This window comes from Sphingobacterium sp. LZ11T8, from assembly GCF_024261425.1.
GTDB lineage: Bacteria > Bacteroidota > Bacteroidia > Sphingobacteriales > Sphingobacteriaceae > Sphingobacterium.
This window is the reverse complement of record NZ_JANBZY010000004.1, coordinates 346,029-403,699: the sequence shown is the minus strand read 5'-3', so window position 1 is coordinate 403,699 and position 57,671 is coordinate 346,029. Positions and strand designations below refer to the sequence as shown.

Below are 57,671 nucleotides of genomic sequence, written 5' to 3'. Positions count from 1 at the left end.
AAAAGATTAAGCTTACGCAAGGCATTGGCCGTATATGTCGTATCAGGTGTAGCGGATAGAAAATTTCCGCCCATGCAGAACATAAATTTTATTTTTTCTTCATGCATAGCCTTAATGGCCCGCACCACATCATAGCCATGTTTTCTAGGTACCTGAAACCCATAGAAATTCTCAATTCTATCCAACTGTTCATTTGATGGTTTTTCATCAATTAACATTGTCCTATTTCCTTGCACATTACTGTGTCCGCGTACGGGACAAACACCAGCTCCTGGAATACCGATGCTTCCTTTCAACAACAGGATATTCAGGATCTCACGAATCATATCTACCCCATTAGGTTGTTGGGTCAGCCCCATTCCCCAGCTGATAATAATGCGTTTCTTGAAGGCAATCATTGCTGCGGCCTCATAGATCAGGTCCTTGTCGACAGCAGCTTCTTTAGCTAGCTCATCCAGATCAAGATCATTGAACTGTTGCAGGAACTCATTAAATCCAACCGTCTTATTTTCAATAAATTGTTCATCAAACACCGAACCTGGATTCTTCTTTTCAAAATCTATCAAGAGCATTTCGATGGCCTTTAGGAGAGCCATATCACCATTGATCTTAACAGGTAAATAAAGATCAGCAAGCTTAACACCACCTTCCAAAACGCCAAGCACACTTTGCGGATCAACAAAACCCATCAGACCGGCTTCAGGTAAAGGATTGATGGCAATGATCTTAGCTCCATTCTTTTTCCCTTTGGCAAGGGCACTCATCATTCGAGGTGCATTCGTCCCAGGGTTTTGACCGATGATGACTATAACATCTGTATCATAAAAATCCTCTAAGGTCACTGTCCCTTTCCCAATTCCGATAGTAGGTCTTAAGGCCGAACCCGAAGTTTCATGGCACATATTGGAACAGTCAGGCATATTATTGGTCCCGAATTCCTTGGCAAATAATTGGTAGACAAAGGAAGCCTCGTTACTCGTTCTTCCAGAAGTATAAAATGCTGCTTGATCGGGTGATTCCAGTGCATTTAAATGGGATGCAATCTTTTTAAAAGCATCATTCCAGCTGATGGGTTGATAATGAGTTGCCCCTTCTGGTAAATACATCGGATCGGTTAACCTGCCCATCTTCCCTATTTGGTAATCATCCAATTTGGCTAGATCAGCAACTGAATTTTCCTTAAAAAACTGTGGCGTAACACGCTTACTCGTGGCTTCTTCTGCCACTGCTTTTGCTCCATTCTCACAGTATTCACCAAGCACCGAACGTTCATCATCTGGATCAGGCCAGGCACAGCTCGGACAGTCAAAACCTTCCATCTGATTTACCTTGAATAAGGCTCGACCAGCACGGACTACGGCTTTCTCCTCAAATAAATCACTGAATACTGCCAAAACCGCCGGAATACCAGCCGCTTTTTTCTCAACTGGAGTCAATTTTAAATCCAATAACCTAAAGGGATTTTCCGCACTTGGTTCTGATTTAATTTCTTGCTCAATCAATTTTTTATCTCGTTCTTCCATAGCCATGTGATTTTCAAGTGGGTTAACACTTCATATTAGGGTTTGGATAATTATCGCTTTGGTCTTCCAAAGTATTGTCCAAACACACAAAATCCTTTTCTAATAACAACTTTACTTTTCCCGTAAGGCCCTCAAATCCTACGACATCCGTCGAATACATTTGTTCAAGCAGATTAGCAGGGATTTTCAAGGTGATTTTATTTTCTACAAACTCTACGGATAATTCCGGCACATCCGCTCTTTCCACAGCATAAACAAATGCTTGTTCCAAGAATTCCGTCCTACTTGAAATATTCCCATCTTGGTATAGTGCATTAACTTCCGATTGTGTCAAACGAATCCGTACAGAATTATCTTTTATCCTAATTTTCATGATAAATTATTAATAGTCAAATTTGCTCCCTGATGATAGATATTAAACCTATTTTTACCTAGGAAACCCAACAAACTAACATCAAACTCTTTAGCGAGCTTGATCGCAAGACTGGATGGTGCACCAATAGCTGCAATAAAGGAAATACCCGCCATCGCAGCTTTTTGAACCAATTCAAAACTGGCCCGACCACTCAAGACCAAAATCCTATTCCTTAATGGCAATTGATTTTCCAAAAGGAAATAACCAATCAGTTTATCCAAAGCATTATGCCTACCTACATCTTCTCTAAGCCCTAATAGATTAGCTTCTAAGTCGAAAATGCCAGAAGCATGTATACCTCCTGTTGAACTGAAATTATCCTGAAAGACCCTAAGCTTTTCAGATAATTGGTATAATACCTCCAGATCGATTTTCAGCTCTTCCTTTTCCATCTCTTGAAAAGAACTAACCGTCCGGATTGACTCAATGGAACCCTTTCCACATACCCCACAACTTGAGGTCGTATAAAAGTTTCTATCCACATTCATTAATTCCGGCGTAAACCCTGATACAAGTTCAACAACAATACTGTTCTCATTGTTTCTGGAACAATCAGTTTTAGCATGTTCAATGTGTTTGATTTGGCCAAGCTCAGAAATAATCCCTTCGGTAAACAAGAACCCTGCAGCAAGTTCCATATCATTTCCTGGAGTCCGCATGGTAACAGAAAGATTCTTGATTTTCTTTTCAGAATCATTCCCATACCGAACCTTGATTTCTAATGGTTCCTCCACCGAAACTTCATCCATCATGGCATGACTGCTGTTTTCCTTGACCTTTATGATATCAAGTTTCTCTATGGAATTGTTTTTCAAGGCTTCTTCCTTCATCAGCATACAATCTTATCTATTAAATATACTAAATATATCCGCTACCTATGGATGCGCAGATACCCATTCTTCCCCATTTTCAAAGACTTCCTTTTTCCAAATGGGCACCGTTTTTTTTAAGGTATCTATAATGAATCGGCAAGCATCAAAAACTGAATCCCGATGCCCATCGTTGACTACAATGATCACTGCAACATCTCCAGGATATAAAATCCCGACCCGATGTTGGATAACTACGTTCCTTACTGCAAATCTGGAAATGGCTTCCTCGGCTATCTTTCGCATTTCTTTTAGCGCCATGGCTTCATAACATTCAAATTCTAGTCGAATGACTGGTTTCCCCTTGGTATTGTTTCGCACAGAACCAATAAATGAAGCTGCCCCGCCACTCTCCAGATCCTTGGAAATTGCCAAACAATGAACAATATCAAGTACGTCTGCTGATATCTTAATTTCTACCATCTTAGCCTCCACTTACTGGTGGAATCAATGCGATTTCATCTCCACTGTTAATTATCTGCGTATCCTCTGCATATTCCTCATTAATAGCAAACATATAAGATTTAAGTTTTGTCAATGGAGGATACTTCCCCTCTATTAAAACCCTTAAACCTCTGACATCTAGCGCATCATGCACTTCCAAGTGAATCTCCGATGAGCCAAAAATTTCTTTTGCTATCCCAAAACCCAACACTGTAATCTTCATTTTTATTTCTGCTACCAATATTTTATCAAAACATTTATTCCAGCGATTAATACAAGAACTGCTGTCATTCTTTTTACAATCAAAGGATTCCATTTGATGCACATCCTCGATCCTATCTGTCCTCCTAGCAATACCGAAAGACATAAAATCCCGATCCTTGAAAAGTTCATCTCGACTGTTAATTTTGAGAACTGACCAGCAATTCCAGATATGGAATTTATCAAAATAAACACACTTGAGGTTGCCGCAATTTTCTTGGCGGTATCCCATTTAATCAAATTGAGGAGGGGTGATAAAAATATTCCTCCACCAATTCCGACCAAACCAGACAAAAACCCTATTCCGCCTCCTAATAAACTGTTTTGAACTACACCTGTCTTGCCCTGGTCTGTCCGCTCTGCTTCAGGTCTATTCCCTGTCTGGAGCCATAATAAAATTGCTGCTATCACTAAAGTAATTCCCAAAATCATAAAAAATGTTTCTTGGCTTAATTTCATGATAGCTCCTAAATAGGCCATCGGAACACTGATCAATGTTAATGGCAAAATTTTTCGCCAATCAACTTGATTATTTCTGATATAAATGATCACTCCACCTACAACCACGATTACATTGCATATCAGCGCAGTAAGCCTGATTTCCTGATACGGCAAACTGTACATGGCCAAAACCGCCAAATAACTTGAGCCTCCACCAAAGCCAACTGACGAATACACAAAAGCAATCATCAGAAAGATCAGTACGAGTTCCCAATGCTCCATCTTAAACTAGTTTATTAAAAGTTTTAATTGTTGAATGATAAAACCTAATGGTTTTTAGTCCATTCAATTTAATAAACTTTTATGGGATTCTATCCATAATTTAGGCTGAGCTTTAGTATATCCAAAACTGATAATATGAATTTTTTAAAATTGATGGAAATATCTGAATTTCGTTCCGACCTCATTCGAGACACATTCGGAAAATTCGAACTGGATAAAATTATTCTCGAATATGTCTCGAATGAATCTCGAACCAGGTTAAAATAATAACTCCTTTTTTAACCAAATTCTGCAGGATAAACCACGGTCCCATTTATATGCTTTAATGTTCCCTCGCTTAGCTCAATTACAAAGCAATTCTCATCAGGTACGTCAAAAGGCAATCTTATTCCAAATTCTTTGGCCAGCCGATATCCAAACCTAGGGTAATAATCTGCATGCCCTAAAATAACGATGGAACCATATCCTAGTTCTTTGGCTTTTTCATGGGCAGCATGCATCAATGCTCCAGCAATACCTTGTCCCTGATAAGCGGGCAATACTGCAATAGGAGCCAAAGCCAAAGAAATAAAACTTTGGTTTTGGCTGTTTATGATGTTGATTTCTGTTAACAGGACATAACCTACAATCTTCCCTTCCTTTTCAGCAACGATGGAGAGTTCTTCCCTAAACGAAGCAGATTGCCTTAATCGATCTACCAAATACTGTTCTTGATGATCGCTCATGGCTTCTTCATGGAATGCTTTCTCTATTAAATCAAAAACGAATGGATAATCATTTTCCTCTTCTTTTCTAATTTTCAGATCCATATAATTAATCAGTTAATGATTCATTCAAGATATTGAATTTCACCAAAAATTCCACTAACCAAATAAAGCTTTCTTAAGACCTAAGGCAGCCTGTTCTGTTGAAAATTTAACGGCTTCAATATGATCCAAAGGATTTAACAAGCCATAATCATGGATAAAGCCATTGTAGGTCTGGATGGTTGTAGGCACACCCGCTTCATCCAGTTTTCTGGCATAGGCCAAGCCTTCATCATATAGAATGTCATTTTCAGCCAATTGAACCAATGCAGGAGGTAATCCTTTTAATTCATCGATGCTGGCATTGAAAGGTGTGGCGTAATATTCCTTCCTTTTGCTTTCATCCGGCAGGTAATTATCCCACATCCATTTCATCATATTGGAAGTAAGGAATCTTCCTTCTGCATATTTTTTCCAAGAGTCGCGGTTAAAGTCTGCGTCGGTCACTGGCCATAAGAGCAATTGAAACTTGATCTTTGGTCCCCCTTTGTCCTTTGCCATCAAACAGGTAACTGCGGTCATATTCCCGCCAACACTATTTCCTGCAATAGCTAAATTCGAACCATCAACCCCTATTTCATCGCCATTCTCGGAAACCCATTTTGTAGCTGCGTAAATTTCATTGATGGCGACAGGATATTTCGCTTCAGGTGAAGGTGTGTAGTCCACAAATACGGCCGCGGCCCCAGAATTGATCACCAAATCACGAACCAGACGCTTATGGGTTGGGTAATCACCCAATATCCAGCCACCACCATGAATAAAAATAAAAACTGGCAGCTTTTGATCTTTGCTTTGCTCAGGTTTTACGATATGTATATTGACGGTGATACCATCTTGGGTAATTTCTCTTTCAGACTCCGATATACCTGAATAATCAACTTTCACTGACTTTTGGGCGTCTACCAAAACTTGACGGGCATCCTTTGGAGAAAGGGTCTCCAATGGTTCGCCCCCGCTATTGTTGAGGCCATCTAAAAATTCACGGATTTGAACTATGATTTGTGGATCTTTTTCTGCTTTTTTTTCTGACATAGTAATAGTGTTATGATTTATAAAATAAGGTCACGATAGAACCTTCGTAACAATTAGATTATAGAAATAACAAATAAACCAGCAAACTGTTGGACAAAGCTGCTAATTACTGATTTCCATAGATTTAATGCCATGATGGTGCAGGATGGTCCTTGCCAATTATTTATTAACTTTAGTTAAACACTGGTCATCAATAAAGGACCAATCATGTATAAACCGAATTGTCAAAAGATTTTTTATTCCTATAAATCCGCATTCCTTGTTGTGGGTTTTATGCTCTTGTTTTTTGTTTTATCGGCCCAAGAAGTTGCTGTTGAAACTATCGAAAAAAACAAGGTTGAAGCGGATCCATGGTGGGGATGGGTATTTTTAGGAAGACTCCATCCTATGCTGGTCCACTTTCCGGTAGCCTTGATATTGGTTGCTGGCTTTATGGAGCTGGCCAAACTCCGCACCTTTCATTCAAACCTTCGGACAGGAACCAATTGGCTGATATTTATTGGAGCAATTTCTGCAGTAGTAGCCGCAGGCTTAGGTTTATTTCTCGCCAATACAGGCAGTTATTCTGGAGAGACCTTTGAATGGCATCAATGGTCGGGCATCAGTACCGCCGTTTTTGGAACCATTACGGCCATTGTTCTCCTGCAGATCATAAAGCAAGGTAAAAATAGCCTGATTCCTATTTATCGCACCTCACTCCTTTTAACGGTCTTAAGCATTTTTATGGCGGGACATTTTGGAGGATCATTGACCCATGGCCAAGATTATCTATTGAGCAACACTCCATGGGCTCCCCAAGATGAAAACCTGGGTGAAATTGCCGGCGGCGTATCATCTGCGGATTTTGATTTTGCCTCCTTTTCCACGGATTCCGATAGTTTAACCACAGAACAGCAGGTCAATCTTAACCTGGCTGTCCGAACGATATTTGCCCACCATTGTTTTCAATGTCACGGCAGTGATAAAACCGAAGGTGAACTACGTCTTGACCAAAAAGAAATGGTTTTTAAAGGTGGTGAATCGGGAATAGTCATTCAACCTGGGGATTCTGAACATAGCGAGTTGCTACGCAGGGTCTCTCTGCCTCCCGGCCATAAAGAAGCTATGCCGGGAAAAGGAAAACCCTTAGGTGAAAAGGACATCGCCATTATCAAATTATGGATTGACAAAGGAGCCCCTTGGCCAGATAATATCAAAGGAATCTTCCCGAATGCGCCATTAGCACCTCGAAAACCAGCATTGCCTCCAGTAGTTGCCGGAATGGAAAACCCTATTGATCGTCTGGTGAATGCCTACTTTGAGAAAAAAGGAATTCAATGGCAGAAACCTGTGGACGATCGAACCTATATCCGTCGGGTTTATTTCGATCTGATTGGCTTGCCACCTACGGATCAAGAAATCAAGAATTTCATCACCGATGACAATACCGATAAAAGAGAAAAACTGGTCACTAGTCTTCTTTCCAAGGATCGGGAATATGCAACGCATTGGACTACCTTCTGGAATGATCTATTACGAAATGACTATTCCGGTACAGGCTATATCACTGGAGGAAGATTCAATATATCAGATTGGTTATTTAAATCCTTGCAATCCAATAAGCCCTATAAACAATTTGCCATGGAATTATTGGATCCTACGGAGGAATCCAAGGGCTTTATTAAGGGTATTGCTTGGAGAGGTGCAGTAAACAGCAGTCAAACTACCGCTATGCAGGCTGCCCAGAATGTTTCGCAAGCCTTATTGGGTGTAAACCTGAAATGTGCTTCATGCCATGACAGCTTTGTTAGTGATTGGAAGTTAGACGATGCCTACGCCTTTGCCAATATATTTTCGGAAGAACAGTTAGAAATCAATCGCTGTGATATTCCCACCGGAAAAATGGCCGATACAAGGATGCTCTGGCCGGAATTGGGAACGATCAACAAAACAGGCAGTGTGGCAGAAAGGTCCAAGGAATTGAGCCAATACTTGACCCAACCCGAAAATGGCAGACTATACCGGACCTTAGTGAATCGGATCTGGGCGCAATTAATGGGCAGAGGAATCGTTTCGCCAACGGATGAAATGGATAAGAAGCCTTGGAGTGCCGATTTATTGGATTGGATGGCGGTAAATTTTGTCGAGGAAGGCTATGACATCAAAAAGCTGCTCTACCTCATCACAACTTCAAAAACCTATCAATTACCTTCCATAGGGCTGGAAGACCAAAGTACTATCAATGCTCCAGATTTTGTCTTTAAAGGGATTTTAAAAAAGAAACTCACCGCTGAACAATTTTCAGATGCCCTGAGCACATTGGTTTCACCTGTATATACCGTGGAAGCATTGAAATATAATCCGCTTGCTGATCCCAAAGCCTACATGGATGCCTCCAGCTTTGTAAGAGCGGCCTTGGTCCAAAACGACCCATTCTTAACGGCTTTAGGACGACCAAGCAGGGAAAACGTAATCAGCGTGCGTGAAGGCCATGTGACCTTATTACAAGCCATGGAATTAACAAATGGCACAAAATTAAACGAAACCTTGATCCATGGCGCCAAGAAATGGGTGGCACAGTATAAAGATCCGAATGAACTGATCCAAGCTATTTACGGGCAAACTTTAGGTAGGAAGCCAAGTACCGATGAACTCAAGATTGCCAATACCCTATTTGAGGAAAAACTGGAAGAGGGATCGGTTCAGGAGCTACTTTGGGCGATCGTATTACTTCCGGAATTTCAATTTATTGAATAATAAATCTATAGATCATGAAACTGAATTATAACAGAAGGGATTTTTTGCGTACTGCCGGTGTTGGGACCTTGGCAGCTTTGGCTGCTGGCTCTCCCCTTTCTGCATTATTATCCTCCTGTTCAGGCAATATGACAGGAACTGCTGATTCGGTAATTCTTTTATGGATGGCAGGAGGAATGGCACATACCGAAACTTTTGACCCAAAGCGATATACCCCATATGAAAAGGGACTTGACTCCAATAAGGTTTTGAGCACGTTTAAATCTATCCCCACTGCATTGGATGGAATTGAATTTTCTGAAGGCTTGGAGTCAATTGCTGCCATGATGGATAAAGGAACCCTGATACGTTCATACATGGCTGCAGATTTAGGTCATATCCTGCATTCTAGGCATCAATATCATTGGCATACCTGCTATGAACCACCCCAAACGGTTGCTGCACCACATATAGGTTCTTGGATCGCCCAGGAATTGGGGCCGAAAAACCCCGTAATACCCGCCTTTATCAATATAGGGCAACGTATGACCGTAGGAGAAGCCGAGGAGCTAAAAGCTTTTCATACGGCCGGAATATTGGGCAGTGAATTTGGTCCTTTTATGATTCCTGATCCTTCATCTGGTCTAGATTCTGTAAAACCACCCGCGGGCATGTCATTCAGTAGGTTCGAACGCCGCAACCAATTGTACAATGAACTCTTAGGGAAAAACGCTATCGGAGACCTTGGCAGTGATTACCAAAAGGAATCCTTCAAGCGGTCCATGGAGCAGGCCTACAGGCTGCTTAAATCTCCGGAGGCAAAGGCCTTCGACCTATCTGAGGAGCCTAAAGAAACGTACGATATCTATAACACGGGTAAATTTGGATTAGGCTGCCTGATGGCTCGCAGATTGGTGGAACAAGGTGCCCGTTTTATTTCGGTGACCAGTGAATATGAACCTTTTATGGGCTGGGATACCCATGAAAATGGTCATACCAGAGCCAAGGACATGAAGAAACTGATTGACGCTCCAATCGCTCAATTATTGAAAGATTTGGATCGTTCGGGACATTTAGACCGTACCTTGGTGATAATTGCCAGTGAATTCAGTCGCGACATGGTGATGGAAGGAAGACCAGGTGCAGAGGTTTTGCATCAAGTTGACCAGCCGGATATCATCAACGACATTAAGAATTATGGAATGCACAGGCATTTTACGGATGGGAGTTCCATCCTCATGTTCGGCGGAGGTGTCAAAAAAGGTTTTGTTTATGGCAAAACAGCAGATGAAAGGCCTTGCAAAACGATTGAAAAACCTATTCGTATTGAAAGGATCCATCAATCCATTTACCATGCTCTTGGAATTGATCCGCAAAAAAATGTGGTGGTCGAAGGAAGACCTTTCTACACTACACCTGACGGTGTACACAAAGCTGAATTAGAACTATTTATATAATAAAAAGCCATGATATAAAATTATCATGGCCTATTTTATTGGGTTCACCTAACGTTGATAAACCCTGACATAATCGATGACAAAATGATGTGGGAATAACTTATCATCTATTCCTTTCTGCCCACCAAGTCCCCCGCCTATAGCTAAATTGAGTAGCAAGTGAAATTTTTGGTCAAATGGCCATTCAGCTGCTGTTTTTCCTTCATTCTTAAAAGTGAAATAGAGTTTCTTATCAGCAAAGATCTTGATTTCATTGGCATCCCATTCCAAAACATAGGTATGAAACTTTTTATGAGCATCGGGCAGGAAGGTGGATTTTCCTTTGTGGGTTCCAATGACATGGTTATAGCTTTCTGTATGGACGGTTCCCAATACTGAATCAGGATGTGAGCCTACATATTCCATTATATCGATTTCACCACTCTTTGGCCAGCCTCCATAGGTGTCTGCTGAGGGCATCATCCAGATAGCAGGCCAAGTACCACGTCCGGTAGGAACCTTTGCCCTAATAACAAAACGTCCATACTTCCAATCCCCTTTATGTAAGGAGCGCAATCTCGCTGAGCTATATTTCTTATTATCAATTTCCTCACGCTTCGCTGTAATGGTCAAGAATCCATTCTTGACATACGCATTTGACGAGTCCTTATCAGTATAATGCTGTGCTTCATTGTTACCCCAGTTATATGCATTTCCCTTGGTATCAAAACTCCATTTTGTGGAGTCCGGCAGCCCTTCATAATCGAACTCGTCTTGCCAGACTAATTTCCACTTCTTGCTCTTCTTTTCCATTTGCTGAGAAAAAGCATTACTGCTTAAAATGGAAAAAAGGAGTAACAGGGTAATATTCAGAAAGTTTTTCATAACGCTTTGTGTTGATATAACAAACATAAACAAAGTATTTTTCCTTTTTTAGGATACAAAGTTATTGCCCATTCTATTGGTGAAATTACTTGGACGAAGACCAAAATGTTTATGAAAGTCCCTGGAAAAATTGGACGGTTCAGAAAAGCCGACCATGTTGGCAATTTGGGAAACCGTAAACTTTTTAAGTAAGATTAATTCGGCAGCTTTTTTTCAATTCAACCAATTTTATGATCTCATTGGGTTTAAGGTCCGAGAACTTGCTAAGCTCCCCATACGCCATGCATCGGGGAGCTTCTCTTTTCTATTACTTTTAGTTTTCACCAACAGAAATCTTACTCTGTTTTTTCTCAGATACATTTTTGTTGATTAAAAACAACTCATCTCCTCTTAATTCATAGGTATGGTCCTCAGTCCAGTTCCATGATGTTGCATCCCTCAGATTTATTCCATTAGCTTTAAAAGAAACCAATATTTGATTGCCCTTTACCTCTAGATTAATTTCATCAAACGTATCTTGAATAGTTGCTCCATCAGGTGTTGTAGGACAGTTCTTTAATTCCTCCAGGATCTTAGGTTCTGCGCGGAACCATTGCCTTAGAAAATCCATTTGCTTTGAAGAACATTGATATCCTAGATCTAGAGCCCAAAGGATCTTACATTTTAGATTGCTCCTATCTTCCTTCGCATCGCCATCCCAAGCACATTCATTGCCTACAAAGGTTGCTATCAATCCTAAAACAGCTTTTTCTGGATCTGAAATGGTCTTGATGTAATCTTCATTGAGGACAATACTGCTGACATCTGCCTTCACTTCCTCATTATATTTCTTTTCTCGCCATAGAAATTTAACTTTCTTATCTGACAATTGAAGATTTCCCGGATTTTTATCCGTAGTTCCTACAATTGTATCTTTTGTTACCGCATCGGTACTGTCTGACAATGCACCATTAGTCTTCCCTTGCTGATTATTTTGAGTACAAGATTGGAATGTAAATGCCAGAAAAAGGACCAGAACAATGCTTTTTGAGAATATTTTCTTCATGTTATTAACCATTAGTGATTCCTAAAAGTCAGAAAAATTGCTTTAAATTAAAAATCATGGTCTGTATGTTTAGGGAAAGAGAAGATAGAATTACCTTAACATGATAATGGCATTTTATAGGCTCAAAACCAGCAATAAATGCTAAATTAGTATGGTTCTAAAGGCGATTCTTCTCGAAATATCATCCCTTGGAACGAAAACTTAACGCAATAAACTGATAAAAACCATGGACTGGAAACCAAAAAGTGATCGTTATGATAAGATGATCTATAACCGCTGTGGAAAAAGCGGCTTACATTTACCGGCGATTTCCTTAGGATTATGGCATAATTTCGGAGATGACACGCCACACAGCAAAAAGGTCGAGATCTGTACCACAGCATTTGACCTAGGGATAAACCACTTTGATCTTGCGAATAATTATGGCCCTCCAGCTGGAAGTGCTGAAATGGCTTTCGGAAAGATTTTAAAAGAAGAGTTTGCCGGCCTTCGGGATGAATTGATCATTTCTTCCAAAGCTGGCTATCAAATGTGGCCAGGTCCATATGGTGAATGGGGAAGCAGAAAATACCTGATAGCTAGTTGTGATCAATCCTTGAAAAGATTGGGATTGGATTATGTTGACATTTTCTATTCCCATCGTTTCGACCCTCATACACCATTGGAAGAGACAATGATGGCCCTAGACCAAATAGTGCGCTCTGGAAAAGCTTTATATGTTGGTATTTCTTCCTATAATGCCCAAAGGACAAAAGAGGCTTATGATATCCTAAAGTCCCTGGGTACTCCATTTATTATTCATCAACCTAGCTATTCCATGTTAAACAGATGGGTTGAGGACGACGGATTATTGGACACTTTGGAAGATTTAGGACTGGGTTCAATTGTCTTCTCTCCTCTTGCTCAAGGAATGTTGACGAATAAATATCTAAATGAGGTCCCTCAGGATAGTCGTGCGAATCAGGATAAATCCTTAAATAAGAATTTCCTTTCAGAAGAAAACTTAAAAAACATCTGGGCATTAAATGAAATCGCCGCAAACAGAAACCAGACCCTAGCACAGATGGCAATCTCCTGGGTATTGAAAAAAGGCAAAGTAACTTCTGCCTTGATTGGTGCGAGTAAAGTCCAACAGGTAATAGATTGTGTCGGAGCAATAAAAAATCTTGAGTTTACCGATGCTGAATTAAGGCAAATCGACCAGTATGCAAAAGATGGCGGAATAAATATCTGGCAACAATCAGCTGAATTGTAAAAATCTTAAATTTAAAAAGGCTTCAACGAGGTTGAAGCCTTTTATTCCATTCAAATCAAATCCCTTTTCGGAACAACCGAATCCTACTATTATTAATCGGGTTACTGATTATACATTACCTATTTTAAGGCTAGTCAAACTGAGGCCCATTGATTACCCCATCCAGCCATGTTATTCTTTTTGATACATAATTACGAACAAAATTCACATAGTCTTGATGGGTTACCCCTACATACCAACTTTGATTGATGTTTTTGCCCAAAACATCCCAGCGTTTAAAATTATATTTCTGACTATAATTGATCTTTTTAGCCCGCTGATCTATAAACTCAGGCATGGACTCCATTTTCGATTTTACTTCTTTCCAGCGTGTTCTCACCAATTTCTTGAAATCAGGATCTATCATTAACTTGTTCATCCATGCTCTTGGCTCATGAGCCCTTTGGAGCATCATTACCTCTTGGCTATTACCGAGACGCTTATCATTATTAAAGGCTAGATCAAAATCCCACACTGGACCTACATAAATCTTGGGATCCAAACTGCTCTTCTTGTACATTCTCATACTCCAAAGCATATCCGAATTACCACATAACTCATTAGCCAGATAGTAATTCACAAAACTTGTTAAATCAAAATAATCTTGATAATTGGAATTTGCTTGATCTCCTATTTTGTACAGACTGTTCTCAAAAGTTCCCACATACTTGGTGATATAATCCAATTGGGCAGGAGTAATTTCATCTTCATCGGGAAATTTCACTGTTACCGGCATATTCTGATCGGTAATAAAATGTACCGGTTCAGAATAGGCATATCCATCACCTTCAAGGATAAAACCCCCATTGTCCTCATCGATGGCTACCCTATCGCTCCCCTCTTTGATATGTTCGGTTAAAGTATAATTCCCCATAAACTCCCCATTTAAAAACAGTTCTACATATTGTTGTCGAGGTGAATAGCCCATATCTAATCTCTTGCTGACCTCAAAGGCTATTTCATTACGTAATAGCGATTGATCGCCATAATTGGCCAATAATGCCCAACTTTTATCAGCTGGCATACCCAATAGGGCAGCCTTTTTATCTAACTTAATTCTATATGGCTTTTTAGGCATTCCCCAAGTAGAATTACCTCGGCCTTTAACTTCCGTAACACCTTCATAAACGACCTTTCCTTCAAAGCCAGTTGTTATTTTTAGGCTACCGCTGACATAATCATCTTTGCTTTCAATCGGCTTTCCATTGGTAGAGAGATATATAGCAGGAATCCCTGTATCAACAAATTTGACTATATAGCTTTTTGTTTCACCATTTTCAGCGGCGAATGTATATTTTACCAATTTAGAAAAGTCCTGTTTACTCTTTCCGCTGGTCTGCTCAACATTATCAACCGTAACCTTAGCACCTATATGTTCAAAGTCAGGAACCAATGCCTGAACATTTGTACCTACTAGGGCATGGGCAAAAATGGTATCGCCTATGATCTCTGTTTCAATATCAAACAATAAGCTTGTCTGTTTATCAGTATCAAAACCGAAACTAACCAACTCATTTTCTGTAGATAATTCAGGTGAAATCTTATCTTTCTGGCAAGATAGAACCGTAATAAAGAAAAATGTGAAATACCAATAATGAATAAAAGGAATCTTTGTTCTCATAAATAGTGAATAATTAGGTGAAATACCAAGTCGGGAAAAAGGATTAGAGGTCAATTTTCAAACCCGGATTTATAGTTTTACAGATTCAAAATCTCTGTTAAAAACAAAAGTCGTTTTATAAAAATATAAAACGACTTTTGTTTAAACAAGTGAACCCAATAGATTTATTAGCACTGGTTTTTTTGGAAATATCAATGTTCTACCCCTAATAATCAGAATAAGCAGTAGGTGTACATAAGATAGTCACGTTTTTAGAAACATTGTTCTGATATTGCGGCATTTCACTCATAGGCTTATAAAGCGGTCCAAAAGCCTTCCAATGCTCATCACGATCAGCCATATCCTCAAATGTTGTCAAATACATCAGGTTAGGCATTGTACTGCCAGCGATAACCTGGCCGTAGAACACAGCATTGAAGTTCAATTTCTTAAAAATATCGATCTCTCCATTATTGAACATGGAAACCTTATTGGCAGCAAGCTTTTCAGTTGGACCTTCGTAGCTTCTTAATTCATATACCCTTTCACTCTTATCAGATTTCAGTTTAGGTAATTCCACAAATGGCATTCCATCAAAGGCACGCATCAAAATAGTTTCTATTCTTTGAAATGGCGGATTGTTATGTGCTAAATCTAAATATGACTTTCCAGCTTCCTGATATTGCTTATCCTTTTCCAAATTAACATCCAACTTGGCAAAGTTTTCCAATCGATCTGAATAAGTTAGGACATAAATCAGTTTATCAGCATTTTCATTATTCTTCAACGGTTTAAAAACCGCAACTTTCTTAAATCCAAACTTATGCAGAGCTGGCAAATAGGCATTACTGAGATATTGATCTAATTGTTGTTCTTGATGGGCCTGCTGAAAATGATAGACTTTAAGTTGGATGTACATGGTTTTTGCTACTGCAGATGAAGCACTTTGCAGCAACATACAAATCAGGACAGTAAGAATAGAAAGCCGGCAAAATACCGAATGGATTGATTTTGACATGTTATTTGACATAGGTTTAGGACCCTTCAATTTTAAGGAAAAAGGTCGGTTTGAAATAAATTATTGGATTAAAGGATTTCCTCTAAAGCAAGATAAAGATAATTATTTTTTGAAATAATATGATGAAAAATAAAGCGTTCTAAAGAATATAAAATCCTAAAAATTAAACTTACTATTCATGTATGCTAAAGACTTGAAAAAAGGCAATTACGGCCCGTTTTATCATGGCACAAAAGCCGATTTAAAAGTTGGCGACCTCCTGACTGCTGGAAGAAAATCAAACTACCATCCAGACGTAATCATGAATCAAATCTATTTTACCCAGCAGGTGAATGGTGCGGGATTGGCAGCTGAACTAGCTCCTGGAGATGCGGAACCTCGTGTTTACATGGTAGAACTTACTGGCGATTTTGAGGATGACCCAAATGTTACCGACAAGAAATTCCCCGGTAACCCTACCCAATCTTACCGTAGTACAGCTGCATTGAAAATCATAGCTGAAATTTCCGATTGGCCCAGGCTCAGTCCAGAAGAATTGCAGCGTTGGCGGGAAAACCTAGCAAAGATCCACAGAGACCCGAATGCGATAATTATCAATTAATCCTTCTTCTTGTCCTTTAATCTTACTGTCTTAAAAATACGTTTGGCCAATTCCTGCTGTTGAGCATTTAGGGAGTCCGCCGTCAGCGTTAAAGAATTTTGCACCTTTTCCTCTACAGTCTCTGGCATTCTTCTGACATGGATGCCCGTAATACCAACCACAGACTCCTTCGGCCAAAGCACCTTGCTGTACAGGTGATTCGAACTGTCCTTTTCCACATAATATTGCATACTTTGTTCTCTCTCATTCAAGCTATTGGAGTACCAACCATAATCAAAATAAAACTTGATACTATCCCCTACGACATGGCCTACATAGGAATCAATTCCCTGCATCTCTACCTTTTTGAAATCGGCAGGAAAATCAAATTCATACTCCCCAATTTCAATGGTATTACTTAGCTTTTGCTGATCTGTTTTGTTAACAGAACAAGAACTTAAAAATAACAGGCAGGAAAAAATCAGGAATTTGATCTTCATGATATTAAAAGTTGTGTTTCCTACAATAATAGCTAATTCTGACTTTTTGTTTCCAATTCATTTGCTTTTTCAAGATCAGCCTCAGCTTCTGTGGTCTTGTTTAATTTCTTGTACAGGCCAGCTCTCATCCTGAATACCCTGTAATCTAATGGGTTCATTTCAAGGGCTACATTATAGTCTTTCAATGCAAGATCAAACTTATTTAGGGCTTCATAATTATTTGCCCTAAGAAAATAATAGTCATAAAAGTCAGGATTCATTTCTATGGCCTTATTCAGGTCAGTTAGTGCCTCATTGTACATTTTATTGGCATTATATACTTTCGATCTTCTAAAATAAAGTTCCTCTTCCGAAGGTTTCATCTCAATGGCTTTACTGAAATCCTTTAAACTCGTTGTATAGTCCCCCATAAAATAATACATCGTCCCTCTGTTCATAAAAGATTCATATTTCCTAGGATTAAAGGCAATTGCTTGATTTAACTCTTTTACGGCCTCCAAATATTCCTTCGTTCTCCCAAAAATATAGGCACGCCCAAGATAGGCCGGCTCAAAAGTTGGACTAAGTTCACTAACCTTGTAAAAGGCACTAAGGGCTGACTTATAGTCTTCCATCACTGTATTAACGAGTCCTTTCGTAAAAAAAGACGAACTGTTTTTCGGATTGAGTGCAATGGATTTCTCCGCATCTTCTAAGGCTCCTTCAAAATCCTGAATGATGAATTTGGCGTTTGCCCTTTGATAATAGGCTACTGAGGAAGTGTCAGACAATGATATCGCCTGAGTAAAATCCGCAATGGCATCATCAAATTCACCAATATCTGTTTTGTATTTGCCTCTATTGATAAAACAAGGCACACAATCGCTTTCAACCTTAATGATCTCATCATATTCAGCGATGGCAGCATCAATATTATTCAAAACATAATAGGTTTCTCCTCTTAACTTAAGATATGGACCGGTATTGTTGGGCTTTAGGCTTAGGCCCGAATTGATGGCATCCATAGCCTTTCCATAATCCCCATTCAGATAATAGGCTGCCGCAAGATTAAGGTAAATGGAATCTACCGCTTTCAAATTCAAGGCTGATGTATAACTTGATATTGCCGCAGAATACTGTCCGGCATCATATTTCGCTTTCCCATCCCGAGAATGCTGAGTAATCTGAGCATTGACAGCCTCTTGCGCATAGCCTAAATTGGAGAACAGCAAACAAATAGGCATGCAGATGAGAAAAAACAAATCAGCATTTTTCCTCTTTTTAGGGTTCGTTTTCATTGGTTTCTAATTGGTTACAACATCAAATGTAGGTAATTTTCCTTTCGCATTTTACGACCTTCCATCAAAAAAAAAGTTCCTAAACTGACCGTTAGGAACTTTAACATTATTACTTAGTTAATAAATTACTCAGGCAAAATAATTAGCTGCTCAGAGCCTGAATAAACATGGTATGGTACATTTGAATATGGGTATCACCCATAGAGGTTGATCCGTTTATTATCCCGAATTGTATTTTCGAAAATATATAGGGCATCATCGATAAACTTGCTTTTGCAAGCGATCATTTTCTGAAATGCAATCTTGATATTTCCTTCCAAGTTCGCTAGATTATCTTGCCAATAGCTCTCTGCCCTGACCTTGATTTCTGCATGTCCAGAATTCAGGTCTTCTAGATAATCATTGTACAAAAATTTATAAGCTACAATACTGTTGATATAATTGGTCAAATTCGGATCGCAAAAGGTAGATCCTTTTGTCTCTACATTTGCTTCTGGTTTCTTATTCAATTCACGTGTCATAACAGATTGGTCTTAGATTCTTAGCAATTAACTATTTTATTGAACTTGATACCTCAAAGTTAATGAACCTCGCCCCTGTTTTTTAGAGCACAAAAACGGCAAGTTGCAATTAGGTATTTATACGGAATGCTTATTTCTTGGGAACGAACAATTCATTCGCTAAGGCATAGATCACCAGACCAACGGTGTTTTTAAGCCCCAATTTATCCAGGATTCGCTGCCTATGACTTTCAACGGTCCTTTTGCTAAGGAATAACTGTTCTGCGATTTCAATATTGGTATATTCCTCACAGATCAATCGGATGACTTCAATTTCTCGGTCGGTCAATTGGTCCTTCAGGTCAAAGGATACCTTCTTATTGGGATTATTGAGGTATTGGTGCAGCAATTGGTAATCTGAAGCTGTAACATACACTCCAGTGTTATACACCGTTTCTAGGGCCAGTTGCAATGTTTCAATATCAATAACTTTAGGTAGAAAACCTGAAACCCCCAATTTCAGCATATGCCCAATCATATTAGACTTATAATGGGAGGATAAAATCAAGATCTTCACTTTAGGAAAGCTTGGCAAGAGTTGTTCCACGAGCACCAAACCTGAAATAGGTTCCATCTGAATATCCAAAAGCAAGATATCTGGCAACAGGTTTTCATCCATGGCCATGAAATCAGCGATCAGGGTACTTGGGTCTGTATTCTTATAGATTACCTGACAATTAGGGATCTTTCCTATCAGCATACTCAGTCCTTCAATAAATAAGGACTCATCATCCATCAATGCAATTTTCATTTCACTCATTATACCGCCATTTTTGGAAACACCATCATCAGCCGAGTTCCCTTGCCCAGAGCCGAACTCAATTTGGATTTACCATCCAATAATTCTACCCGATTGCTAATATTGGAAACCCCCATCCCATTAGAATTTATCTTTTCAAAGCCCTTCCCATTATCTTTTAAGAGAAAACTGAGAAAATAATTGCCGTCACGGACCAAGATCGAAATCTTATTCGCTTTAGCATGTTTTATGGTGTTGCTGACAAATTCCAAGATTACCCGATAGATCTGAACTTCAAAATCTAAGGGTCTTTCCTGATACTGTTGATGCAGATATAGTTCCACCTCATATCCAATCAAATTTTGCTTCAATTCCTCCAAGGTCAAGATCAAGCCAAAATATTCTAGGTTCACGGGATACATCCGGTGCGAAATCTCCCTTGCTGAATCTATCAGCTGGTCAATCTTGTCACTCAGGCCTACATATTGCTGAGCCTCAATCTGATCTTTGTTGGAAATTAAATTCAGTTTAAGCACCTGCAATTTATTGCCAATTTCGTCATGCAATGTCCTTGCAATCCGTTTCCTTTCCTCCTCCTGCGTTTTGATGGCAAGAGCCTTCGTCTCTGTCTGAAACTTTAGCTCCTGTTGGTGCCGCAGATCATTCTCTTCCTGGATTTTCTTGTAGTATTGATTATACAGGACGATCACAAAAAGCACAATCATTATGGCCAAAACCAATAAGATGATTATCTCATAGATTTCGATGTAGATTTTTGAAACGAAAAAAAGTAATACAGACATACGGCATATAAGCTACAGGACAGAATGTTGTTTATTGACCATAGATAGCCAGCATACTCGATCTTTAGGTTACTCAATTGATTTAAAATCAAAAACAGTATAGTCGACACAAAGTAATAGAGCAATAGGGCAAACAAAACATGGAAGAGACCAGGATTATTCACTTTAAAATCCGATTTCAATGCATGCAATAAACACCTGCCTAATTCAAAAACTATAATAATATTGGAGATTGGTTTTATCCATTTCATCCAGGTCACTACCTGAATGAAATTATGAATAGTAGCACCTCCTATTAAAAATAAAAACAGTGCCAGGTAAACCATGGACAGCCTGCTTTTCTTAGATACAATACTATTGGTAAAATTCGTTAATAATAAGAGTTCACCGGCAACAAAAATATTGAACAAAAACTCCGTTTTCCCTACAGAGAAAACATAGATCAACAGTTTCGAAACAAGTTCGATCCCCAAGAGAAAAAGAAGGAAATACCTAAGGTTTCTTGCTGGGGTACTGAACTCAAAATGGTACTTAATATTCCAAAGACTCGCTAGCAACAACATGACATTGGACAAACCAATTGTCAAGTAAAAAAAGAGCATAATTAAATTTCATAAAATGGTTTAACCACCTTTTGGTTTACAAAATGGTGGACAAGGCTGCGACCAATTGTACAAATTCGTCTGGATGGAATGCAATTTTGAATTTCCCAAAACTGTCCCTTCATGATGGACGAAAATAATGGTTGGTAGCACCTCTGAATATATTTTTGAATATTTTAAAGCAAATAAGCCTACAATATCCCGATTTCCACCCTCTAGATCCTCTATCGGTACATGGAATAAATTGAAAATACTTTCCCCTTTGGTTTCCTTGATCTGTTAAAAAAACCAATCAGCCGACTCATTTCTCCAGTCCTCAACCTGCTCCAATATCGTATCCTGACATTCTATCTGATGTTGATATAGGGGCTGTGACTCCTCAATGACCCGTGAGGTAACCTTTAGATCACAGGATAACACCGCTACTTTCGTTTGGGTCTTGACCTCCTGCTCGACAAATTTTATTTCAGCCTCCAATGGACCTAAATAGGAAAAAGGATATTCTTTTAACTCAATCTCATTACCTTCTTTATCTAAAGGATAGAATATCACGATCGCTTTATCATCATGTATACCCATTTTGATAACAAAACATTCGTTTTCATTATTCTTCAGAACCCAGCTGCTACTCTCTTCAGTTACAGAAAACATGAAATGAGGAGGAAAAACCCTCAATATTTCATTTATATTGCCTTTCGATGATTGCCATTGCCTTATCGAAAGCTGGCATTCCTTTCTGTTTAGCATAATTGATCAGTTTAGAGGCTTAAAGATAAATAAAAATTCATGCTATTCTATCAAATTAACCAATAATAACAATTACAACAAACTGATTATTAATAATTTATAAAATTTTTATTATAGAAATTATTTAATAATTTAAGATTATATTTCAGACTAAAAATTAATAATTAATCCGCTAAAATACAATGAAATAATTCATGTTTTTATGATATAATTTTGGCTTATTATTTTAAGCGGATAAACGGGCAATAAAAAGAAAAAACTCATCAAATGATGAGTTTTTTGTATTAAAATGCTGTCCATTTTGCTTCGGACTCATTGGATTCCAAAACCCGATCAATAAATAACATACCTCGAATACCTTCTTCAATATCTGGATAAGCTGGAAAAGCGATTTCAGCATGGTTGCCTGTGATCTTTTGTAACAATCGAGCTGCAAAAGATTGGTAGATATTGGCAAAAGCTTCAATATAGCCTTCTGGATGTCCTGTTGGAGTTCTGGTGAATGCTCCAGTTGCCTCGCACATCTGATATACCTGGTTCCCGCCAGTCCTATAAATCTGAATCGGTTGATTATCCCATTTGACGAACAGGGAATTAGGCTCTTCCTGTTTCCATTCCAATCCTGCCTTTTCCCCATAAATGCGGATTTTCAACGCATTTTCTTCACCAGTAGCCACCTGCGATGCACTTAATACACCCGTGGCGCCATCCTCAAATTTCAACAGGACATCACCGTCATCATCGATGACGCGATCAGTTCCATAAATATTCAAATTGGCACATAGATGTGTTATTTTCAAACCAGAAATATGTTCTGCCAAATGTGCCGCATGGGTTCCAATATCACCCATACATCCACTTTTCCCACTTCTTTGCGGGTCAGTACGCCATGCTGCCTGCACACTGCCAGAATTCTCTATCCCCTTGGTCAACCAACCTTGCGGATATTCCACAAAAACCTTGCGGATCTTGCCTATCAAACCTTTTTCAACTAAGTCTTTGGCTTGTTTAACCATGGGGTACCCCACATAAGTGTGGGTCAGGGCTAACATTAAGCCCGTTTCTTCCACTACTTTTGCCAAGGCCTTAGCTTCTTCTAAGGTAAATGTTACCGGTTTATCGATTACGACATGGAAACCATTTCTCAGAGCGAGCACGGCTGGTTCAAAATGGGCATGGTTGGGTGTTACTATGGAAACGAAATCCATCCTGATATCCTCAGGCAATTCCTTTTCCTTTTCGATCATTTCTTGAAAAGAAGAATAAACACGGTCTGCCGGCAAGGCCAAATCTTTTCCGGATTGGGCAGAAACCTCTGGCCGCGAACTGAATGCTCCGCACACCAAATCAATCTTCCCATCCAATAAGGCTGCAGAACGATGTACTGCACCAATAAAAGACCCTTGTCCCCCGCCGATCATGCCCATCCTCAACTTTCTGTTTTCCATAATCAATCTGTTTTTAACTTTTACACTGAATTTATTTTCATAACCTATTTTCATTCTCAAAATGGGGATGGACTTACAGCAGACCAACCACCATCTACCACTATCGTCTGTCCCGTAATATGTCTTGCCTGTTCACTGACCAGGAAGAGTGCTGTCTGCGCAATATCGCTTGGATATGCCGCAGAACCAATTGGTGTCAAATGAGCCCAGGTCTTTTTATATTTCGGATCCTCCATGGTCCTTTCGGTCAAGGTTGCCCCTGGGGCTACGGCATTGACATTGATCCCATAAGGGGAGAGCTCCAAGACCAAGTGTTTCGCCAATAATTCTACCGCAGCTTTGGTCATTCCATAGGCTGCAAGCTCCTTATGGGCCTGATGCCCTGTCACCGAAGAAGTAAACAGAATGCTACCTCTCTTCTTTTGTTCAATAAAATATTTACCGGCAGCTTGGGCCAAAAAGAAAGTGCCACCAATATTGACCTGTAGCACTTTATATAAATCTTCCGCCTTATACTCCAGGAAGCTCCCAAACAAGGTAATACCAGCATTGGCCATTACCACATCTAAAGTCCCCGTCTTTGATACTGCAAAGTCAACAAGGTCCTTGTTAAAGCTAGCTTCAGACACATCGCCTGCAAAGGAATAACAGGTGCCGATTTCATTGAGTTTGGCGGTAGCTTCATCACACAAATCTGGATCTACATCATTTAAAATTACGGTAGCCCCTTCCAAAATCAAATTTTTAGCTATTTCAAAGCCTATGCCTTTACCGGCTCCCGTAACGATTGCAGTTTTATTTACAAATCTTTTTTGTTCCATATAATTTCTTTTAACCCCTGTTAATGGGAATCTCGAAGCACCTCACTACCAGAACCTCCTTTTAGAAAGTCCAGATCTGCTCCTAAATGAGCCTGCTCCACATGGTCCACATATAACTTACAATACCCACGGGTAAATTGATTGAGATTTAATTTTAAATTTTTCCTTCTACTATCCAATTCTGCATCATCTAGCAATAGATTCAATTTCCTAGCTTCCACATCCAACTCGATCAGGTCCCCATTTTGAACCAAAGCCAAGGTACCCCCTATGGCAGATTCAGGAGACACATGCAAAACCACCGTACCAAAACCGGTACCACTCATACGCCCGTCCGATATTCTGACCATATCCGTCACTCCGACATCGAGCAACTTCTTCGGAATCCCCATATTGCCGACCTCAGGCATGCCCGGATAGCCCTTTGGGCCTACATTTTTCAGGACTAAAACCGAATTGGCATCAACATCGAGATCATCCGAATCTATCCTTTTCTTATAATCTTCAATATCTTCAAAAACAACAGCTTTCCCCGTATGCTTCATCAATTCAGGTGTTGCAGCTGAAGGTTTCAAAACAGCCCCATTCTCACAGAGGTTCCCCTTGAGGACTACAATACCTGAAATAGGATTGAATGGGTTTTCTTTCGTCGAGATCACATCATCGTTCAGGCTCTTGTGGTCTTGTATATTCTCGGCAACGGTCTTTCCACTGACCGTTAAAATATCAGCATGCAATGAACCTTTGATACTGTTCATCACAGCCGGTATACCGCCCGCATAATACAGGTCTTCCATGAAATACTTTCCTGAAGGTTGTAGATTGGCAACCAAGGGAATATCTTTCGAGAAATGATCAAAATCTTCCAGGTTCAAGTCCACGCCGATTCTACCAGCAATGGCCATCAAGTGAATAGCAAAATTGGTAGAACCACCAATAGCGGCATTCACCTTGATCGCATTCTCAAAAGCTTCGCGTTTCAGGACATCGGATAATTTCAGGTTTTCCTTGACCATTTCCACGATCCTTCTTCCCGACATCCTTGCCAACACCTTTCTTCTGGAATCTGCGGCAGGTATTGCCGCATTGCCTGCTAAGGTAATGCCTAAGGACTCTACCATTCCGGCCATGGTTGACGCTGTTCCCATGACTGCACAGTGGCCAATACTACGGCACATCCCTGCTTCGGCCATATTCATCTCTTCTTCAGATACCAGTCCTTTTTTAGAGTCATCTGCAAATCGCCAAACATCACTGGTCCCGATATCCTTACCTCTAAATTTACCGGTCAACATGGCTCCACCTGAAACCACAATGCTCGGAAGATCCACACTACAGGCTCCCATCACCAATGAGGGTGTTGTCTTGTCACAGCCTACCAATAACACAACTCCATCCATCGGATTCGCACGGATGGATTCTTCGACGTCCATACTGGCGAGGTTCCTGAACAACATAGCGGTTGGCTTCATCAAGGTTTCCCCCAAGGACATCACCGGAAACTCAAGCGGAAACCCTCCTGCTTCCAGAACGCCTTTTTTAACTGCTTCTGCCAAATCACGAAGATGGGCATTGCATGGCGTCAGTTCTGACCATGTATTACAGATGCCTATTACAGGCTTTCCTTCAAACATATCTGCTGGAATACCTTGGTTCTTCATCCATGCACGATAGATAAAGCCATCCTTGCCTTTTCTAGCAAACCATTCTTTGCTTCTTAGTTTCATATGTCGTAGCTTATTGTTATCAATAGGTTTATTTAGCTTTTTGCCTCATATAATTTACGGATTCTTTTACTTCCTCAAAATTATTATCCCAATTATGCTCACATTCAATAAAGATTTCTCCAGAAAAATCCTGACGCTTTAATTCAGCAAATACTTTATCATAATCTATCACTCCTGCTCCTATGGCCACGTCTTTCGCCTCCATATTCCCACTACCATCCAGATCTTTGACATGCAAGCTCAATAATTTGTGCTCTACTTTTTGCAAGCATTCCACTGGATCGAGTCCGCTTCGTACCCAATGACCAATATCTGCGCAGATTTTGAGATGCTCTCGTCCTTCTACGGCTGCCATCGCACTGTCGGGATGCCAATAGCGACTCAGTCCTTTGGCATGCTCATGAATGGCCAAGGGTAGCTTATATTGTCCTGCCAATTCATTGATTTTATCTAGTAACAATGGATCAGGTTCCCCAACCAAAAACTGTAAGCCCAACTTTTGGCCTTGCTTAAATAATTGTTCCCAGTCTTCTATCGTTTTTCCATCGGCATACATGGAAACCATCTGAACCTGATTGCTATCCAAAATGCCTTTCATCATCGAGAGTTCTTCATCTGATAGGTTTGCTATAACTTTCCCCCCGAACCGACCCCCTAAATTATGAAAGGAAAAACCTTCCACTTTTTGGGCATTGGTTCCTTTTGCCATTTCGACTGATTTTTCAAAAGGGAATCGATTAAATGAATACAGACCTACGCCTACTTCCATATTTTCAGCTTCCTCCAGCTTATTTTCCACAGGTTTAGATTGTCCCGTACAGGAAAAAAACAGAAAGGAAAGAACCGCCAGAAGGGCTAGCATTTCGAATCTCGGAATGAATCTTTTCATACAGCTATGATTTAGGTTTATTCAAGCATTGAGCTGCCGATCAGCAAATGCCTTGGGAATAAGTTACTCTAAATTTAACGAATAAAAAACACCTCCATGATATTTGAAGGTGTTTTTTCTGAAATAATTATGTTACCTCGTTTGTAGGCCTTTTATAACTCATTAAGAAGCTGTTGTCTCGGTATTCTTGATCTTATCAATGGAGTCAAATGCACCACTCTTCTTCAACAGCCACATGCCCAATTTTTCTTCTGCAACTCCCTCCTTGATCTTATAGGTAAAAATAGGCAAGCCTTCAGGATCGCTTTCAATATTCATCTTAAAGAATCCAACAGATGGAATATGCTCAAGTTCCTTGGACAGCTCCGTGATATGGGACGATACGATAACATAGGGCCCATCCACTTCGGCTAAATTCTGCAACACCTTTAATATCGCGTTGGAAGCATCACTGTGGTTGGTACCTTTAAACAGCTCATCCAAAATGATAACCGCATTGGAATCCTTAGGCAATTGGTCCACAATTGTTTTTAAACGCATCGCCTCCACATAAAAATGGCTATAGCCCATTTCTAGATTATCTTGAAGGTTAATACTGGTAAAGACGCCATCGATCAAATCCGTCTTGATGGAATCTGCCGGAACTGGGAAACCAATATGGGTCAAATAAAGTGCAGATGAAATTGTTTTGATAATGGATGATTTACCGGCCATGTTAGCTCCGGTCAAAAACCAGATCTTTTTATCCCTGGCCATCCTCACATCATTCTTTACCGGTTGTTTATGGAAGATATGATATACACCTTTCATCTCTATTACGCCCGTCTGATTTTTGGGATAGACCTCGGGATAGCAAAATCCATGCGCCTTGGATACTTTTGCAACAGACAAGAAAGCATCGATCTCATAAAAGAACGTAATGATCTTCTTGATCTTTGGTGCCAAGGTATAACGGACCATCTTGTCAAAATTCTCGATGTTGAAGATATTGATCCGCAATTTATCGGCATCATATTTCTTCTTTTTGAAAATCATGGAAAGGCAATCCTCGATTAATTGAAGGATCTCTTCCACATCGGGATATTGTATATCCTTGTTGATCTGCATATAATAGTCGCGGCACTTGATCATAAAGTCGCATGCTTCCTGAATTGACCTTTTCTTATAATAATAAGCAGGACTTCTTACGCCGATAAAATCCATCAAGGTCAGCGAAGCCGCACGGCCAGAGTGTGAGGATTTGACATATTTTTCCAAATCTTTTACAATCACCCTGTAAAACAGAAAATCCTGATCAGCCACTGGTTCTAAACGACGGATCTTCATCTGCCGGTCCTTGATGACAGCCACATCCAATACAGGATTATAGTAAATATCCATTAAATGGAACATCCCACCGTCAGTAATGGTATGATCAAAGAATTCTAAAATGGTACGGCTATGCCTATCTCTAAGCTGTATATCTTGTAAGGTCTGTTCATCAATTAAGAATTTTTCACTCATAACTATTGGATTAGATCGAATGTTGGTTATTGAAATTGCTTTACACTCCAAGGATACTAAACTAAAAATACAATTTTCAATCCATGTACATAGCTAAAAATCATATATATTTTAAGTTAGAAGCCAGCACTAGCTCAACTTTCCTTTTATATAGGATGCACTAAACCTAAGAATTGCATATTCTTTTTCAACAAATCTTTCATTTTTTTAATAAACAATTTAGTATGAAACAGTTCCGAAAATCCGAGCATGCTTCGACCCTTGCTTTACAGGTCAAAACAAAACCCAGCAAGAAGGTTAAACTTTTAAAAAAAGTTGGTTTATTTCCCAAATTTCTTGATGAAATCTCCAGGGGTACAGTTATGGAAAGCTTTAAACTGTTTTACGAAATAGCTCAAGGAACTGAAGCCAGTTTTATAGGCAACTTCAGAAACATTGGAATCAGCTTGTAGGAGTAGGTTTCGAGCATTGAGCATCCTTTCCTGCAAAATATAGGCACCGGGAGTCTTTCCACAATACGCTTCAAACATGCGGTGCAGTGTACTCTTGCTACAGTTACCAATCTTCATCAGTAATTCCGTATTCAGGGTCTGTCCCAGATTTTCGCGGATATAGTTTTTGATTACATGCAACTGGCTATTGGCGGTCAGGCTATTTTGTTCCTTTTCATGTTCTTTTTGGGACTCCATGATCCTGATCAAGAGTGACTTGAGCAATAGATCGCTCAAAGTGATATTCGGATCTTGTTGGGTGGCTACTTGGAGCAATTCATTGAAAGCACGTACCAATCCAGGATTGTTATTAAAGTGGAAATTAGAGAAATCCAGTTTCCAGCTTTCATTTTCAGGATAATTGTCATTCAGGAACTTGAGTTGGTTCTCTAGGGAATCCTTTCCTATTAGAATAGTCGCACATTGTACGGGATTTTTCAGGTCTGCTTCTGGAAAATCAGCATAGATAGTTTCCCCTTCAGGTAAGATCAAAGAAGTTCCGGGCAGGAACTTAATACTCTCTCCTTTTTTGGTATATACCGTTTTGTACCCACGGATCATACTGGAAATAGAGAGCCCTTTATAGGTAATCTTGACTTTGGTCGACGATTGAAAGGTTTCAAATATATTGACTTCAAATTCGCCACAATCAAAGCGAGTTTGGTGTTCCTGACCACTTCGTAGGTGTTCGGGAGTCTGTAAGGACAGTAAGTCAATGGTATTGTTCATTTGTATTGGAGGATTACCTATAGCCTAAAGTTAAATTTATTTTTTGGAACTATCGTAATACTTAATGAAACTATACTTATACAAATCCAGACCATTATGGGATAACTTTATGTTTATAAACTTAAAAAACATAAGCTATGAGTAACATCACATTAGAACAAGCAAGAAAAGTTGTAGATGCAGCCCTTAAAAAATCTGAGGAATTAGGAGTAAAAATGAATATAGCCGTTGTCGATTCGGGGACTAATTTAGTTGCCTTCAACAAGATGGATGATGCCTGGTTGGGTTCTATTGATATTTCACAGAAGAAAGCGAGAACTGCTCGATACTTTAATATGGATACGGGAGAAATCGGCAAGTTATCACAACCTGGAGGTTCCCTTTATAACATCGAGCATTCCAATAATGGCTTGATTACTTTCCCAGGCGGGGTTGTCATCAAGGACGCCAGCGGCAAGATTATCGGTGCGGTGGGCGTAAGTGGCAGTACCGTTGAGGATGACCATGCGGTTGCTGCTGCAGGTGCTTCTGCTGTATAATGCAGATTAATAAAACCACAATTTTTAATTAAAGCTATTTATTATGTGTCAAAATCACGGTGTTGTATATATGGGACCCGGTGAGGTCCAGGTACAGGAAATAGATTATCCGAAATTGGCCTTGGGAGACCGCAAGTGTGAACATGGGGTTATCCTTAAGATCGTTTCGACCAATATTTGTGGATCCGACCAGCATATGGTCCGAGGCAGGACAACAGCCTCCGCAGGATTGGTCTTAGGCCATGAAATTACAGGTCAGGTGGTCGAGAAAGGAAGGGATGTAGAATTCATCAATGTCGGTGACATTGTTTCTGTTCCCTTCAATATTGCCTGCGGAAGATGCCGAAACTGTAAAGAGGGAAAGACAGGGATCTGTCTAAATGTAAACCCTTCACGTCCGGGTGCTGCCTATGGCTATGTAGATATGGGCGGTTGGGTTGGTGGCCAGGCAGAATATGTCATGGTACCTTATGCAGATTTTAATCTGTTGAAATTTCCAGACAATGAACAGGCGATGGAATATATCCGCGACCTGACGATGTTGTCTGACATATTCCCTACGGGCTTTCACGGTGCAGTATCTGCAGGTGTAGGTCCAGGTTCGGTAGTCTATGTAGCAGGTGCTGGTCCTGTTGGATTGGCATGTGCAGCGAGCTGCCATTTGTTGGGGGCAGCAGTAGTAATCGTCGGCGATTTAAATGAGGAACGTCTAGCACAAGCCAAAAGTTTTGGCTGCGAAACGGTAAACTTAAATACAGGTGAAGATCTATCGGAACAGATTGCTGCCATCGTTGGTGTTCCGGAAGTAGACTGTTTTGTGGATTGTGTAGGATTTGAAGCGAGAGCCCATTCGCATGGGGGCAGTTCGGAGGAACAACCAGCGGTGGTATTGAATCAGGCAATGGAAATCACCCGTGCTGGTGGAGCGATCGGAATTCCGGGACTGTACGTAACAGAAGATCCCGGAGCGGTAGATGGAGCAGCTAAACAAGGGAACCTAAAGATCAGGTTTGGTTTGGGCTGGGCAAAATCACATTGCTTTCACACAGGACAATGTCCTGTCATGAAGTACCATCGCCAATTGATGAACGCTATTCTATATGATAAGATCAAAATTGCCGATGCCGTAAATGTTCAGGTGATCAGTTTGAATGAAGCACCGCAAGGTTATGCAGATTTCGACAAAGGAGCTGCGCGGAAATATGTAATCGACCCACATGGTATGATTCCAGCTTAAAGATTACACGAACTATTGATAAAACTCACCAAGTTTTATACAAGGATTTAAGTTCACATCTATCTATCAAATGAAAGTAAAGCCTCAACAGATGTTGGGGCTTTCGTTTTTTAACCTACCACCATTTGCCTGAAACAGCTAAATAATGTTAAATCCTGTGTACGGGAATTATTAGTCAAAAAAAATAATCTAATTTAGGTTAACTAACTTTTATTAACCTTTATGCAGAAAATTTACCTCCTTATTTTCCTTGTATCCATGATCAGTTTTGTGCAAGCACAAAATAATGCTGGCATTAAAGGAAAGGTCTTTGATTCCGAACTTAAGCCCTTAGAAAAAGCGACCGTTTCCCTAGTTTCCGAACAGGATTTCTTGGTTGTTACCTATGCGTTGACCAATGATAAGGGAGAGTTTGAATTGGTCAGGATTCCGACCAATAAAGAATTGACCTTCTTCATTTCTCATGTCAACAGTTCGGCTTTTCAAAAGAAAATCAACTTAAAGCCCAATGAAAAGTTAAAAATGGACAGTATCATCATGAAAGGGAATTTTATCGAGGAAATTGAAATTACGGCTGTTCCACCGATCCGATTAAATGGGGATACCTTGGAATATAAAGCCAGCTATTTCAAGACGAGACCTAATGCAAATGTGGAGGAATTGATCAGTTTGTTACCAGGGCTACAGGTAAACGCTGATGGGACAATCTATTATCAAGGTCGGCAGGTTCAAAGTGTCCGGGTAAACAATAAAGATTTTTTTGCCCAAGACCTGAAAATAGCGACCCGAAATTTGGATGCTTCTTTAATCGACGTGGTCCAGGTCATCAAGGATAAAGGGGAATCAAAAAGGGAGATTTTAGACGATAGCCAATTACCGATAGTCCTAAACCTAAAGATGAAAAGAGAGTTTTTAAAGGCCAATTTCGGCAAGCTCTATGGAGGGGCAGCCACGCGGGATCGATATGAGGCTGGAGCATTGATCAATACGTTCAGGGATACCTTGCAGGTCAGTTTTATCGGTTTTGCCAACAATATTAACCGACAAGGATTTGATTATTCTGAACTCAATGAACATGGCGGGATGAATCGGGCGGAAAATCAAAACTATGCTAGCTATGGCACAAACGGTTTAATGAACCAAATCTCTGCAGGTGTAAATATCAATTATGACATTGAGAAAAAACTGAAGGTCAATTTGATGTACAACTATGTACAGCATGATTATTATTACGATAGTCGAAACGAAGTAAATTCCTTTTATAACGAGATTGCAGAACAGCTGAGTAACACGGATAATTCCAATAATTCAAGGTTCACACATGAGTTAAGAGGGTTTCTGAGATACCATATCGATACCACTTCCCAAGTGACCTTCTCTCCTTCCCTATCTGGCAATCGAGGGAAATCCTCTTCTAATGCAAATGGTGAAAGTTGGCGCAACAACTTGCAAAAGGTAACTCAGGGAGAATATCAGAATGAAGATTCAAAAAAGGGCTTAAATTATGGTCATAACCTTTATGCAGAAAAGAAATTTAAAAACAAATGGTTACTTTCCATAAATCAGGGGATCTCGAACGAAAATAGCGAAGATCAAGATGCTAGTAATTCCATTTCTAGATTTTTTTTATTGAATGACAGTGTATTTCATCAGGTTCGCCAACAAAACAGCAATACAAATACTTTCAACTTATCGCACCAAGTCAATTTACAGGTTCCACTTGGCAAAAAGGTCAATTTTGATGTTTTTGGACATCAGAACTTAAATGAAGAAACCTCCACAGAAGATATTCTAAACAGCATAAATTCAGATATCCTTCAAAGCCGGAATGACGTTGCTAACAACAAGGGCTTGCTGAATAAAAAGTATTTTGTTGGAACGAAATGGAACCTGAAAATCATAAAAAACCTACCCATTTCCTTTGGCCTCAAATGGGGTTCCTTTTCCAACCATTTTGACTATTATCAAAAATTGGAAAATAGAAATACGCAAGAATCCCATTGGCTCCCGGATATAAACCTCTCCTATAAGGGTCTAAATTTCAACTATAATAAAGAGCTAGAAACCCCAAGGTTTTATTCCATCGTAACCGTAAAATCAGATTTGTCACCCAATTATCTTCGAATGGCAAGTCCATTTTTCGAAAACAATCTAAAGGAAAACTACAGGGTTTATTACAATAAGTTCTTCACAAAATCAAAAATCAACCTCCATCTATCAGGCGGATTTTCCAAGAACTCCAATAGCATCGCCCATTCCAGTACTTATGATATCCAGACCAGCTTTAGCAGTGGTCAGTTTTATCAAGCTGGACCTACCGAGGTAAAAAACTTCTATGTTTCCTTTTCAAAAACAATATTCCAAAACAAAAACTGGAATTTGAATTTCAATTCTTTCGGCTACGGAATACTTCAGGACACCTACAGCAAGGTGAATACAGAGGAAAATATTGCATCAGGCTTTTATAGTAATTTCAATAACACAATGACCCTAACCTATAAAAATGCCTTCACCTTTACCCCTATGTTTGAATTCAACAGCAATAACACCAAGTTTAAGTTCGATTCTGAAAACTTCAAGGACATGAACAATAATTCAAAGCAATATGGAGCTACATTATTATTGAACAATATCAAGAATTTCAGATTGGAAAGCTCATATACCATTAAGAACCAAGTGGTAGGCATCAATAACCAGCGGCAAAACCTACATATCGTCAATGCATCCATCTATTACCCCATATTAAAAAAAGGTGAATTAAAATTGTCCGCATTTGATATTTTAAACCAAAACGTATCCAATTATTTTGGAACTTCTTCGAACAGTACCTATTTCAATTCGACTACAACCTTAAGGCAGTATTTTCTACTCGGAATGGTCTACAAGTTTCTAAAAACAGAAAATAAATAAAAAAATAGAACAAAATTAAACTAAATAAAAACTAGAAAAACTGAAATAATATTTTGTCAGAAAAATTTTACTCCATATCATATTTCAAAAACCGATTGGAATCATTATTTTTGCGCTGTAATAAATTAATTCAATTATAAAATATTGGTTGCAGCTTTATTTTCGAGGTTATTATCATTTTTAAAGACAGAATCAAGTCTAGATGCACTTCGAAACATCCTAGTCGTTTTAGTTCCCAGTTTTTTCATCTTTTTCTTTATTGATGGTGCTATTGCGGTAGCTTTTGCGGTTGGAGCCCTCCTAGCGGCATTGACCGATGTGCCTGGAAACAAAACCGACAAATTAAGTACTGCGGCTTATTGTCTTCCGATTTTCTTTATTACAGCACTAAGCATTTCCACTGCCCTTTTCCATCAATCCTGGGTAGTTGTTCCGCTTCTAGGGATCTATGGCTTTATTTATACCATTATTGCCTTGTTAGGCTTTCGGGTAAATGTAGTCGGAAACCTAGGGCTCATCGTTGCCAGTTTCACGATTGGCCTAAGACCTGATGATCCGATCAGCTTTAGTCTTTCCGTTACCGCAGGAGCCTTATTCTTTTTTATGGTCTGTATCATTCAGGTTTACCTACATCCCCATCGTTCCTTGCGATATGCTGTAGATGGCGGCTTGAAGACTATGGCACAATTGATCCGCTTAAAAATAGCATGTTATGATGAAAAGGAATCTTTACCAAAGGCATATAAGGAATTAAGTGCGTTGCACACGAAATTAAGCGATCAATTGGAAGCTATCCGATCCATTCTCCTTCGGGATAAAAAACTGCATTCGGAAGCAGACCTGGAGAGCAAAATATGGCTCGCCAAACTATACCAATTAGTCGATCTCTATGAATTGTTGATGGCCATTGACAATGACTACGAACATATCCGAGAGACCTTAAAAGGAGGAAACACGCTGAAATTGATCCGACAATCCTTGTACCTCCTGTCCAAGGAAACCAAAAGATTAACTATTTCCAGTCAAAAGATCGGGCAAAACAAATTCACCAAAAGATATAAATTAGAGGAGCTTCTCTTGCAATTGGAAACGGAGGAGGCTGATGCTTCACCTGAGAAATGGATCTTGATCTGCTCCATCAGCACGCAATTACGGCACGTGGCCGACATCTTGCAAAAGATCCAAGCCAAAGAGATCTATCAAGACATTACCTTGGTGGAGAGCAAGAATTACGCAGATTTTGTGGCTCCTAAGAGCAACATCAAAACAATCCTGCAGAACCTAAGCTTTAAATCTCCGATCTTCTCTTATGCAGTCCGCATGTCTGCCCTTTTGATGGCTGGAGGGCTGATAGGGTATTTCCTTCCCGAATATCGCTATGCTTCTTGGATCTTGTTGACTATCATATTGGTGGCAAGACCTAGTTATACCAATACCCAAAAAAGAAATTACGAACGTATTGTCGGTTCTGTTATCGGCATTGCAATAAGCCTGTTATTGCTAGTGTATATAAAAAATGCTTGGGTGTTGATCGCCATAGCTGCATTTTGTCTTTATTTATTCCTGCTTTTCAACAAGCCCAATTATTTGGTCTGTGTGATTTTTATCACCATTACCATCTTGTTAGGACAGCATATCCATGAAGGCAATATACAAGACCTATTAGGCAGTCGTTTTGCATTTACTTTATTGGGATCGATTTTCGCGGTTTTAGGTTGTTTAGCAATTCCTATCAACCATTATCGCAGCGTAGAACAAAGTACCAATGCTATGCTCCAACATTTCAAATCTTATTTGCATAAAATTGAAGAGAGCTACCAAACCGGCAACCTGAATTATTATGATTTGAGACTCCTTAGGAAGTCTACCCAGGCTTCATTGGCACAATCCTATGATTCCCTTGACCAATTTGCCAAAGAACCCCTTAAAGGAAAATACCTTAAAGCGGATATTGCACATTTCCAGACCCTAGCTTATCGGATCAATGCCCTTTTGGTTGGTTTGTCGGTGAATATGACGAAGTTAGGTTTCACCTTGGAACCCGAGGTCCTGGAAGAGAAAGTTCATTATATCAATGACATTATTTCTGAAGCTGAAGCACTTTCCAAAAAACTGGCAAAGGGAAGGAAAGAGAAAAACGGAAAAACAATTCAGCTGGAGGCTAGTAAGTAGGTTTTGTTACTTTTTCGCGGAAAAGTAAACAAACCGATGAAGCTGCTCATGGATACCAACCCTTCTCTTACTTTTGAAGCCCAAATTAACCAAAACGCGAGGGTACTCATGGATACCAATTCTCTTCGTTACTTTTGAAGCCCAAAAGTAACCAAAAGGCTTCGGCTCATTTAAGATGGCTTTTCGCACAATCCAACACACATGAAAAGAATGCCTTGATGTCGGGAATATCTTCCTGAATATCATCCCTTTTGATGGGATGATATTCAGGAAGCATTCTAAGGCCAATCCCATCGCACGGGTCAACGGCATTCTTTCCATTTTTCCGCCATTGGAAATGAGCCAGCGCTAAAGGGCTTCCTTCGGAAGGATGACATTTGTAGAAAACCAACAGCGGGGGTGGAATCTTTGTAGAAATGTGAACCGTTCTAGGTCCAACCCCTGTAATGGGTGAAATCTTTGTAGAAAAATGTACAATCTATCGGCGAACCCACAGCGTGGGTGAAATATTTTTCTACGAATCCCCATTCCGACCCTAAAACAATAAAAAATGGTTCTCTCATCTTACGATTCGAGATGAGAACGATTCCTAAAAAAAATAAAAAATAGATTCTTCGCTCCGCTCTGAATCCCTCTCAGGAAATTTCCAATTCTGAACGATGAATGAAGAATCTGTACGGTTTTCTACACTAGATTTTGTCATCCTAAATCGAAGATTTAGGAACTGTACGCCAATACATAACAGTTTGTATAGTTCCGAGATCCTTCCTGCGTCAGGATGACGATGAAAATATAGCTTTTTTACGTCCTACTGCCCTAAAAGGGCAAAATTATTTTATGATATACAAAAACGGAGTTCGATAAATCGAACTCCGTTTTTGCTTCATAATTACCCCTTCTTTTTAGGCATAGGAGCCTTATTTTTTTCTAGGGTAGCCTTGAGCTCAGCCTTTAATTCTTCTGCGATCTTATTCATTCCATTTTGCTGGATAATATTATGCTGTTCGCCTAGGTCCTGCTCAAGATCAAACAATTCAAAACTATCATTTCGTAAAGACCAAACCAGCTTATATTTTCCTTTTCGGATTGCCGAACGATAATTAAATCCATCGCCATCTGATTTTGTCCATTTATTGGGAATATGGAAAATCAAGGCACGGTCAGCTCGGGTTGTAGACGGATTTTTTAGAAGGGCTAAATTACTGATACCATCAACTTGCTGTACGGTCTGCACTTTCTTGACCTGAGCCATCTCTAAAACGGTTGGAAAGATATCCTCTACTATTACTGGAACTCCAGAACGCTTATTTTTTACATCTTTATTTATGCCCTTTATGATTAAAGGAACTCGTATTCCGCCTTCGTAAATAGATCCCTTGCCCGAGCGTAATGGCTTATTATGGGTATGTGCAATTCCATCTCGAGGAGGTACGGTACTCAATCCGCCATTATCTGAAATAAAGATAATATAGGTATTGTCATTGATTTTATGTTGTTCTAAGAAGTCCATGACATCGCCAAGGCTTTTGTCCATGCTCTCAATCATGGAAGCGTATTTGGCTTCGTTCTGAGATAAGCCTTGATCTAAGTATTTCTGAAAATAACGACGGTCTTCCATTAAGGGGTCATGCAGGGCATAGTGACAGAGATTGAGAAAAAATGGAGTTTTATGCTGGATCGGATAATCCAAACTCTTGAGCGCTTCGCGGGTTAAGGCTACTGTCAGGTTGATATCCTCGCCAAAATACTCTTGCAAATTCTCTATTCCATGGTAATCCTTGCCGGTGCGTCCAAAATTTTCTTCACCCCAATAACTGGCAGGTCTACCGGTAGATGTTCCTGCGATATTGACCGTAAAACCTAAGGAATATGGGTTAGAACCAGGCGTTCCAGCTGATCCCCAATGGGCCTTTCCCGCTTGTATAGTGAAATAACCGTTGTCCTTTAAGATCTGTGGCAATGCATCAGCATAGATCGTGTGGGCATTTGGAATGGGGCTCATTCCATTATGGTTCCATTCAGGCTCTTCCATTTGTTCATCTTGGTTTCCTGTAGGATTGTCCTTAAAAGGAGCCGTCCAATTGGTCACATGATGTCGACTGGCATTCATACCGGTAATCAGGCTAACACGAGTTGGTGTGCAGACTGGCGTACTATAAGCATCGGTGAATGCTAGCCCTTCCTTGGCTAGCCGTTCCATATTTGGCGTATGATAACTTTTATTAAATTCGGTTGCCTGATCGGCAAAAGGATATGATGTGTCCTGCCAGCCCATATCATCGACCATAAAGATGATAATATTAGGTTTTTGCTGTGCATATGCTGAGCTAAAAGCAATTAATAAGAATAGAATGGTCAGTGTCTTTTTACTAAACATGTTTTCGGTAGATCGATTATTTATTTGATTTTGAATTTAGATTAGTGAGAAGATAAGGATTATTAAAAGATTTTGCCAAAATAATATGCAATCGACCATCGTTTTGCATCATTTAATTATGAAAGCAATAACCTTTATTATCTTAAATTTCCTGACCTGTGTATGCTTTTCGCAAAGCCATTCCTTCATGGAAAATCTGGAGCGTGAATTAAATCCAATTGTCCATCAGGTTCTTGAAAAAGATAGAAAGCATATGCTGATCTTTAGGCTGGACAGTTTAAATGAAGTTCAATTCTACCAAAATAATGGTAGAAATTTAGTGGACAGCCAACAGGTAAAATTGATTATGCAATCCAAAAAAGATTCATTAGCCAAAAATAAATTATATGAATTATATTTCTTTAGGGATTCTATCAGTGATACTACATTTTCAAATTATGAGATCAATGAAGCCGGTACCTTTGGAGTTTATGATATTCCAGCCTCCTATCCTGGGGGTATCAATGCCTTTCTAAAAGTTTTGCATACTGAGATATCGGCTAATCTGAACAAGGATCAAATTGATAATTACGATTGGAACAAAGCTATTTCTTTCATGGTTGACAAAAGTGGCAAGTTGAAATTTATAGAGGATAATAATCTTATTGACCTTGTTGATAGTACTAAAATCAAGAAATGGCAACCTGCTATTAAATACGGCCGTCCTGTTCCACAATATTTCACATCTGAACCGATAAATAAAGTGAAGTTCCTTTTTGAGAATCAATATAGAATTGAGCTTTATAGTTATGATGTTTTGTACCCTTCCTTTAAAGGTTATCCTATAATAATAAGTGATGCTTTGATTAAAGAAGGAAATTATCAAACTATTATATCCTTTGTAAGTGCAAAGGGTTTCTTTGAACCTCACTTAATTAAAGGAACTACAAAAAATGCTACCGAACTAATAAATTTCATAAAATCTAAAGGGATGGAACATCCTAGTTTTCTCCCCCACTTTCCTGGTCGTGTTTATGTTTATTACAAATAATAGAGTTTTATAATGAAGCATATTTTAATGATTGCCTTCATTCTTAGCATGAGCCAGTTTTTTTCGCAGGATCGGAAATCAGGAGGAAGACTACAAGCGGAGTTTGAAAATTTGATATCAAAGGGCCTAAAGCCTGACAGTACTGCATATATTGTAATCCATACGGATTCTAATAAATCATACGAAGTTTCTGTTTCACAAAATATTCAGGCTTATAAATTGGGGATTAAAACAAGTATTGATTCTATAAAACCTGAACTTGAAAAAAACTATCGATACTCCTATCATTTTTTCAAGGATTCAATTAGAGATAAGGTTTATGCAAAATATGGCTCTGAACAAATAAATGAGTGGACACGTTATGAGATTCCAGCCAGTTACCCAAGTGGAATTAATGACTTTAGAAAAATAATTTTTGCTATGATGAAGGAAAACATTGATAGCAGCAAATTAGACCAGTACGACTGGGGCCAAAAAATCCAGTTCAAGATAAAATCATCGGGAGAAATGATTTTTATGAACAAGAATAATCTTGCCGATTTGATAGACCTTAAAAAATTAAGAAAATGGCATCCCACTATGGAATCGGGTTATCTTGTAACTGAATATTTTGAAACCGACACATTATATAAAGAAGATTTCTTAAACGCAAAAACCTTTGATTTTGATGTGAACAGAGTCGATTACTTTTCCATTGACCCCCAGAATCAAGAGGTCAAGGCAAGCAAGGAAAAACCTAGTTTGTCTGAACAGAAAATTGTTCTTTCCTACATTTTCTTATACGATGAATTTTTGGATCCCATCATACTAAAAGGAGAATCCAAGGCAAGCCAAGAATTAATAGATTTTTTGGCGTTGAAAGATTATAATTTTGATTATAAGCTTTATAGTAAATACCCAGTTACCGTTTATATTTACCAAGAATAAAGAGTTTCAATAGGCTGAAAGCATACTTATCTGCCTTTAATAAGATTTTCTATATCCTAATTGATATGATCCTCTATTTTAGCTTAGGACGCAGGATCTTTCCCTTAATCTGCATTATCGGTAACTCATCCTTGCTAAAATCAACGGTTGCAATGTACATTGCCCGTGGATGAATCTTTTCTTTGGAATGATGAGCATGGAACACAATCCGTAATTTCCCTTCTTTATCCCGAAACATCGCACTATGTCCTACACCTACTAAATCTTCAGGCATCTGGAAGATGGGATTTTTATCATACTTAGTCCAAGGTCCTTCGGCGGATTTGGAGGTTGCAAAACCGATTCCGTAATGTTGACTTTCATAACTATTGGCAGAATAGGTCATGTAATAAAGACCTTTATGCTGTATTACAAATGAGCCTTCATTTACCCTTGGCCATACCGTCTCCCAATCTTGGGATACATGGATACAGGGTTTCATACCATTGGTATCAATGGTTATCAGGTCATCTTGGAGCTTGGCGACCCAAATGTTCAGACCATCATTGAAGCGATCGAAATATAAATAAGGTTTTCCATCGGAATCGATGAAAAGTGAATTGTCAATTGCTTTTTCATTTGGCAGCATGGGAGCCTTCATCTCTTGGACAAAGGGTCCAATCAGCGAATCGGAACTTGCGACACAGATATGTTCATTCGCAGAATAATACATGAAAAATTTCTTCTTTTCCTTGATATAGTATACTTCAGGAGCCCAAAACCACTTACCTCCCCAGGAGTCAGCAGATTTAAGGGCAAGGTCAGGCTCTAAAGACCATTCCTTAAGATCATTAGAGGTGTAGACTTGAATGCCATCTGCAGCATTGGTACCATAGGCATAATAGGTTCCTTGGTGCAGCATAATGAATGGGTCTCCCAAAGGCACTAACTTCTCTTGGGCATGGGAACCAATAGCCATAAGAAGAATAAAAACTAGGAGGTAAATAATTTTCATATTGGTAGGTATAGGTGTTTTTGAAAAGGTTTAAGTTACAAAATAAATCTTATTGAAAATTACGGGGTTTTTTAAAGATTATTTTATCGACAATCAACAACAAAAACAAAAACTGGTATTCATAATCGGTAATTATTGTAAAATAGATGTGAGAATACGGGAAACCGTAATGGATGAATCGAATTAATAATTACATTCGCCCCATCACACTAACATCATGGAAACCACAGACTTTAACGTTTGGCTAAACCAAAATGTTAAGCTATCTAACATTAACCAGGTTTGGACCTTGTATCATGCTGTAAGAACTGAAAGTAATGAGTTTTATTCCTTCTCCATCATGAGGGATGAGGAGCGATTATTGGTGAAGTGCTCGAAGAGCCAAAATACCCTGATAATTGAAAATGAGGAGTTAAAAAACAGATTCTTACATACGCTAGAGTATCCTTTTTTGTATCAAGGGGGAATTGATACAGCTAAGGAACTAAGCAGAGATTTAGCCTAAAATATAGGCTAACAGGGTATTCTTAATAAGAAAAGGCAGCCGTGTTGTCTATCCAAAACGACTGCCTTAAAGATTTTTTTTTCCTTTTCAGCCTTAATCAAAATCAAAAAAGTCAGATAAAAAGGATTTCTTCTTTCGAGGATATTTTTGGTTTTGTCCTCTATAGTCCCGATGGTCTCGTTGATCGCGTTCATATCGATCGTCTCGATGATCTCGATACTCTTCACGATAATCCTGCTGATAGGAGTTTTGACGATCATAGCCTTGGTTTTGTCGAGGATCTGGAGCTTGTGTTTGAGTTGAGGCATATTCCATTAGCTTATCTAACTCGCCTTTATCCAACCATACACCCCGGCAGCTCGGACAATAATCTATCTCGACCTGATGGCGTTCTGTCATCAATAATATTTCATTACAATTTGGACATTTCATAGTTCTTCTTTTTCGATGTTCTCATAAAATAGAAAATTAGGATGGTTTTTAAGGGCAAAGGACCGGTTTTTTGACATTTTTTAACAGGAAATGAATTCGTGCTAAGGAAATGGATAAACAGATGACCAGAATCAATAAAAAACCCATCTCAATGGAATGAGATGGGCCGAACTTATATTTAACTTTAACTAATAACCAGGATTTTGCTTAAGATTTGGATTCTTGGTAATCTCTGCATTTGGAATTGGGAAAAGGGTTCTTGACTGTGCATTTGTATGAGGTTTATGGTTAAACCATGATTTTGACTGAAATACGCCAAAACGGATAATATCTTGTCTCCGTCTAGCTTCAGCGGCGAATTCCCAGCCCAGTTCATCTAAGAATCTTCCATACTTCACATCAGCACCTCCATTCGCTCCAGAAACCGTATTGTTCTTTTCTTGCCAGCCGTAATTATAATTACTACCCAACATTAATTGGGCACCGGTAACCTGGGCTTTAGCAGGATTATCCTTAAAGGACCTAGCTCGAACTTGGCTCACCAAAACAGCTGCTTCATTGGCTTTATTGGTCCTAAGCAAAGCTTCTGCCTTCATCATCAAGACATCGGCATAGCGAAACATTGGATAATCATTATCCAAATTATTGGTAGCACCCTGTTTAATCGCATATTTCCCGATCCTATAGCCTGCATTTGAGGCAGCCACGGTTCCATCGCCTCCAATTCCAGGAACTTGTTTTACATAGTTGATGACCTCAGCGCCCGTGCTGACATTCAATTGAGGTCCCTGAATCCAAGTATCCACTAACCTAGTATCATCCTTGTCATAGGAGTCAATAAACTGCGGAACAGCACAATTTCCACCCCAAGGTCCTGCAGCCATGCCATAAACTAGTCGGCTCAATGGATCTAAGGTTTTCATGTGAATTTGATTTCCAAATCCATAGACTTCATCATATGGAACGGAAAATATTATTTCAGGAGAGTTCTGATTGGTAGGAGAAAATACATTCTTGTAATCATCATCTAGCCTATATTGGTTGCTCGCAATAATATCATTAGTTTCTTTGATGACCTTATCCCATTGCGCTACTCCGACATAAACCTCTGCATTTAGATAGATCTTGGCCAATAAGGTCTTTGCAGCCCAAACATTGATTCGGCCATACATCGAACTGACCTCTTCAGAAAGCATAGGAATGACTTCTTCCAGTTCCTTGATCACAAAATCATACAATTCCTTTCTCGTCTTTTGTTGAGGTAGGCTATCATCTCGATAATCAGTCACAATTGGCACATTTCCGTGATTGTCCAACAAAAGATAGTAGGCTAATGCACGAGTGGCCCGCAATTCTGCAATGGCATCTTTTCCAGTTTCTTCTGGTAATGCCAACAGGCCATCTTCAATCTGCATGATCACCATATTTACTTTGGTAATGGTTGCGTAGGCTTGATTCCAAGTATTATAGGGTTGCCATTGTTCGGTGGTCCACATGTGTTGGTGCATCCTTCTGTAAGTTCCACCATCATCCCATCCGTTTGGTCGGACTGGAGTGATGATATGGTCGGCACTTTCCTCCTGAAGGTCGAAATAACCCTGCCAGCCAAACATCAAGGACCTGAAGGAACTATAGGTAGGTGCCACAATAAAGGGCAAATCTCTTTCCTTGGGGTCCACGGTGCTTCCTAAAACCTCAGAGTACACTTCCTCATTTAAATCGGTACAGGCATTGAATGTCATGATCGAACCGAATAAACCACTGAGTAGCAATATGTTTTTTAATTTTAAATTCTTCATTTTGATTTAGTTTAATTGATACAAATTCTGAATGTGATTCATGGTAATCTTAGAATTTAACATTCAATCCGATGGTATAGGTCCGCGTAGTTGGATATCGGTCCCTGTGCTCAATTCCCGGTGCAAACTGAAATTCTCCTTCATAACTTGTAGCCTCAGGATCTAAACCTTTGTATTTGGTAAATGTGACTAGATTCAAACCGGAAACATAGATCCGAAGGTTACTGATACCTTTGATCAATTGTGGTCTGAAGGTATAGCCCAAGGTTAGGTTATCGAGTTTGAAATAATCTGCATCCTCAATGTAGTGGGACACATACACTAAATCATTGTTCAATAACTTACCATCGATCGGATCGTATGCGGTTTTCAAAACATTGTATGCTTTGTTTACAGGATTTTCATAATACATTCTAGGCATATTAAGAATCTGATGTCCGAATGCACCTCTCCAGTTTATGGTTAGATCAATGTTTTTGTATTGAAAATTGTTGTTCCATCCTAAATTGAAATCTGGGATTCCGTTTCCGTAGTATTGTCTATCTTCCACACTTGCATCTTGGATTGGAATGATTTCCCCATTTTGGGATTCCACCAACCATTTCCCATCGTCATCTAAGCCTACAGTTTTCCATACATAGAAATCACCTATGCTCCGCCCTACTTCTACACGGTGTGTAAAGGTTTGAATGGGTTCTCCAGTATAGCCAGCATCAAAAAACTCTTGGGTTACTCCAAATCTGTCATTGGATAGGTTGATCAATTTATTTTTATTGGTAGAAAAGACAACGCCCGTTTTCCATTTCACCCCTCCTTCTTTGTTCAACACATCAGCATTTACCAAAGCCTCGAATCCACTGTTGCTCATTTCGCCAGCATTGATAAACATGGTCGAAGTCAAATACGGAGGCACAGGTACTTCAAACCAGTACAATAGGTCTTTTACCCTTCTGTTGTAATAATCCAAGGAACCGTAAATCCGGTTGTTCGCCAAACTGTAGTCTAAGCCGACATTGAATTCATTTTTCCTTTCCCATCTCAAGTCTGGGTTGAAGTTACGGGCAGGCACGAATCCAGGAACCCATTTCCCATTGATATAGGCTCCTTGATCGAAGGTATAATTATAGCTGATCTGCGAGTTGTATGGAGAACCTGCAATGGTTCCGGTCACCCCATATCCAGCTCTCAGTTTTAGTTGGTTTATAGCAGGTTGATCCAGCAAGAAATCTTCTTTTGCGATGTCCCATCCTATGGAAACTGCTGGAAAATTACCCCATTTGTTGTTTTCTCCAAATGTGCTGGATCCTTCTCTCCTCAAACTCAACATAGCCATGTATTTCTCTTTGTAGTTATAGGTCAACCTTCCAAAAAAGCCAACCAAAGTTGATTCTTGTTTATAGCTATCCATGGTCGCCAAGCCTTCTTTTAATGCCATACCAGATTCCAAGGAATTATAGCTGTATTGATCTGTTGGGAAATTATAATTATAGGCACTGAAGTTTTCGAAAGTATTACGTTGCCAACTGTACCCACCCAGAACTGCGAAGTGATGGTCTCCAAAAGATTTGTTGAAATTTCCGGTCAATTCCATTAGATTTTCCACACCCGCTTGGGTAAATCGGCTAGCAGTACCATTCAGGTTATTTTTAGTGGTATTAACATGATCAAATGATGTTGATGTACCGGTTAAATCATTATCCTGAACCCTAGAAAACATGGCTTTGAAGCTCAAAGATTCAATAGGCCGGTAATCCAAGGATCCATTCATTCTCGTTTCTCTGAATATTCGGTCATTGACCGTTTCGTTGATCATCCCCAATGGATTGTCGTACATATAGGCGTTGTTCTCTTGCCATTTGCCTTCATCGTTGTAGATCCTGTCTGTTGGGTTTCTAATTAATGCTTGCCTCCACATATATGCAGAACTTCCGCCTTGCAAAGCTTTGATGCTGTTGCTGATAATCTGGATTCTGCTCCTTAGTTTTCCATCAAACATTTCATGGTTTAAATCTGCTCTGGCATTTAACCGCTGTTGACCACTTTTCAACAATACACCGTTCCAATCACGAAAATTGACGGTTCCTGTGAAATTGGTTCTAGAATTGCCTCCAAATAAAGAAAGGTTGTGATTGTGGGAGAAAGGGTTTTGAGTCACTTCATCTACCCAATTGGTACTGTGCCCCAAATCAGTGTAATTTTGTCCTTCTCCGATTAACCTTCTATAATCATCGGCATTCATCAGTTCAGGGACCCTAAATAAGGTTTGAAGAGATGCATAATTGTTATATTCGATGGTCGTTCTGCCATCGGTGGAACGGTTTTGTTTCGTCGTAATAAAAATAACACCTCCTGTAGCTCGCGTACCATAAATAGCTGCCGCAGAGCCATCTTTCATGACATCCACCGACTCAATATCTTCCGGGGCAACCGAATTAAAGTCGCCTGGTACCCCATCAATAATAACAAGAGGATTTACCGCACCTTGGATTGAGTTCAAACCTCTTAAGTTGATTTGGGTAGAGCCGTTGGGATCACCGCTCGGAGTCGTAATTCTCAAACCTGCAACTTTACCTTGGATTAATTGACCTGCATCCTTTACGGCACCTTGGTTAAAACTTTCGGATTTGACACTGGCCACTGACCCGGTCGTCTCCCCTTTCCTTTGAGTACCATATCCTACCACGACAATCTGTTCAAGGTTTTCCTCAGATTCTATCAACACGATTCTCAAAGTGGTTTGATTTGTCATGGTGACTTGCTGTGTGGCAAATCCTAAGGAATTAATTGTTAACTCCGTTCCTGGAACATATTCGAAAGAAAATGAACCATTTTCATCGGTCATGAACTTTTGGTTGGAGTTGCTTAGAGAAATTGTCACTCCCGATAATTTCTCCCCTGTCGTATTGACTACTTCCCCGTTTAACTGGATTTTATTTTGAGCAAATAAAACCTGTATACAGGAAAATAGGATGACGAGCATAATATTTGGTTTCTTCATAATGGTTAAATGTTATTTAGACAATTATTCCGAAGATAATAAGGAATGCTCTTCAACATGAGGCATATTTTAGCAAGTGTTTATCAATTTTTAACCCTAATTAGAATTATTAACAACAAATCAACATTAACCTACCAATCAGTCAATTAGATAATCAACATATCATTGACCAAATGAAATAATCTAATCAAAAGAGAAATAAAGGGGAAAACTTAGATCGCTCGCTAAACAAAAAGGTCGCTAAAATTTTAGCGACCTTTGAGACTTTATTTTAGATTTATTTTATGTGCAATATTTATTCAGCAACAGCTTCATAAACCATTAATGCCGCTGCCAGATCTTCAATGGCTAATCCAGCAGATTTAAACATGGTGATTTCATCATCATCCTTTCTTGCTGATTTATTTGCTTTACATAGTTCAACCAGATCAGCTTTCACCTCAAGAGGATCCAAGATCCCTGAAGCGATTGGAATGGCCAATTCTCCGGTTTCATGGAGAGCACCTTCTCTGGAATCCACATAAATTGAGCTTTTCCGGATGACCTCATCGTCAGCTTCTCTGGTCTTCGGGGTGTGGGAGCCAATTAAATCCAGATGAACGCCAGGTTTTAACCATGCTCCTTTGATAATTGGTTCCTTTGTAAGCGTTGCACTGGAAATAACGTCAGCCTTTTGTATTGCTTCTTGGAGATTGTTTGCCAAGCTCACATTTGTAAATCCTTGTTCATTTAAACCATTTACCAAGGACTGAGCTTTAGCAGAATTTCTAGCCCAAACTTCTATGTGCTTGTAATTCCTTACGGCCGAATGGGCTTGGGCCAGATGAGCTGCGACACTACCACTTCCGATGATCAGTAAGTTTTCGACATCTTCCCTAGCGAGGTATTTAGCTGCCAAAGCTGAGGCACAGGCCGTCCTCACAGAAGTTAACTTAGTAGCATCCATCTGCGCCAAGGGCATACCTGTTTCAGCATTGAACAAGGTATATAAGGCATGAATGGCTGGCAGATGTTGCTCAGCGTTTTTCGGTGCCACAATCACTTGCTTGCAGCCTAAATATTTGTCAGTCCATGCAGGCATCAGGATCAATGCGTTTTCTGCAGAATCAGGGGTGTTATAAAAATGATGATGTCGAACCGGCATAGTAAATTTGGAAATAAAGATCTTATATAATGCCTCTAACATCTTATCATAATTCAATACTTGATCTATTGTTTCATTGTCAATCGTTCTCATCATTTCTTTCTGTTTTTATAAATTATTTGAGATTAAATATTATAAATATAAGTTCCAAGCAGGAGGTTCCACTCCGAGTAGATTCTTCACGAAGAAGTCTCTCCTTTTCTTTTCGCCATAATCACCACCCGAAGAATGCCCCATCCCCGGCACCATGATCAATTCATGTTCCTTGCCATTTTTGATCAACTGGTTGACCAACTGATAGGTGGAAGCAGGATCTACGTTGTCATCGAGTTCACCGACAATCAACATCAACTTTCCTTCAAGGCGATAGGCATTTTCTATATTCGAACATTCTGCATATTGCGGACCGATTGGCCAGCCCATCCATTGTTCATTCCACCAAATTTTGTCCATACGGTTATCATGACAGCCGCAGGAAGAAACCGCAACTTTATAAAATTCAGGATGGAACAATACAGCGCCAGTTGAGGACTGCCCTCCCGCTGAGGTGCCATAGATACCCACCTTATCGATATCCATGTATGGATATTTCTGGGCAGCAGCTTTCATCCAAGCAATCCGATCTGGAAAACCAGCGTCTTTCAGATTCTTCCAAGCTACATCATGAAAGGCTTTGGAACGGTTTGAAGTTCCCATTCCATCTATCTGAACCACAATAAACCCTAACTCCGCCAATTCATACATGCCAGACAAGCCAGGGGTAAATGATTTAGGAACAAAGGAGCTATGTGGACCAGCGTAGATGTATTCTATAATTGGGTATTTTTTATTGGAATCAAAGTTATTCGGCCTGATAATGACACCCCAGATATCGGTCTTACCATCTCTACCTGCTGTTGAAAACACTTCAGGTGCTTTCCAACCGCTAGCGGTCAGGTCGGATAGATCAGCGGATTCCAGGTCCAGTTCAACCTTGCCTGTTTTTGCATCTCGCAATACTGCTTTGGGAGCTTGATTTACCAAGGAATAGACATCAATGAACTTAGAGAAATCTTTGTTAAAATATCCTTGATGGTTAGCCAGTTCAGGGCTCAGCTCTTTTAATCCATTACCATCTAAACCAATTGAATAATACCGTACTAAATATGGATCTTCATTTTTATTTCCACCACTGCCCTCGAATATGATTTTGCGGTCAGTTTCATTGACATTGATCACTTTCCGAACGACCCAATCCCCTTTGGTAATCTGGTTCTTCACTTTGCCAGTTTCGGCATCAATTAAATATAGATGGTTCCAGCCATCACGCTCGGAAGTCCACACGATTTCATTGGTCTTTTCTAGGTCTTTTCTGTATTTCTTGCCACTATAGTCAATAAAGGTTTTGCTGGTTTCTGAAATGATCGGTTTTGTTTGACCATTTACAGCATTCAGTTCCAATACGTCATAGCGTTGGTGTCCGCGTTGGTTGTATTCAAAGGTAATGGCATTATTATCTGGTCTCCAACGGATGTTGTACAGCGAAAACTGATTTTCAACTTGCTTAGGATCTACTTCCACAACCTGTGCTGTTTCAACATTTACTATGACAGGGTAATATTGCGAAAGGGCATCCCCAGGCTTTGCATAATCTCTATACTGCAATTTTGGTTGCAATTGATCCGTAGGCGATGACTCTAACAAGGTCAATTGCCGGACTTCAGCTTTCCTGACTTTTGTGGTACTCAGCTTTTTCGAATCAGGAGACCAATCGATTCTGGCAGAGTAATAGAGCCCTGGACTTCCATCGAAAGTCATTTGCTTTTCACTCTTTAGATCTGTTTTCTTCCTGACATAGACATTGTTGTTTTTGATATAGGCTAGATAAACCTGATCTGGTGATTCAACAGGATCTCCTTTGCTATCGTCCCATTTTTGCCCCCAGTATCCAGAACTTCTATTGGCGTCATCCAATTCCTTTTGAATAGAAAGTTTATTCTCCACAACATTCCAACGCCAAACTTTTTTCTTTTCCGTGAATTCGATCTCATTGTTGTTGATCGGTTTTAATCCCACAAAATAACTGTTGTTTAGGGGGACAGTTTCTGAAAGTACCTTGGACATCTGCTCGGATACGGCTACAAGATCAATGATTTTTTTGCTCTTTGTCTGTGCATCAAACAAAACCAGGATGCTTTTGTTGTCCTTCTGTTTCAGTTTGTAGACAAAAGACCCTCCATCTTCAGCCCAAGTGATCTGCTGAGGGATATTATAGATCTTTCCAAAATTATTTCGAACCTCTTTTGCTCTTTTATAATCTTCCAAGGTTCCCTGTGCATAGCTGGAAACATGAAGGATAAACAGCAAAAAAGCAGTAATTCTCAATTTCATAGTGACGATTTTTTAGACTTTACAATAAAATAAATCGGTATGCCTAATAATGTAATAATTATTCCCGGCCAAGTAAACTGTGGTTTGTAAAAGACAAGTAACAATATAAAGGATACTCCCAATAGAATATAAATTGCGGGGATTATGGGATATCCCAAAGCTTTGTATGGTCTTGGTAAATCAGGTCTGTTTTTTCTAAGAATAAAAATCCCGATGATGCAAAGGACATAGAAAATAACCACTACACAGGTGATCATATCCAAGAGATCACCATATTTTCCTGTCAGGCACCATAGACAAGCGATAATCCCTTGCAGCCAAAGCGCATAGCTAGGCACTGCATGTTTGTTAAGCTCTTTTGTCTTTTTAAAGAATAAACCATCCTTTGCCATGGAATAATAGATCCTGGCACCGGCCATGATCAGACCATTATTACAACCAAACGTACTTACCATAATCATAATAGCAAGGACCGTGATTCCGATCGGACCAAATATCTCTTGGGCGGCAACCATCGCTACCCTATCCTTAGGAGCACTTGCCATTTCCTCCATTTGAAGGACCCCAGTATACATTAAGTTGGTCAATAGGTAAATTACCGTGACGATAATGGTCCCTAATGCTAAGCTCAAACCTATATTCCTTTGCGGGTTTTTAATCTCACCAGCAACTGCAGATGAAGAGTGCCAGGAGTCACTGCTGAACAAAGCACCAACCAAACCTGCTGAAATAGCTCCTAATCCTGCTAGAAAGGTATAATCAGATTTAGTTCCCTCCACGGCTAAGCGGCTCAGGTTCCAGGTATCGGCACTATTCCAATTGTGATTCCATACTTCTAGATCAAAGGCTGCAAACCCAAACAAGACGGCCAAGACCAAACTCAAGATTTTGATGAGGGTCAATGTTGTCTGCACGACTTTCCCGTTCTGTACGCCTAGGGTATTGATAAAGGTCAGTAAAAGTATTACGCCGATAGCCAGCACCTGTGCCGATGAAATATGATAGGTCCCGATGGTCAGCAAATAGACATCCTCGTCCAAGCTTGGGAACAAATAGGCTGTAAACTTTGCAAATGCAACTCCAACCGCAGCAATGGTAGCGGTCTGGATCACAGCAAAAAAAGTCCAACCAAATGTAAAGCTGACCAATGGGCCATAAGCTTCTTTCAGATAAACATATTGCCCTCCAGCTTTTGGAAACATCGAGCTCAACTCCCCATAACTAATTGCTGCTGCCAAAGTCATAAACCCAGATATCGCCCACACGATCATCAGCCATCCTGCAGAACCTGTATTCCTGGCGATATCTGACGAAACAATGAAAATACCGGATCCAATCATACTACCGGCCACCAACATGGTTGCATCCAATAGGCCCAATGACTTCTTAAACTCCTGTTTGTTTTCTTCCATAATTTAGGTCGCTGGTTTAGAATTTATAGAATTTCCAAGAAGATTGATGGTCAGGGTTCAGGTTTTGATTGGTCAATATAGCCCGCAGCATCTCCATAGGCATATAGTTTTCTTTGATCACACGGTCATGAAAATCTTTATAGGTCATCTTACCTGAGCCTACCATTTCATCGCTGATGCTCAACAATTGCAAACCGCCGATCATATAGGCCAATTGATATAAAGGATCGTAAGAACCTTCAAAGGATCTTTTTACTTCGCCATGGGCATTTGCAGGCTCATGTCCTACTTGATTTACCAAATAATCTATGCATTGTTGTGGAGTCCATTCTCCGATATGGAATTTGATACTGAAGGTTATCCTTGCACAACGGTGCATCCTCCAGAACAGCATCCCTATCCGCTCTTCTGGTGTTTTCGGGAATCCCATTCTATACAATAGCAGCTCCCAATACAAGGTCCAGCCTTCCGTCCAAAAAGGGGTATTGAAGTTCTGTTCTCTATAGGGTTTATACCGGCGGTTCATAAAATACTGTAGATGATGCCCAGGGATCAATTCATGTTGAACGGTTCCTAGGGAGAAATGTGGATTATTTCCACGCATGCTCATCATTTTCTGGTCGTAGGTCATGGTATTGGTTGGATAGGAAATACTGATCTCTCGACCGCCCGTGAAGAACGGATTGACCAACTGACGTTCTGGTGTCATCATGATCATTCCCCAAGTTTCATCCGCCAAGGGTGGAATATCGATCAATTTCTTTTCATTGATAAAGTTCATGGCTTTATCATACAGTTCATTGATCAATTCAGGTTGCTTTCCTTCAGGGACATAAGAGTTCTTTACTTTTTCCTGAGCTTTCTTCCAATCTTCGCCAAAGCCCATCTCCTTGGAAGCCTTCAAAAGTTCTGCAACACACCATTGCCATTCCTTATCAGCAATTTTCAGGAGCTCATCGGCATTATAGGAAATCATTTCATCCTTCAGCATTTTATTTAACACATCCTTGCCAACGCGTTTGCCAGCGATGTTACTGCCATCATCAAAAGCCTTCAAATCTGATTTCGAGGCTATAAGTTCTTTATACTCCTTTAATTTTTCCTGTAATCGATCATGGGATTTTGGAACCCACCAAGAAAACAGGGGTTCATAGCCATTATAGAAGTCGAATGAGCTTTCCAATCTTAATTTAAGAGATTCTAAGATGCTTTCTAAATATTCTACATCTGCAGAAGGAATAGCCTTTACCCCTTCCAATTTCTTAAGTTCTTGATCAACTTGAGATGATGCATTTTCAAAAGCGGTTGCTACCTCCTTTGCATCCACTGCTCCACCACGTCTTCTTTTCTTCTCAAATTCAAGGATGCTATCTGCAAAAGGCAGGTAACCCTTCACACGGTTATATGCGGTTTGATTGGATTTAAGGTCCTCAATATTCCTTTTGATTTTTCTGTTCAGTAAAATATAATCGACCTGACCATTGGTATTGAGTTTTTTATAGTCAAACTGCTGCAGTTTCTTTTCGTAATCCTGATCTAGCAGAAGTAACCTGCCTATTTGTTCAGGAGAAGCTGCCGCACTCTGAAATCCCCAACCTTTCGGCATCGGTCCATAAAAATAATTGATGGCCTGCAGGTCGTTTCTGTATTGTATGATGTAAGGTTCAATGGGAGTGGTATGATCGTACAAGCCACTTTCTTGAGCAAATGTTGTAGCACTAGTCATAGCGATAATTCCAATTCCAATAAATGATTTAAGGTCTATGTTTTTCCGGTTTTTCATAATCATAATTTAGGTAGGTTAAATTGCTACTGGAATCGGTCCGGATTAAAGCCCGAAATATTCGATTCTATCTTTTCATTGGATAAGATCCTTGCTATGCTTTTACCAAAGGCAGGCCCCAAACTTAGGCCCATCATACCTCCGCCCCCGGCAATGCTTACATTGCTGTATTTCTTGGTCCTCCCTAAATAAGGAAGCCCATCTGGCGAACATGGTCTATATCCAAACCATATATCGTTTGGATAGTCAATTTGAATATCAGGATAGTATTTTGGGATAGATTCAACGATTCCTTTAACCCTGTTCTGGTAGATTTTATCATTCGCAGGGCCCAATTCCATGGTACCACTAAATCGAATTTGATTGTTCATTGGTGTAACGGCAACCCTTGCTTCGAGCAAAAGTGCTGCATGATTCATCGAGGTGCCTTCCTCTGGATTGAACATAAAGGAATAGCCTTTACCAGGCATCAGTGGCAATTTCAAGTGTAATTTAGCACCTATCTTGCCCAATGCTGCTCCTCCAGTTACCACAAACTCATCTGCTTGAAAGTTTCCTTTGTTGGTCACTGCGGATTTGATTTTATTTCCACTGGTCTCAAATCCATTAACTTCAGTTGCATAATGAAATTCCACTCCATGATTGACAAGATAGGTTGTCAATTCCTGCATTAATTTAGGTGGATACATAATTCCATCGCACTTATAAAGAATAGCACCCAATGTATCGACCTTTAGGTTCGGTTCTAATTCTTGCACGCCATTCCGATCTAAAACCTGAGTATCTAATCCTAATCGGTTCGCCTTTTCTGCCAATTCTATTTCCTCATGCTCGACATCTTTTGATTTGTACATCATCAAAATGCCGTTCTGCCTCAGCTCAAAGTCAAGACCTTCTTCTGTAGCTAACTGATCATATAACTTACTGCTTTCCAGATTCAAATCACGGATTGCTTCAGCATTCCTTTCTACATGCTTCTCATTGGCATATTTTAGAAATTTCAGTCCCCAGTCGATCAACCCGAGGTTCAATGATGGCCTAACATAAAACGGGCTCTTACTGTTCAGCATCCATTTTACTCCTTGGGCTACCATTCCAGGTGCTGCCAAAGGTGTAAAATGACTTGGAACAATCATGCCCGCATTGCCATAGGAACAATTGTTCTTGCCAATGTCCTTCTCCAAGACAGTGACTTGCCAACCATCTTTTAATAAATAATATGCTGTTGATAGACCTGCAATCCCAGCCCCGATAATAACTACATTTCCTTTATGGTTTTTTGACACTTTATTTAATGGTTATCGTGAATTACATAACTTGAAATCCTTCTTTATACGGGTCCATATCATCTATGATGATCTGACTATATCCCGTAATGATTGCCCACCCTTCTACTGATGGAACGATGGCAGCATGACCCGCCAATTGGGTCTCTTCCTCAATCCGCCCAATAAATTGCGAGCCTATATAACTTTCATGGACAAATTCATCTCCTGGCTTTAATTTCCCTTTTGCATACCATTGCGCCATGCGAGCTGAAGTCCCTGTTCCACAAGGTGAGCGATCGAGAGCATTCTCACCTACCAATACCGCATTTCTACCTGTAGAGTTCTCCTTGGTCGGTTTCCCGGTCCATTGAATATGGCTCAAACCATAAATATTTTCATTCTCAGGATGGATAAATTCATACTTCTCATTCAACAGGGAACGGATCAACTTGCCATAATGGATCAATTGGCTAGCGGAGAAATCACTGATATCCCTAAAGTTCTTCTGAGGATCTACAATCGCATAAAAATTACCTCCGTATGCAACATCAGCAACAATCTCCCCTAAATCCGGACAGTCCACTGTCAATTCTGATTTATATAAAAAGGATTTCACATTGGTCAACTTTACTGTTTTGACCTTTGGGCCTTCCTGCACATAATCAATCAAGATCAATCCTGCAGGAGTTTCCAATCTAAGCTTTCCCGGCACTTTCGGAATCACCAATCCTTCCTCTATGGCTATGGTAACAGTTCCAATGGTCCCATGGCCACACATCGGCAAGCAACCACTGGTTTCTATATAGAGTACACCCGTATCATTATTAGGGTCGATAGGTGGATAAAGAATGCTACCACTCATCATATCATGGCCTCTAGGCTCAAACATCAACCCTTTTCTGATCCAATCATACTCCTCCATAAAATGGAGCCTGCGTTCCATCATGGAATTCCCGTTCAAATATGGACCACCTCCAGCTACTAACCGCACAGGGCAACCGCAGGTATGGGAATCAATACAAAAAAATGTTTTCTTCATCTATCTATTGGTTTGCATTTATGGAATCCTTAGTACTCGTACCATCCACAAGGCGATTGATCGCAAGGGGATTGCCATTTTTCAGTTCAGCTGGAAGAAACTGATCTGGCCAGTTCTGAAATGCCAATGGACGTAAAAACCGCTTAATGGAATCAGGTCCTACCGAGGTAAACCTTGGATCTGTACTCGAAGGGAAAGGCCCGCCATGCTGCATCGCATACACGACCTCAACCCCGGTTGGCATTCCATTGAACAATAGCCTTCCGGCCTTATCTTTTATGATGTTTAATATCGTCTTATTTTCTTCAGCATCTTTTTCCGTTCCAGCAATAGTTATCGTCAATTGTCCTTTTAGGTTTCTTGCGATTTTCTCTACTTCTGAAATGGAATCTGCTTCTATCAATAATCCAAACGGACCGAAAACTTCCTCAGCCAAAACTTCATTGGTCAAGAAATTCGCTGCGGAGGTCAAGGCTACCCTTGGTCGGCCCTGGCCAGATTCAGCAATAGAATTCGACTCTGAAAGTATAGCAACCTCAGCTTGACTGCTCAATAGATCCTTGTTTTTCTCAAAATGTGAATAGATCCCTTGATTCAGCATATGGGCTGAATTGATCGCGGCAATCGCATCATGCAGGCTCGATTTAAATCGCTCCAATGCTTCCCCTTTCACCGCAATGAACAATCCTGGATTGGTACAAAACTGCCCTACTCCCAAGGTTAAGGATGATGCGTATTCCTTTGCCAAAGCTTCTGCTTTCTCCTCCAATATATTCCCGAAGGCAAATACTGGATTGATGCTTCCCATTTCCGCAAAGACAGGAATGGGTTCTTCCCTCTGGTTCGCAATATCAAACAGGGCTTTTCCTCCCCAATAGGAACCGGTAAAACCCACCGCTTTAATACCTTGCTGAGCAACCAAATAAGCGCCTATCTTCTCTTTGGCACCTTCAACTTCATTGCCAAGGATATGGTTGAAGACACCCTCAGGCCATCCAAATTCCTTTACGACTTCCGTGATTGCCTTGGCCATAACCGTAGAGGTTTTCTCGTGCCCCGAATGACCTTTTACAATGACTGGGCATCCTGCAGCTAGGGCACTTGCGGTATCTCCACCTGCGGTTGAAAAAGCAAAAGGAAAGTTGCTAGCCCCAAATACAACCACTGGCCCAATGCCTAGATTGTATTTGCGAATATCATTCTTTCCTTTTTCTGGATTTGCTAAGTCAATCCTCGCCTCACTGTACAGG

The 57,671-nt window shown here is 39.8% G+C and carries 49 protein-coding genes and 1 pseudogene (2 of these 50 cut by a window edge); 11 read left to right on the top strand and 39 right to left on the bottom strand.

Annotated elements, in window-relative coordinates; genetic code table 11:
• From NLF99_RS12240 to NLF99_RS12205, 8 genes are all read right to left on the bottom strand, one after another.
• Positions 1-1,523: the 5' portion of an FdhF/YdeP family oxidoreductase gene (locus tag NLF99_RS12240; RefSeq protein WP_254528553.1), read on the bottom strand. It extends 871 nt beyond the left edge of the window; only the first 1,523 of its 2,394 coding nucleotides appear in the window; the start codon lies at positions 1,521-1,523; its stop codon lies off the left edge, out of view.
• A 22-nt stretch (positions 1,524-1,545) separates the two neighbouring features.
• Positions 1,546-1,896, bottom strand: a complete 351-nt coding sequence (locus NLF99_RS12235) for a hypothetical protein (RefSeq protein ID WP_254528551.1) — start codon at positions 1,894-1,896, stop codon at positions 1,546-1,548.
• Complete coding sequence (gene fdhD / locus NLF99_RS12230; RefSeq protein WP_254528549.1) at positions 1,893-2,774, bottom strand: formate dehydrogenase accessory sulfurtransferase FdhD; 882 nt, start codon at positions 2,772-2,774, stop codon at positions 1,893-1,895. Before fdhD ends, NLF99_RS12235 begins: the two co-directional genes overlap by 4 nt.
• A gap of 39 nt (positions 2,775-2,813) precedes the next feature.
• Positions 2,814-3,230 (bottom strand): molybdenum cofactor biosynthesis protein MoaE, encoded by a 417-nt coding sequence (locus NLF99_RS12225; protein ID WP_254528547.1) that lies wholly within the window; start codon positions 3,228-3,230, stop codon positions 2,814-2,816.
• Between the two features lies 1 nt (position 3,231).
• Complete coding sequence (locus NLF99_RS12220) at positions 3,232-3,474, bottom strand: MoaD/ThiS family protein (protein WP_254528545.1); 243 nt, start codon at positions 3,472-3,474, stop codon at positions 3,232-3,234.
• Between the two features lie 11 nt (positions 3,475-3,485).
• The gene (locus NLF99_RS12215) at positions 3,486-4,235 is read right to left on the bottom strand and encodes a sulfite exporter TauE/SafE family protein (RefSeq protein ID WP_254528543.1); all 750 of its coding nucleotides are present in this window, start codon (positions 4,233-4,235) and stop codon (positions 3,486-3,488) included.
• Between the two features lie 278 nt (positions 4,236-4,513).
• Positions 4,514-5,044, bottom strand: coding sequence for a GNAT family N-acetyltransferase (locus NLF99_RS12210; protein WP_254528541.1), 531 nt, complete (start codon positions 5,042-5,044; stop codon positions 4,514-4,516).
• Between the two features lie 54 nt (positions 5,045-5,098).
• The gene (locus NLF99_RS12205; RefSeq protein WP_254528539.1) at positions 5,099-6,076 is read right to left on the bottom strand and encodes an alpha/beta hydrolase; all 978 of its coding nucleotides are present in this window, start codon (positions 6,074-6,076) and stop codon (positions 5,099-5,101) included.
• A gap of 207 nt (positions 6,077-6,283) precedes the next feature.
• On the opposite strand from NLF99_RS12205, the gene NLF99_RS12200 reads away from it, so the two are divergent.
• Positions 6,284-8,812, top strand: coding sequence for a DUF1549 domain-containing protein (locus NLF99_RS12200; protein ID WP_254528537.1), 2,529 nt, complete (start codon positions 6,284-6,286; stop codon positions 8,810-8,812).
• A 14-nt stretch (positions 8,813-8,826) separates the two neighbouring features.
• On the top strand, positions 8,827-10,248 hold the full coding sequence (locus NLF99_RS12195) for a DUF1501 domain-containing protein (RefSeq protein ID WP_254528535.1): 1,422 nt from the start codon (positions 8,827-8,829) through the stop codon (positions 10,246-10,248).
• A gap of 48 nt (positions 10,249-10,296) precedes the next feature.
• Here NLF99_RS12195 and NLF99_RS12190 read toward each other — a convergent pair whose 3' ends face one another.
• The 3 genes and pseudogenes from NLF99_RS12190 to NLF99_RS12180 all read right to left on the bottom strand — a co-directional run bounded on the left by NLF99_RS12190 (position 10,297) and on the right by NLF99_RS12180 (position 12,157).
• Positions 10,297-11,112, bottom strand: coding sequence for a family 16 glycosylhydrolase (locus tag NLF99_RS12190; RefSeq protein WP_185217137.1), 816 nt, complete (start codon positions 11,110-11,112; stop codon positions 10,297-10,299).
• 48 nt (positions 11,113-11,160) lie between these two features.
• Positions 11,161-11,310: pseudogene (locus NLF99_RS12185) on the bottom strand (helix-turn-helix domain-containing protein); the annotation flags it as partial.
• A 115-nt stretch (positions 11,311-11,425) separates the two neighbouring features.
• Positions 11,426-12,157 (bottom strand): hypothetical protein, encoded by a 732-nt coding sequence (locus NLF99_RS12180; RefSeq protein WP_254528531.1) that lies wholly within the window; start codon positions 12,155-12,157, stop codon positions 11,426-11,428.
• A 226-nt stretch (positions 12,158-12,383) separates the two neighbouring features.
• On the opposite strand from NLF99_RS12180, the gene mgrA reads away from it, so the two are divergent.
• On the top strand, positions 12,384-13,412 hold the full coding sequence (mgrA, locus tag NLF99_RS12175) for an L-glyceraldehyde 3-phosphate reductase (RefSeq protein WP_254528528.1): 1,029 nt from the start codon (positions 12,384-12,386) through the stop codon (positions 13,410-13,412).
• Positions 13,413-13,542: 130 nt separating this feature from the next.
• On the opposite strand, the gene NLF99_RS12170 is transcribed toward mgrA, so the two are convergent.
• Positions 13,543-15,072, bottom strand: a complete 1,530-nt coding sequence (locus NLF99_RS12170) for a CotH kinase family protein (RefSeq protein ID WP_254528526.1) — start codon at positions 15,070-15,072, stop codon at positions 13,543-13,545.
• Positions 15,073-15,277: 205 nt separating this feature from the next.
• Positions 15,278-16,069: an NIPSNAP family protein gene (locus NLF99_RS12165; protein ID WP_254528524.1), complete on the bottom strand. Its 792-nt coding sequence runs from the start codon at positions 16,067-16,069 to the stop codon at positions 15,278-15,280.
• Positions 16,070-16,247: 178 nt separating this feature from the next.
• On the opposite strand from NLF99_RS12165, the gene arr reads away from it, so the two are divergent.
• A complete protein-coding gene (arr, locus tag NLF99_RS12160) occupies positions 16,248-16,670 on the top strand; it encodes an NAD(+)--rifampin ADP-ribosyltransferase (RefSeq protein WP_254528522.1) in 423 nt (140 codons plus the stop codon).
• Here arr and NLF99_RS12155 read toward each other — a convergent pair.
• The 13 genes from NLF99_RS12155 to NLF99_RS12095 form a co-directional block, all read right to left on the bottom strand.
• The gene (locus NLF99_RS12155) at positions 16,667-17,149 is read right to left on the bottom strand and encodes a hypothetical protein (RefSeq protein ID WP_185217143.1); all 483 of its coding nucleotides are present in this window, start codon (positions 17,147-17,149) and stop codon (positions 16,667-16,669) included. The genes arr and NLF99_RS12155 overlap by 4 nt on opposite strands.
• 32 nt (positions 17,150-17,181) lie before the next feature.
• Entirely contained in the window at positions 17,182-18,426 is a 1,245-nt protein-coding gene (locus NLF99_RS12150; RefSeq protein ID WP_254528520.1) for a tetratricopeptide repeat protein, read from the bottom strand.
• Between the two features lie 194 nt (positions 18,427-18,620).
• The gene (locus tag NLF99_RS12145; RefSeq protein WP_254528518.1) at positions 18,621-18,947 is read right to left on the bottom strand and encodes a hypothetical protein; all 327 of its coding nucleotides are present in this window, start codon (positions 18,945-18,947) and stop codon (positions 18,621-18,623) included.
• Between the two features lie 130 nt (positions 18,948-19,077).
• Complete coding sequence (locus tag NLF99_RS12140) at positions 19,078-19,746, bottom strand: response regulator transcription factor (RefSeq protein ID WP_254528516.1); 669 nt, start codon at positions 19,744-19,746, stop codon at positions 19,078-19,080.
• Positions 19,746-20,528, bottom strand: a complete 783-nt coding sequence (locus NLF99_RS12135) for a sensor histidine kinase (RefSeq protein ID WP_254528514.1) — start codon at positions 20,526-20,528, stop codon at positions 19,746-19,748. The genes NLF99_RS12140 and NLF99_RS12135 overlap by 1 nt, the downstream gene beginning before the upstream one ends.
• Positions 20,474-21,130: a hypothetical protein gene (locus NLF99_RS12130; RefSeq protein WP_254528512.1), complete on the bottom strand. Its 657-nt coding sequence runs from the start codon at positions 21,128-21,130 to the stop codon at positions 20,474-20,476. Before NLF99_RS12130 ends, NLF99_RS12135 begins: the two co-directional genes overlap by 55 nt.
• A 279-nt stretch (positions 21,131-21,409) precedes the next feature.
• Positions 21,410-21,877 carry a hypothetical protein gene (locus NLF99_RS12125; protein ID WP_254528510.1) on the bottom strand — a complete coding sequence of 156 codons (468 nt, stop codon included), beginning with the start codon at positions 21,875-21,877 and terminating at the stop codon, positions 21,410-21,412.
• Between the two features lie 284 nt (positions 21,878-22,161).
• Positions 22,162-23,325 carry a Gfo/Idh/MocA family protein gene (locus NLF99_RS12120; RefSeq protein ID WP_254528508.1) on the bottom strand — a complete coding sequence of 388 codons (1,164 nt, stop codon included), beginning with the start codon at positions 23,323-23,325 and terminating at the stop codon, positions 22,162-22,164.
• Positions 23,326-23,381: 56 nt separating this feature from the next.
• Complete coding sequence (locus NLF99_RS12115) at positions 23,382-24,146, bottom strand: SDR family NAD(P)-dependent oxidoreductase (RefSeq protein WP_254528506.1); 765 nt, start codon at positions 24,144-24,146, stop codon at positions 23,382-23,384.
• A 20-nt stretch (positions 24,147-24,166) separates the two neighbouring features.
• Positions 24,167-25,873, bottom strand: coding sequence for an IlvD/Edd family dehydratase (locus NLF99_RS12110; RefSeq protein WP_254528505.1), 1,707 nt, complete (start codon positions 25,871-25,873; stop codon positions 24,167-24,169).
• Between the two features lie 28 nt (positions 25,874-25,901).
• Positions 25,902-26,762: a sugar phosphate isomerase/epimerase gene (locus NLF99_RS12105; protein ID WP_254528503.1), complete on the bottom strand. Its 861-nt coding sequence runs from the start codon at positions 26,760-26,762 to the stop codon at positions 25,902-25,904.
• Positions 26,763-26,924: 162 nt separating this feature from the next.
• Positions 26,925-28,265, bottom strand: a complete 1,341-nt coding sequence (locus NLF99_RS12100; RefSeq protein ID WP_254528501.1) for a hypothetical protein — start codon at positions 28,263-28,265, stop codon at positions 26,925-26,927.
• 320 nt (positions 28,266-28,585) lie between these two features.
• Positions 28,586-29,485: an AraC family transcriptional regulator gene (locus NLF99_RS12095; protein WP_254528499.1), complete on the bottom strand. Its 900-nt coding sequence runs from the start codon at positions 29,483-29,485 to the stop codon at positions 28,586-28,588.
• A gap of 137 nt (positions 29,486-29,622) precedes the next feature.
• On the opposite strand from NLF99_RS12095, the gene NLF99_RS12090 reads away from it, so the two are divergent.
• From NLF99_RS12090 to NLF99_RS12075, 4 genes are all read left to right on the top strand, one after another.
• A complete protein-coding gene (locus NLF99_RS12090; RefSeq protein ID WP_185211557.1) occupies positions 29,623-30,024 on the top strand; it encodes a heme-binding protein in 402 nt (133 codons plus the stop codon).
• A gap of 43 nt (positions 30,025-30,067) precedes the next feature.
• Positions 30,068-31,261: a formaldehyde dehydrogenase, glutathione-independent gene (gene fdhA, locus NLF99_RS12085; protein ID WP_185211556.1), complete on the top strand. Its 1,194-nt coding sequence runs from the start codon at positions 30,068-30,070 to the stop codon at positions 31,259-31,261.
• A gap of 222 nt (positions 31,262-31,483) precedes the next feature.
• Positions 31,484-34,171, top strand: a complete 2,688-nt coding sequence (locus NLF99_RS12080) for a TonB-dependent receptor (protein ID WP_254528497.1) — start codon at positions 31,484-31,486, stop codon at positions 34,169-34,171.
• A 144-nt stretch (positions 34,172-34,315) separates the two neighbouring features.
• Positions 34,316-36,343 (top strand): FUSC family membrane protein, encoded by a 2,028-nt coding sequence (locus NLF99_RS12075; RefSeq protein WP_254528495.1) that lies wholly within the window; start codon positions 34,316-34,318, stop codon positions 36,341-36,343.
• A 6-nt stretch (positions 36,344-36,349) separates the two neighbouring features.
• Here the strand turns inward: NLF99_RS12075 and NLF99_RS12070 are convergent, their stop codons facing one another.
• Positions 36,350-36,664, bottom strand: a complete 315-nt coding sequence (locus tag NLF99_RS12070) for a hypothetical protein (protein WP_254528493.1) — start codon at positions 36,662-36,664, stop codon at positions 36,350-36,352.
• Positions 36,665-37,232: 568 nt separating this feature from the next.
• Positions 37,233-38,720, bottom strand: a complete 1,488-nt coding sequence (locus NLF99_RS12065; protein WP_254528491.1) for a sulfatase — start codon at positions 38,718-38,720, stop codon at positions 37,233-37,235.
• A gap of 118 nt (positions 38,721-38,838) precedes the next feature.
• Here NLF99_RS12065 and NLF99_RS12060 point away from each other — a divergent pair, with 118 nt between their 5' ends.
• Together NLF99_RS12060 and NLF99_RS12055 are read left to right on the top strand one after the other, a co-directional pair.
• The gene (locus NLF99_RS12060; protein WP_254528489.1) at positions 38,839-39,750 is read left to right on the top strand and encodes a hypothetical protein; all 912 of its coding nucleotides are present in this window, start codon (positions 38,839-38,841) and stop codon (positions 39,748-39,750) included.
• Between the two features lie 12 nt (positions 39,751-39,762).
• Positions 39,763-40,677, top strand: a complete 915-nt coding sequence (locus NLF99_RS12055; protein ID WP_254528487.1) for a hypothetical protein — start codon at positions 39,763-39,765, stop codon at positions 40,675-40,677.
• A gap of 73 nt (positions 40,678-40,750) precedes the next feature.
• On the opposite strand, the gene NLF99_RS12050 is transcribed toward NLF99_RS12055, so the two are convergent.
• Positions 40,751-41,671 (bottom strand): glycoside hydrolase family 43 protein, encoded by a 921-nt coding sequence (locus NLF99_RS12050; protein ID WP_254528485.1) that lies wholly within the window; start codon positions 41,669-41,671, stop codon positions 40,751-40,753.
• Between the two features lie 217 nt (positions 41,672-41,888).
• On the opposite strand from NLF99_RS12050, the gene NLF99_RS12045 reads away from it, so the two are divergent.
• Positions 41,889-42,176, top strand: a complete 288-nt coding sequence (locus tag NLF99_RS12045; RefSeq protein WP_254528483.1) for a hypothetical protein — start codon at positions 41,889-41,891, stop codon at positions 42,174-42,176.
• A 93-nt stretch (positions 42,177-42,269) separates the two neighbouring features.
• On the opposite strand, the gene NLF99_RS12040 is transcribed toward NLF99_RS12045, so the two are convergent.
• The 10 genes from NLF99_RS12040 to NLF99_RS11995 all read right to left on the bottom strand — a co-directional run.
• Positions 42,270-42,608 carry a zf-TFIIB domain-containing protein gene (locus NLF99_RS12040; RefSeq protein WP_185217158.1) on the bottom strand — a complete coding sequence of 113 codons (339 nt, stop codon included), beginning with the start codon at positions 42,606-42,608 and terminating at the stop codon, positions 42,270-42,272.
• Positions 42,609-42,796: 188 nt separating this feature from the next.
• On the bottom strand, positions 42,797-44,407 hold the full coding sequence (locus NLF99_RS12035) for a RagB/SusD family nutrient uptake outer membrane protein (protein WP_254528481.1): 1,611 nt from the start codon (positions 44,405-44,407) through the stop codon (positions 42,797-42,799).
• A gap of 49 nt (positions 44,408-44,456) precedes the next feature.
• Positions 44,457-47,405: a SusC/RagA family TonB-linked outer membrane protein gene (locus NLF99_RS12030; RefSeq protein ID WP_254528473.1), complete on the bottom strand. Its 2,949-nt coding sequence runs from the start codon at positions 47,403-47,405 to the stop codon at positions 44,457-44,459.
• Positions 47,406-47,700: 295 nt separating this feature from the next.
• Complete coding sequence (locus NLF99_RS12025; RefSeq protein WP_254528466.1) at positions 47,701-48,645, bottom strand: ornithine cyclodeaminase family protein; 945 nt, start codon at positions 48,643-48,645, stop codon at positions 47,701-47,703.
• 36 nt (positions 48,646-48,681) lie between these two features.
• Positions 48,682-50,919: a S9 family peptidase gene (locus tag NLF99_RS12020; protein WP_254528464.1), complete on the bottom strand. Its 2,238-nt coding sequence runs from the start codon at positions 50,917-50,919 to the stop codon at positions 48,682-48,684.
• Positions 50,916-52,331 carry an APC family permease gene (locus NLF99_RS12015; protein WP_254528462.1) on the bottom strand — a complete coding sequence of 472 codons (1,416 nt, stop codon included), beginning with the start codon at positions 52,329-52,331 and terminating at the stop codon, positions 50,916-50,918. Before NLF99_RS12015 ends, NLF99_RS12020 begins: the two co-directional genes overlap by 4 nt.
• Before the next feature lie 16 nt (positions 52,332-52,347).
• Positions 52,348-54,114 (bottom strand): DUF885 family protein, encoded by a 1,767-nt coding sequence (locus NLF99_RS12010; protein ID WP_254528460.1) that lies wholly within the window; start codon positions 54,112-54,114, stop codon positions 52,348-52,350.
• Positions 54,115-54,140: 26 nt separating this feature from the next.
• Positions 54,141-55,400, bottom strand: a complete 1,260-nt coding sequence (locus NLF99_RS12005) for an FAD-binding oxidoreductase (RefSeq protein ID WP_254528458.1) — start codon at positions 55,398-55,400, stop codon at positions 54,141-54,143.
• 22 nt (positions 55,401-55,422) lie between these two features.
• Positions 55,423-56,421 (bottom strand): 4-hydroxyproline epimerase, encoded by a 999-nt coding sequence (locus tag NLF99_RS12000; RefSeq protein WP_254528456.1) that lies wholly within the window; start codon positions 56,419-56,421, stop codon positions 55,423-55,425.
• Between the two features lie 4 nt (positions 56,422-56,425).
• Positions 56,426-57,671 carry the 3' portion of an aldehyde dehydrogenase (NADP(+)) gene (locus tag NLF99_RS11995; RefSeq protein ID WP_254528454.1) on the bottom strand. 251 nt of this gene lie beyond the right edge of the window, so only the last 1,246 of its 1,497 coding nucleotides appear in the window; its start codon lies off the right edge, out of view — the gene reads right to left on this strand; it ends in the stop codon at positions 56,426-56,428.

Coding starts and splice junctions, on each gene's coding strand:
- NLF99_RS12235 (WP_254528551.1), bottom strand. CDS start 1,896: ATGAAAATTAGGATAAAAGATAATTCTGTACGGATTCGTTTGACACAA.
- fdhD (WP_254528549.1), bottom strand. CDS start 2,774: ATGCTGATGAAGGAAGAAGCCTTGAAAAACAATTCCATAGAGAAACTT.
- NLF99_RS12225 (WP_254528547.1), bottom strand. CDS start 3,230: ATGGTAGAAATTAAGATATCAGCAGACGTACTTGATATTGTTCATTGT.
- NLF99_RS12220 (WP_254528545.1), bottom strand. CDS start 3,474: ATGAAGATTACAGTGTTGGGTTTTGGGATAGCAAAAGAAATTTTTGGC.
- NLF99_RS12215 (WP_254528543.1), bottom strand. CDS start 4,235: ATGGAGCATTGGGAACTCGTACTGATCTTTCTGATGATTGCTTTTGTG.
- NLF99_RS12210 (WP_254528541.1), bottom strand. CDS start 5,044: ATGGATCTGAAAATTAGAAAAGAAGAGGAAAATGATTATCCATTCGTT.
- NLF99_RS12205 (WP_254528539.1), bottom strand. CDS start 6,076: ATGTCAGAAAAAAAAGCAGAAAAAGATCCACAAATCATAGTTCAAATC.
- NLF99_RS12200 (WP_254528537.1), top strand. CDS start 6,284: ATGTATAAACCGAATTGTCAAAAGATTTTTTATTCCTATAAATCCGCA.
- NLF99_RS12195 (WP_254528535.1), top strand. CDS start 8,827: ATGAAACTGAATTATAACAGAAGGGATTTTTTGCGTACTGCCGGTGTT.
- NLF99_RS12190 (WP_185217137.1), bottom strand. CDS start 11,112: ATGAAAAACTTTCTGAATATTACCCTGTTACTCCTTTTTTCCATTTTA.
- NLF99_RS12180 (WP_254528531.1), bottom strand. CDS start 12,157: ATGAAGAAAATATTCTCAAAAAGCATTGTTCTGGTCCTTTTTCTGGCA.
- mgrA (WP_254528528.1), top strand. CDS start 12,384: ATGGACTGGAAACCAAAAAGTGATCGTTATGATAAGATGATCTATAAC.
- NLF99_RS12170 (WP_254528526.1), bottom strand. CDS start 15,072: ATGAGAACAAAGATTCCTTTTATTCATTATTGGTATTTCACATTTTTC.
- NLF99_RS12165 (WP_254528524.1), bottom strand. CDS start 16,069: ATGTCAAAATCAATCCATTCGGTATTTTGCCGGCTTTCTATTCTTACT.
- arr (WP_254528522.1), top strand. CDS start 16,248: ATGTATGCTAAAGACTTGAAAAAAGGCAATTACGGCCCGTTTTATCAT.
- NLF99_RS12155 (WP_185217143.1), bottom strand. CDS start 17,149: ATGAAGATCAAATTCCTGATTTTTTCCTGCCTGTTATTTTTAAGTTCT.
- NLF99_RS12150 (WP_254528520.1), bottom strand. CDS start 18,426: ATGAAAACGAACCCTAAAAAGAGGAAAAATGCTGATTTGTTTTTTCTC.
- NLF99_RS12145 (WP_254528518.1), bottom strand. CDS start 18,947: ATGACACGTGAATTGAATAAGAAACCAGAAGCAAATGTAGAGACAAAA.
- NLF99_RS12140 (WP_254528516.1), bottom strand. CDS start 19,746: ATGAGTGAAATGAAAATTGCATTGATGGATGATGAGTCCTTATTTATT.
- NLF99_RS12135 (WP_254528514.1), bottom strand. CDS start 20,528: ATGTCTGTATTACTTTTTTTCGTTTCAAAAATCTACATCGAAATCTAT.
- NLF99_RS12130 (WP_254528512.1), bottom strand. CDS start 21,130: ATGCTCTTTTTTTACTTGACAATTGGTTTGTCCAATGTCATGTTGTTG.
- NLF99_RS12125 (WP_254528510.1), bottom strand. CDS start 21,877: ATGCTAAACAGAAAGGAATGCCAGCTTTCGATAAGGCAATGGCAATCA.
- NLF99_RS12120 (WP_254528508.1), bottom strand. CDS start 23,325: ATGGAAAACAGAAAGTTGAGGATGGGCATGATCGGCGGGGGACAAGGG.
- NLF99_RS12115 (WP_254528506.1), bottom strand. CDS start 24,146: ATGGAACAAAAAAGATTTGTAAATAAAACTGCAATCGTTACGGGAGCC.
- NLF99_RS12110 (WP_254528505.1), bottom strand. CDS start 25,873: ATGAAACTAAGAAGCAAAGAATGGTTTGCTAGAAAAGGCAAGGATGGC.
- NLF99_RS12105 (WP_254528503.1), bottom strand. CDS start 26,762: ATGAAAAGATTCATTCCGAGATTCGAAATGCTAGCCCTTCTGGCGGTT.
- NLF99_RS12100 (WP_254528501.1), bottom strand. CDS start 28,265: ATGAGTGAAAAATTCTTAATTGATGAACAGACCTTACAAGATATACAG.
- NLF99_RS12095 (WP_254528499.1), bottom strand. CDS start 29,485: ATGAACAATACCATTGACTTACTGTCCTTACAGACTCCCGAACACCTA.
- NLF99_RS12090 (WP_185211557.1), top strand. CDS start 29,623: ATGAGTAACATCACATTAGAACAAGCAAGAAAAGTTGTAGATGCAGCC.
- fdhA (WP_185211556.1), top strand. CDS start 30,068: ATGTGTCAAAATCACGGTGTTGTATATATGGGACCCGGTGAGGTCCAG.
- NLF99_RS12080 (WP_254528497.1), top strand. CDS start 31,484: ATGCAGAAAATTTACCTCCTTATTTTCCTTGTATCCATGATCAGTTTT.
- NLF99_RS12070 (WP_254528493.1), bottom strand. CDS start 36,664: ATGGAAAGAATGCCGTTGACCCGTGCGATGGGATTGGCCTTAGAATGC.
- NLF99_RS12065 (WP_254528491.1), bottom strand. CDS start 38,720: ATGTTTAGTAAAAAGACACTGACCATTCTATTCTTATTAATTGCTTTT.
- NLF99_RS12060 (WP_254528489.1), top strand. CDS start 38,839: ATGAAAGCAATAACCTTTATTATCTTAAATTTCCTGACCTGTGTATGC.
- NLF99_RS12055 (WP_254528487.1), top strand. CDS start 39,763: ATGAAGCATATTTTAATGATTGCCTTCATTCTTAGCATGAGCCAGTTT.
- NLF99_RS12050 (WP_254528485.1), bottom strand. CDS start 41,671: ATGAAAATTATTTACCTCCTAGTTTTTATTCTTCTTATGGCTATTGGT.
- NLF99_RS12045 (WP_254528483.1), top strand. CDS start 41,889: ATGGAAACCACAGACTTTAACGTTTGGCTAAACCAAAATGTTAAGCTA.
- NLF99_RS12040 (WP_185217158.1), bottom strand. CDS start 42,608: ATGAAATGTCCAAATTGTAATGAAATATTATTGATGACAGAACGCCAT.
- NLF99_RS12035 (WP_254528481.1), bottom strand. CDS start 44,407: ATGAAGAATTTAAAATTAAAAAACATATTGCTACTCAGTGGTTTATTC.
- NLF99_RS12030 (WP_254528473.1), bottom strand. CDS start 47,405: ATGAAGAAACCAAATATTATGCTCGTCATCCTATTTTCCTGTATACAG.
- NLF99_RS12025 (WP_254528466.1), bottom strand. CDS start 48,645: ATGATGAGAACGATTGACAATGAAACAATAGATCAAGTATTGAATTAT.
- NLF99_RS12020 (WP_254528464.1), bottom strand. CDS start 50,919: ATGAAATTGAGAATTACTGCTTTTTTGCTGTTTATCCTTCATGTTTCC.
- NLF99_RS12015 (WP_254528462.1), bottom strand. CDS start 52,331: ATGGAAGAAAACAAACAGGAGTTTAAGAAGTCATTGGGCCTATTGGAT.
- NLF99_RS12010 (WP_254528460.1), bottom strand. CDS start 54,114: ATGAAAAACCGGAAAAACATAGACCTTAAATCATTTATTGGAATTGGA.
- NLF99_RS12000 (WP_254528456.1), bottom strand. CDS start 56,421: ATGAAGAAAACATTTTTTTGTATTGATTCCCATACCTGCGGTTGCCCT.